General features: G+C 27.8%; 50 protein-coding genes and 1 other RNA gene (1 of these 51 running past the window's edge). 40 read left to right on the plus strand and 11 right to left on the minus strand.

The genetic code is table 11. The features are described 5' to 3' along the window. Nucleotides 1-166 precede the first annotated feature (166 nt). The 13 genes from Q3304_RS01850 to eno all read left to right on the plus strand — a co-directional run bounded on the left by Q3304_RS01850 (nucleotide 167) and on the right by eno (nucleotide 19,330). Nucleotides 167-1,750 (plus strand): amidohydrolase family protein, encoded by a 1,584-nt coding sequence (locus Q3304_RS01850; protein WP_054277602.1) that lies wholly within the window; start codon nucleotides 167-169, stop codon nucleotides 1,748-1,750. A gap of 27 nt (nucleotides 1,751-1,777) precedes the next feature. Then, nucleotides 1,778-3,106 carry a putative aminohydrolase SsnA gene (gene ssnA, locus Q3304_RS01855; RefSeq protein WP_223195781.1) on the plus strand — a complete coding sequence of 443 codons (1,329 nt, stop codon included), beginning with the start codon at nucleotides 1,778-1,780 and terminating at the stop codon, nucleotides 3,104-3,106. 105 nt (nucleotides 3,107-3,211) lie between these two features. Next, the gene (locus Q3304_RS01860; protein WP_054277600.1) at nucleotides 3,212-4,564 is read left to right on the plus strand and encodes a nucleobase:cation symporter-2 family protein; all 1,353 of its coding nucleotides are present in this window, start codon (nucleotides 3,212-3,214) and stop codon (nucleotides 4,562-4,564) included. Between the two features lie 90 nt (nucleotides 4,565-4,654). Further along, nucleotides 4,655-5,764: a 4Fe-4S binding protein gene (locus Q3304_RS01865; RefSeq protein WP_021385954.1), complete on the plus strand. Its 1,110-nt coding sequence runs from the start codon at nucleotides 4,655-4,657 to the stop codon at nucleotides 5,762-5,764. Between the two features lie 216 nt (nucleotides 5,765-5,980). Next, the gene (gene hydA / locus Q3304_RS01870) at nucleotides 5,981-7,372 is read left to right on the plus strand and encodes a dihydropyrimidinase (RefSeq protein WP_407815172.1); all 1,392 of its coding nucleotides are present in this window, start codon (nucleotides 5,981-5,983) and stop codon (nucleotides 7,370-7,372) included. Continuing rightward, a complete protein-coding gene (xdh, locus tag Q3304_RS01875) occupies nucleotides 7,366-9,927 on the plus strand; it encodes a selenium-dependent xanthine dehydrogenase (RefSeq protein WP_054271654.1) in 2,562 nt (853 codons plus the stop codon). Before hydA ends, xdh begins: the two co-directional genes overlap by 7 nt. 151 nt (nucleotides 9,928-10,078) lie before the next feature. Continuing rightward, nucleotides 10,079-11,425: an RNA polymerase factor sigma-54 gene (gene rpoN, locus Q3304_RS01880; RefSeq protein WP_054277599.1), complete on the plus strand. Its 1,347-nt coding sequence runs from the start codon at nucleotides 10,079-10,081 to the stop codon at nucleotides 11,423-11,425. A 449-nt stretch (nucleotides 11,426-11,874) separates the two neighbouring features. Continuing rightward, nucleotides 11,875-12,897, plus strand: a complete 1,023-nt coding sequence (locus Q3304_RS01885; RefSeq protein ID WP_054271652.1) for a sugar-binding transcriptional regulator — start codon at nucleotides 11,875-11,877, stop codon at nucleotides 12,895-12,897. 59 nt (nucleotides 12,898-12,956) lie between these two features. Continuing rightward, nucleotides 12,957-13,964: a type I glyceraldehyde-3-phosphate dehydrogenase gene (gene gap, locus Q3304_RS01890; RefSeq protein WP_021385974.1), complete on the plus strand. Its 1,008-nt coding sequence runs from the start codon at nucleotides 12,957-12,959 to the stop codon at nucleotides 13,962-13,964. Between the two features lie 221 nt (nucleotides 13,965-14,185). Further along, on the plus strand, nucleotides 14,186-15,388 hold the full coding sequence (locus Q3304_RS01895) for a phosphoglycerate kinase (protein WP_054271651.1): 1,203 nt from the start codon (nucleotides 14,186-14,188) through the stop codon (nucleotides 15,386-15,388). Nucleotides 15,389-15,413: 25 nt separating this feature from the next. After that, nucleotides 15,414-16,157 (plus strand): triose-phosphate isomerase, encoded by a 744-nt coding sequence (tpiA, locus tag Q3304_RS01900; RefSeq protein ID WP_407814603.1) that lies wholly within the window; start codon nucleotides 15,414-15,416, stop codon nucleotides 16,155-16,157. 11 nt (nucleotides 16,158-16,168) lie between these two features. Next, nucleotides 16,169-17,698 carry a 2,3-bisphosphoglycerate-independent phosphoglycerate mutase gene (gpmI, locus tag Q3304_RS01905; protein WP_407814602.1) on the plus strand — a complete coding sequence of 510 codons (1,530 nt, stop codon included), beginning with the start codon at nucleotides 16,169-16,171 and terminating at the stop codon, nucleotides 17,696-17,698. 339 nt (nucleotides 17,699-18,037) lie between these two features. Further along, nucleotides 18,038-19,330 (plus strand): phosphopyruvate hydratase, encoded by a 1,293-nt coding sequence (eno, locus tag Q3304_RS01910; protein WP_054271648.1) that lies wholly within the window; start codon nucleotides 18,038-18,040, stop codon nucleotides 19,328-19,330. A 119-nt stretch (nucleotides 19,331-19,449) separates the two neighbouring features. On the opposite strand, the gene Q3304_RS01915 is transcribed toward eno, so the two are convergent. Further along, a complete protein-coding gene (locus tag Q3304_RS01915; protein WP_054277596.1) occupies nucleotides 19,450-19,878 on the minus strand; it encodes a MarR family winged helix-turn-helix transcriptional regulator in 429 nt (142 codons plus the stop codon). An 84-nt stretch (nucleotides 19,879-19,962) separates the two neighbouring features. Between Q3304_RS01915 and Q3304_RS01920 the strand changes: the two genes are divergently transcribed. Both Q3304_RS01920 and secG read left to right on the plus strand, forming a co-directional pair. Then, a complete protein-coding gene (locus Q3304_RS01920; protein ID WP_407814601.1) occupies nucleotides 19,963-20,442 on the plus strand; it encodes a GNAT family N-acetyltransferase in 480 nt (159 codons plus the stop codon). A gap of 143 nt (nucleotides 20,443-20,585) precedes the next feature. Next, nucleotides 20,586-20,810, plus strand: coding sequence for a preprotein translocase subunit SecG (gene secG / locus Q3304_RS01925; RefSeq protein ID WP_003421948.1), 225 nt, complete (start codon nucleotides 20,586-20,588; stop codon nucleotides 20,808-20,810). Nucleotides 20,811-21,287: 477 nt separating this feature from the next. On the opposite strand, the gene Q3304_RS01930 is transcribed toward secG, so the two are convergent. The 5 genes from Q3304_RS01930 to Q3304_RS01950 all read right to left on the minus strand — a co-directional run bounded on the left by Q3304_RS01930 (nucleotide 21,288) and on the right by Q3304_RS01950 (nucleotide 24,491). Continuing rightward, entirely contained in the window at nucleotides 21,288-22,226 is a 939-nt protein-coding gene (locus tag Q3304_RS01930; RefSeq protein ID WP_054271645.1) for an AEC family transporter, read from the minus strand. Nucleotides 22,227-22,229: 3 nt separating this feature from the next. Continuing rightward, nucleotides 22,230-22,604, minus strand: a complete 375-nt coding sequence (locus Q3304_RS01935; RefSeq protein ID WP_065388497.1) for a VOC family protein — start codon at nucleotides 22,602-22,604, stop codon at nucleotides 22,230-22,232. Nucleotides 22,605-22,875: 271 nt separating this feature from the next. Then, entirely contained in the window at nucleotides 22,876-23,373 is a 498-nt protein-coding gene (locus Q3304_RS01940; RefSeq protein WP_054271644.1) for a YbhB/YbcL family Raf kinase inhibitor-like protein, read from the minus strand. 123 nt (nucleotides 23,374-23,496) lie between these two features. Next, nucleotides 23,497-23,859 carry a winged helix-turn-helix transcriptional regulator gene (locus tag Q3304_RS01945; protein WP_407814600.1) on the minus strand — a complete coding sequence of 121 codons (363 nt, stop codon included), beginning with the start codon at nucleotides 23,857-23,859 and terminating at the stop codon, nucleotides 23,497-23,499. A gap of 17 nt (nucleotides 23,860-23,876) precedes the next feature. After that, complete coding sequence (locus Q3304_RS01950; protein ID WP_407814599.1) at nucleotides 23,877-24,491, minus strand: HEAT repeat domain-containing protein; 615 nt, start codon at nucleotides 24,489-24,491, stop codon at nucleotides 23,877-23,879. Between the two features lie 599 nt (nucleotides 24,492-25,090). Between Q3304_RS01950 and rnr the strand changes: the two genes are divergently transcribed. The 5 genes from rnr to Q3304_RS01975 all read left to right on the plus strand — a co-directional run bounded on the left by rnr (nucleotide 25,091) and on the right by Q3304_RS01975 (nucleotide 31,872). Then, complete coding sequence (gene rnr / locus Q3304_RS01955) at nucleotides 25,091-27,226, plus strand: ribonuclease R (protein WP_054271641.1); 2,136 nt, start codon at nucleotides 25,091-25,093, stop codon at nucleotides 27,224-27,226. Between the two features lie 340 nt (nucleotides 27,227-27,566). Further along, complete coding sequence (locus Q3304_RS01960) at nucleotides 27,567-28,058, plus strand: YfbM family protein (RefSeq protein WP_054277593.1); 492 nt, start codon at nucleotides 27,567-27,569, stop codon at nucleotides 28,056-28,058. A 1,081-nt stretch (nucleotides 28,059-29,139) separates the two neighbouring features. Next, entirely contained in the window at nucleotides 29,140-30,012 is an 873-nt protein-coding gene (locus Q3304_RS01965) for an ABC transporter ATP-binding protein (protein ID WP_407814598.1), read from the plus strand. Beyond that, on the plus strand, nucleotides 30,009-31,298 hold the full coding sequence (locus tag Q3304_RS01970; protein WP_407814597.1) for an ABC transporter permease: 1,290 nt from the start codon (nucleotides 30,009-30,011) through the stop codon (nucleotides 31,296-31,298). The genes Q3304_RS01965 and Q3304_RS01970 overlap by 4 nt, the downstream gene beginning before the upstream one ends. Beyond that, nucleotides 31,228-31,872 carry an ABC transporter permease gene (locus tag Q3304_RS01975; protein ID WP_407814596.1) on the plus strand — a complete coding sequence of 215 codons (645 nt, stop codon included), beginning with the start codon at nucleotides 31,228-31,230 and terminating at the stop codon, nucleotides 31,870-31,872. The genes Q3304_RS01970 and Q3304_RS01975 overlap by 71 nt, the downstream gene beginning before the upstream one ends. A gap of 532 nt (nucleotides 31,873-32,404) precedes the next feature. Here the strand turns inward: Q3304_RS01975 and Q3304_RS01980 are convergent. After that, nucleotides 32,405-33,232, minus strand: a complete 828-nt coding sequence (locus Q3304_RS01980; protein ID WP_167639924.1) for an AIM24 family protein — start codon at nucleotides 33,230-33,232, stop codon at nucleotides 32,405-32,407. Between the two features lie 516 nt (nucleotides 33,233-33,748). Here Q3304_RS01980 and smpB point away from each other — a divergent pair. The 4 genes from smpB (at nucleotide 33,749) to Q3304_RS02000 (ending at nucleotide 38,731) form a co-directional block, all read left to right on the plus strand. After that, on the plus strand, nucleotides 33,749-34,204 hold the full coding sequence (gene smpB, locus Q3304_RS01985) for an SsrA-binding protein SmpB (protein ID WP_054277589.1): 456 nt from the start codon (nucleotides 33,749-33,751) through the stop codon (nucleotides 34,202-34,204). A gap of 157 nt (nucleotides 34,205-34,361) precedes the next feature. Further along, nucleotides 34,362-34,711, plus strand: a transfer-messenger RNA (tmRNA) gene (gene ssrA, locus Q3304_RS01990). Between the two features lie 344 nt (nucleotides 34,712-35,055). Then, nucleotides 35,056-35,964 (plus strand): hypothetical protein, encoded by a 909-nt coding sequence (locus tag Q3304_RS01995; protein WP_074076117.1) that lies wholly within the window; start codon nucleotides 35,056-35,058, stop codon nucleotides 35,962-35,964. A 187-nt stretch (nucleotides 35,965-36,151) separates the two neighbouring features. Continuing rightward, nucleotides 36,152-38,731: a P-loop NTPase fold protein gene (locus tag Q3304_RS02000; protein WP_074076118.1), complete on the plus strand. Its 2,580-nt coding sequence runs from the start codon at nucleotides 36,152-36,154 to the stop codon at nucleotides 38,729-38,731. A 160-nt stretch (nucleotides 38,732-38,891) separates the two neighbouring features. Here Q3304_RS02000 and Q3304_RS02005 read toward each other — a convergent pair whose 3' ends face one another. From Q3304_RS02005 to Q3304_RS02015, 3 genes are read right to left on the minus strand one after another with little or no spacing between them, the layout of a single operon-like run. After that, nucleotides 38,892-40,058, minus strand: coding sequence for a tyrosine-type recombinase/integrase (locus Q3304_RS02005; RefSeq protein WP_407814595.1), 1,167 nt, complete (start codon nucleotides 40,056-40,058; stop codon nucleotides 38,892-38,894). After that, nucleotides 40,048-40,800, minus strand: a complete 753-nt coding sequence (locus tag Q3304_RS02010) for a Fic family protein (RefSeq protein ID WP_407814594.1) — start codon at nucleotides 40,798-40,800, stop codon at nucleotides 40,048-40,050. The genes Q3304_RS02005 and Q3304_RS02010 overlap by 11 nt, the downstream gene beginning before the upstream one ends. 56 nt (nucleotides 40,801-40,856) lie before the next feature. Continuing rightward, nucleotides 40,857-41,630: a helix-turn-helix domain-containing protein gene (locus Q3304_RS02015; RefSeq protein WP_407814593.1), complete on the minus strand. Its 774-nt coding sequence runs from the start codon at nucleotides 41,628-41,630 to the stop codon at nucleotides 40,857-40,859. Nucleotides 41,631-41,767: 137 nt separating this feature from the next. Between Q3304_RS02015 and Q3304_RS02020 the strand changes: the two genes are divergently transcribed. The 5 genes from Q3304_RS02020 (at nucleotide 41,768) to Q3304_RS02040 (ending at nucleotide 44,923) form a co-directional block, all read left to right on the plus strand. Next, nucleotides 41,768-41,968, plus strand: coding sequence for a helix-turn-helix transcriptional regulator (locus Q3304_RS02020; RefSeq protein WP_074076122.1), 201 nt, complete (start codon nucleotides 41,768-41,770; stop codon nucleotides 41,966-41,968). Between the two features lie 3 nt (nucleotides 41,969-41,971). Next, a complete protein-coding gene (locus Q3304_RS02025) occupies nucleotides 41,972-42,286 on the plus strand; it encodes a hypothetical protein (protein WP_074076123.1) in 315 nt (104 codons plus the stop codon). Nucleotides 42,287-42,307: 21 nt separating this feature from the next. After that, complete coding sequence (locus tag Q3304_RS02030) at nucleotides 42,308-43,051, plus strand: hypothetical protein (RefSeq protein ID WP_196340744.1); 744 nt, start codon at nucleotides 42,308-42,310, stop codon at nucleotides 43,049-43,051. Between the two features lie 33 nt (nucleotides 43,052-43,084). After that, nucleotides 43,085-44,398 (plus strand): DnaB-like helicase C-terminal domain-containing protein, encoded by a 1,314-nt coding sequence (locus Q3304_RS02035; protein ID WP_272864713.1) that lies wholly within the window; start codon nucleotides 43,085-43,087, stop codon nucleotides 44,396-44,398. A gap of 249 nt (nucleotides 44,399-44,647) precedes the next feature. Beyond that, the gene (locus Q3304_RS02040; RefSeq protein WP_074076126.1) at nucleotides 44,648-44,923 is read left to right on the plus strand and encodes a DUF6809 family protein; all 276 of its coding nucleotides are present in this window, start codon (nucleotides 44,648-44,650) and stop codon (nucleotides 44,921-44,923) included. Between the two features lie 222 nt (nucleotides 44,924-45,145). Here Q3304_RS02040 and Q3304_RS02045 read toward each other — a convergent pair whose 3' ends face one another. Beyond that, nucleotides 45,146-45,862, minus strand: a complete 717-nt coding sequence (locus tag Q3304_RS02045) for a PmeII family type II restriction endonuclease (RefSeq protein WP_021397334.1) — start codon at nucleotides 45,860-45,862, stop codon at nucleotides 45,146-45,148. A 211-nt stretch (nucleotides 45,863-46,073) separates the two neighbouring features. Here Q3304_RS02045 and dcm point away from each other — a divergent pair, with 211 nt between their 5' ends. The 11 genes from dcm to Q3304_RS02100 all read left to right on the plus strand — a co-directional run. Next, on the plus strand, nucleotides 46,074-47,504 hold the full coding sequence (gene dcm, locus Q3304_RS02050; protein ID WP_407814592.1) for a DNA (cytosine-5-)-methyltransferase: 1,431 nt from the start codon (nucleotides 46,074-46,076) through the stop codon (nucleotides 47,502-47,504). Nucleotides 47,505-47,888: 384 nt separating this feature from the next. Next, nucleotides 47,889-48,806, plus strand: a complete 918-nt coding sequence (locus tag Q3304_RS02055; protein ID WP_074076128.1) for an RES domain-containing protein — start codon at nucleotides 47,889-47,891, stop codon at nucleotides 48,804-48,806. A gap of 260 nt (nucleotides 48,807-49,066) precedes the next feature. After that, nucleotides 49,067-52,810: a hypothetical protein gene (locus tag Q3304_RS02060; RefSeq protein WP_407814591.1), complete on the plus strand. Its 3,744-nt coding sequence runs from the start codon at nucleotides 49,067-49,069 to the stop codon at nucleotides 52,808-52,810. Between the two features lie 563 nt (nucleotides 52,811-53,373). Beyond that, nucleotides 53,374-53,544: a hypothetical protein gene (locus Q3304_RS02065; protein WP_407814590.1), complete on the plus strand. Its 171-nt coding sequence runs from the start codon at nucleotides 53,374-53,376 to the stop codon at nucleotides 53,542-53,544. 57 nt (nucleotides 53,545-53,601) lie between these two features. Further along, on the plus strand, nucleotides 53,602-53,733 hold the full coding sequence (locus tag Q3304_RS02070) for a transposase (RefSeq protein WP_407814589.1): 132 nt from the start codon (nucleotides 53,602-53,604) through the stop codon (nucleotides 53,731-53,733). 15 nt (nucleotides 53,734-53,748) lie between these two features. Further along, nucleotides 53,749-54,252, plus strand: coding sequence for a hypothetical protein (locus Q3304_RS02075; RefSeq protein ID WP_407814588.1), 504 nt, complete (start codon nucleotides 53,749-53,751; stop codon nucleotides 54,250-54,252). Nucleotides 54,253-54,498: 246 nt separating this feature from the next. Continuing rightward, a complete protein-coding gene (locus Q3304_RS02080; RefSeq protein ID WP_407814587.1) occupies nucleotides 54,499-54,750 on the plus strand; it encodes a transposase in 252 nt (83 codons plus the stop codon). A gap of 35 nt (nucleotides 54,751-54,785) precedes the next feature. After that, complete coding sequence (locus Q3304_RS02085; protein WP_407814586.1) at nucleotides 54,786-54,989, plus strand: transposase; 204 nt, start codon at nucleotides 54,786-54,788, stop codon at nucleotides 54,987-54,989. 637 nt (nucleotides 54,990-55,626) lie between these two features. Continuing rightward, the gene (locus Q3304_RS02090) at nucleotides 55,627-55,839 is read left to right on the plus strand and encodes a helix-turn-helix transcriptional regulator (protein ID WP_407814585.1); all 213 of its coding nucleotides are present in this window, start codon (nucleotides 55,627-55,629) and stop codon (nucleotides 55,837-55,839) included. Between the two features lie 339 nt (nucleotides 55,840-56,178). Next, nucleotides 56,179-57,381, plus strand: coding sequence for an FRG domain-containing protein (locus tag Q3304_RS02095; protein WP_407814584.1), 1,203 nt, complete (start codon nucleotides 56,179-56,181; stop codon nucleotides 57,379-57,381). Then, nucleotides 57,381-57,671, plus strand: the start of a protein-coding gene (locus Q3304_RS02100) for a DUF262 domain-containing protein (protein WP_407814583.1). Its footprint extends 1,002 nt past the window's final position; the window shows 291 of its 1,293 coding nt (coding positions 1-291); it begins with the start codon at nucleotides 57,381-57,383; its stop codon lies beyond the right edge, outside the window. Before Q3304_RS02095 ends, Q3304_RS02100 begins: the two co-directional genes overlap by 1 nt.

Below are 57,671 nucleotides of genomic sequence, written 5' to 3' on the forward strand. Positions count from 1 at the left end.
TTATGCAGGTGAGGCTGGAATAAGAACAATAGGATTTGGTCCTTCTAAAGAAAATCTTGCTCACACAATAGATGAGCATATAGAATTAGACCAATTATTCAAAGGTGCAGAAGGATATTATGGTATATTAAAATCAGTTTATAAAAAATAATTAGGAGATGGTTTTGTGAGAACTTTAATAAAACATGGGCTTATAGTAGATGGAAGTAAAACACCAGCATATGAAGGAGATATTTTAATAGAAAATGAGAAAATATTAAAAATATCACAGGATTTAAATGAAGAAGCTGACAAAGTTATAGATGCAAAAGGTAGAGTTATATGTCCAGGTTTCATAGATACTCATAGCCATTCAGACCTAGTGATTTTAGTTAATCCATATAATGAGGTAAAGATTAGACAGGGAATTACAACAGAAGTGTTGGGCCAAGATGGTATATCTATGGCCCCTCTACCTCAAGAACATATATCTTCTTGGAGAAAAAATTTAGCAGGCCTAGATGGTGAAAGTGATGAAATTGATTGGAAATATGAAACAACAGAGAATTATCTAAAAATGATGGATAACAATGGGGTAGGTTTAAATGAAACTTATCTAGTACCTCATGGAAACGTTAGAATGGAAGCAATGGGACTTGAAGATAGACCTGCCACTAAAGAAGAAATTCAAAAGATGTGTGAAATCACAGAGAGAGAATTAAAAGCAGGAGCTATAGGATTGTCTACTGGACTTATATATATACCTTGTGCATATTCATTGACAGAAGAAATTATAGAGATGTGTAAGGTTGTAGCAAAATATGATGGAGTATTTGTAGTTCACCAAAGAAGTGAAGCAGATACAATTTTAACATCAATGGAAGAAATCATAGAAATTGGAAAACAATCAGGAGTAAAAGTTCATTTTTCACACTTTAAGGTTTGTGGTAAATCAAATTGGAAGTATATACCTCAAGTTATAGAGCTTTTAGAAAAAGCTGAAAAAGAAGGAATAAGAGTATCTTTTGACCAGTATCCATATGCAGCAGGAAGTACAATGCTTGGAGTAGTTTTACCTCCTTGGGCACATTCTGGAGGAACTGATAAGTTAATAGAAAGACTAAGTGATGAAAACGAAAGAGCAAAAATGAAAAAAGATATAGCAAATGGAATAGAAGGTTGGGATAACTTTATAGAGTTTGCAGGGATAGACCAAATATTTGTAACAAGTGTAAAGACAGAAAAAAATAAAGATACAATTGGTAAGAGCTTGTTAGAAATTGGAGAAATGAGAGGAAAAGACCCATTAGATGCAACGTTTGATTTATTAAAAGAAGAAGAAAATGCAGTTGGAATGGTAGATTTCTATGGATTGGAAGAACATATAATAGGATTTATGAAAAGAGACGAGCAAAATGTATGTACAGATGGTCTTTTAGCAGGTAAACCACATCCAAGAGCATATGGTTCTTTCCCTAAAATACTAGGAAGATATGTTAGGGAGTTGAATGTACTAACAATTGAAGAAGCTGTCTATAAAATGACTAAAAAAGCAGCTACAAGCTTTAGTATAAAAGATAGAGGCGAATTAAAAGAAGGATATTTTGCAGATATAGTTATATTTGACAAGGATACAGTTAGTGGATGTGATGATTTTATCAATTCTATGCAGTACCCTACAGGTATAGATTATGTAATTATAAATGGAAATTGTGTTGTTGAAGAAGGAAAATACAATAAAATTAAAGCAGGAAAAGTACTTAAAAATTAAATCTTAGCTTTAAGGAGGAATAAATTTATGATTTTAGTGGGGAATGGGAGGCTAATAAGCCAAGATTCTTTAAATCCCTATATGGAAGATGGATGTGTAGTAATAAACGATAATCTAATTGAAGATATAGGTACTACAGAGGAAATGAAAGCTAAATATCCAGTACATGAATTTATAGATGCAGGCAAGAAGATAATCATGCCTGGTCTAATAAATTCACACATGCATATATACAGCTCATTTGCTAGAGGAATGGCAGTTCCAGGAAAACCTTCTGAGAATTTTTTAGAGATACTGAACAATTTATGGTGGAGACTTGATAAGCAACTTACACTAGAAGATACTAAGTACAGTGCATATGCAACGTATATAGAATGTATAAAAAATGGTGTGACAACAGTTTATGACCATCATGCAAGTCCAAATGCAATCGAAGGAAGTTTGTTTACAATATCAGATGTTGCAAAGGATTTAGGAATAAGAACATGCCTTTGCTATGAGGTATCTGATAGAGATGGTGGAGATACAATCCAACAAGGAATCAATGAAAACGTAAACTTTATAAAATACGCTCAAAAAGATGATACAGATATGATAAAAGGGATGTTTGGTCTTCATGCTGCATTTACACTATCTGATGATACATTAAATAAGTGTGCTTCAGAAATGGATGGTCTTGATACAGGGTATCATGTACATGTTGCTGAGGGTATAGATGATTTACAATACAATGTAGACAAATATGGGAAGAGAGTTTTAGAAAGATTTAATGATTTTGGAGTACTAAAGGAAAAGACTATAGCAGTTCATTGTATATATATAAGTACAGATGAAATTAGTCTTTTAAATAAAACGAATACATTTGTAGTTCATAATCCAGAATCTAATATGGGAAATGCAGTTGGATGCTCTCCAGCAATAGAGTTATTAAAAAGAGATGTTACAGTAGGTCTAGGAACTGATGGATATACTAGTGATATGTTTGAATCACTAAAAGTTGCCAATATAATTCACAAACATCACCTAAAAGACCCAAGAGTTGGATTTGGAGAGTCACAAACAATGTTATTCGATAACAATAGAAAAATAGCTAAAGCTTATTATAAAAATGACCTAGGAGTACTTAAAAAAGGTGCTTATGCAGATGTAATAGTAGTTGATTATATACCACATACTCCATTGACAGAAAATACAATAGGGGGACACACTATCTTTGGTATGAGTGGAAGAAGTGTAGATACAACTATTATAAATGGAAAAGTACTTATGAAAGATAGAAAGTTAGTAAACATAGACGAAGAAAGTATTTTAGCTAAAAGTAGAGAATTAAGCCAAAATCTATGGAATAGAATTTAAACATTGTAAAATATAACTTGGACAAAAATAGGAATTTAAATGAAATATATAGATAAAAAATATATGGAATAGAATATTAAATTAAATATAGAAGGGAGACCCAAAATGTCTCAAGATAAAAGCCCTAAAATAGCTCCAGTAGATGAAAGATTACCCATATCCAAATCTTGGGTATTTTCACTACAGCACGTTTTGGCAATGTGTGCAGGAGCAGTAGCGGTTCCTATGATGATAGGAAGTGCTGCACGACTAGATCATGCTAGTATTGTTTTTTTAATAAATGCTTGCTTATTTATGGCAGGGATAGGAACACTCATACAAAGTGTTGGTATAGGAAATATTGTAGGTGCTAAAATACCAGTAATAGAAGGAACTAGTTTTGCCGCTGTGGCAGGTATGACAGCAATAGCCTCATCATATAGTGATTCTCAGGTTGCAATACAGACAGTATTTGGCTCTGTAATCGTAGCTGGATTGTTTTGTATATTACTTGCTCCAGTGTTTGAAAAATTAATAAGATTTTTCCCTAGTGTAGTTACTGGAACAGTTGTTATGGTAATAGGTATTTCACTATTCCCAGTTGGGATAAAGTGGATAACTGACAACAAATTGGAAGCGGTTGAACCAAACTCATTAGCATTGGCTTTGGCAGTATTGGCAATAACTTTACTTTCATTTAAATTCTTAAAAGGAATTTGGAATAGTACAGCTATATTGGTAGGTATAGTACTTGGTACACTACTTTCCATGGCAGTTGGAATGGCAGATTTTAGTGCAGTAAATGGAGTTGGTTGGCTTAACTTAAATGTACCTTTAAAATTTGGAATGCCTAGATTTGAACCATCTGCAATACTATCATTGTGCTTAATTATGTTAGTACTTATGACAGAATCAGTTGGTAATATGATAGCTATCCATGAAATGGTAGATAAAGAAGTAACAGGTAAAAATATCAAAAGAGGTCTATTTGGAGATGGAATATCTACAGCTTTATCTGGAATATTCAACTCATTCCCAATAACTCCATTTGGTCAAAATACAGGAATAGTAGGTCTTACAGGTATAAAATCAAGATTTATAGCAGTTTATGCAGGGGTTATATTGCTAGTACTTGGTTTCTTACCAAAATTTGCAGCAATAATAGGAGCAATACCTAAGCCTGTTCTTGGAGGAGTAGGGTTTGCAATGTTTGGAATGGTAATGGTTGGAGGAGTAAAAACTCTAAGTAAAGTAAAGTTTGATGGAACTAAAAATGGAGTTATAGTAGCAGTTAGTGTTGGTTTATCTATGATACCACTAACAAATCCTGCTTTTTATAATAATTTCCCAACTTGGGTACAAACAATATTCCATAGTGGAATAACAACAGGTAGTTTATCAGCAGTACTTTTAAATATATTCTTCAATGAATTAGGTTCTAAAAAAGAGAAGAATAATAAAGTTGAAGAAGCAAAATAGAAATAATATAAAAAGAAGATAAATAACAAATACAAATAAAAGAATATAAGCTAAATATTAAAAATATTTAATTAAGGGAGAGATAATAATATGGCTAATTTAAAAGTTAATTTATATGGAATGGAATTCTTAAATCCAATTATGACAGCAGCAGGTCCTGGAGCAAAAGATGGTGCTCTCTGTCAAGAAGCAGCAAAAGGTGGAGCAGGAGCTATATGTACAAAAACTATATCTGTATTACCAGCAGATGTACCAAGACCATGTATGGCAAAAACTAATAGTGGTTTCTTAAATACAGAATTATGGTCAGAGCTTCCAAAAGAACAATGGATAGAAGAAGAATACAAAAAAGTAAAAGAAACAGGGCTTCCAGTAATAGTAAGTATGGGATATTCAGCAGAGCAAATAGCTGAGGTTGCTCCTTTAGTAAAACCTTATGCTGATGCAGTTGAATTATCTACTCATTATGTAGGTACAGATGTTGCTCCAATAGTAAATGCTTTAAAAGCAGCAAAAGCTGTTTTAGACGTACCAGTGTTTATGAAAATGAGTCCTCATACTGATATTCAAACTATTGCAAAAGCTGTTGAAGAAGCAGGAGCAGATGGACTTGTAATGATAAACTCATTTGGACCATGTATGGCTATAGATGTAAATACAGGATACCCTATAATGGGAAGTAAAGCTGGATACGGATGGTTATCAGGTGCACCAATAAGACCTTTAGCAATAAGATGTATATATGAAGCTTCTCAAGTTGTAAATATACCAATAATAGGTGTTGGTGGAATCACTTGTGGCAAAGATGTAGCTGAAATGATGATGGCTGGAGCAAGCGCTGTTCAAGTATGTACAGAAGCAATTCTTAAAGGGCCTTCTATCTATGGAAAAATTGCTAAAGAATTAAATGAATTTTTAGATGAAAACGGATATTCTGATGTTAATGAAATAAAAGGATTAACTCATAAGAAAATGGCAGCTAGAGGATTTAGAACTCATTCAGTAGCTCCAGTTGTAGATGATAACAAGTGTATCAAATGTAAGCAATGTGTAACAAGCTGTGTATATGAAGCATTAGAAGTTACAGATAAATTAAATATAGATGCAGACAAATGTTTTGGATGTGGATTATGTGTAACTAGATGTCCAAAAGGAGCTTTAAGCATCTGCTACAATCAAGTAGAAGCTGTAAATGAATAATATTATATAGAATTTTTATAATTAACTTAGAGTAATATGTACTGAAATGATAAATATATGAGATTAGTAGACGAGCTATAGTAATAATCTAATATAAAGCAATATACAAAACTATTCTAGCACAGTTTAGGTGGTATAAAAGTTCTAGTAAAATTACTTTAAGTTAATTGCTTGAGATAAAATAAATTGATACGTTATAAGTAAGGTGGAGTCTATATGGGAATTGTTTTAAAAGGTGGGAAAGTAGTAACAAGTGAAAAAACTTACTGTGCAGATGTAAGAATAGAAGATGAAAAAATAGTCGATATAGGTTTTGATATATCAAAAGAAAATGATGAAATAGTCGATGTTAGTGATTCTTATGTTATACCAGGAGGTATAGATACACACACTCACTTTGACTTAGATACAGGGGTTACTAAAACAGCAGATAACTTTGAGACAGGAACAAAAGCTGCTATAGTTGGAGGAACTACTACTATATTGGATTTTGCTACACAAGCTAAGGGATGTTCTTTAAGAGAAGGATTAGAAGAATGGCATGAAAAAGCCAAAGATAAATCTTACTCAGATTATGGTTTTCACATGGCTATAACAGACTGGAATGACTCAGTTTGTAATGAAATGGAAGATATGGTAAAAGAGGGTGTATCTTCATTTAAATTGTATATGGCATATAAAGGAAGTCTCCAAGTTGATGATGGTGTCATATTTGAAGCCTTGAGAAAAGCAGAAGAGATAGGTGGAATTATTGGATTCCATTGTGAAAATGGGGATATAATATGTGAACTTGTGGATAAAGCGAGGGCAGAAAATAATTTGTCTCCAAAATATCATCAATTAACTAGACCAGCTATACTCGAGGCAGAAGCTACATCAAGGCTTATGAAGATAGCTGAAGTTGCAAATTCTAAGGTGTATGTAGTTCATCTAAGTTGCAAAGAATCCTTGGATGAAGTTTTAAAAGCTAAGCAAAGAGGTGTGGATGTAATAGTTGAAACTTGTCCTCAGTACCTTCTATTAAATGATAAATTGTATGATTTAGATGGATTTGAAAGTGCTAAATATGTTATGTCACCACCTTTAAGAGATAAAGAAAATAATGAAATATTATGGAATGCTATTTCAGATAGTCAAATAGATACTATAGGAACAGACCATTGTTCTTTTAATTATAGGGGACAAAAGGAGCTTGGAATAAACGATTTCAGCAAGATACCAAATGGTTCTCCAAGTGTAGAACATAGGATGAGTCTTTTATACACATATGGAGTATGTAAAAATAAAATATCTATTAACAAAATGGTAGAAGTAACATCAACTAATGCAGCAAAATTATTTGGAATGTATCCTAATAAAGGAACTATAGAAATAGGTAGTGATGCAGATATATTAGTCTTAAATCCAAACAAAAAAACTAAAATAGAAGCAAAGAAACAATTGCAAAATGTAGATTATACACCTTATGAAGGGTATGAAGTGGATTGTCAAATAGAACATGTTTATTTAAGAGGAAAAGAAGTAGTTAAAGAGGGAGAGTTAATCTGTAATACTCCAAGTGGGAAATATATAAAGAGGCGTCTAACAAAGGGGGCTAGAGAATGGTAGAATTTATATTAAATGGAAAGAAAGTTGTTGCAAAAGAAGGAAAAAAACTTTTGGACTTCCTTAGAGAAGATATGAATATAACTTCAGTTAAAAATGGGTGCTCAGAAGGTGCTTGTGGAACATGTATGGTTATAATAGATGGCAAAGCAACTAAAGCATGTGTATTTAAAACTGATAAATTAGCTGGGAAAAACATAACGACTATAGAGGGATTATCAGAAAGAGAAAGAGATGTTTTTGCATATTCTTTTGCTAGCCAAGGAGCTGTACAATGTGGATTTTGTATTCCAGGTATGGTAATTAGTTCAAAAGCACTCATAGACGTTAACGATAATCCTACTGAAGAGGATATAAAGAAAGCTTTAAAAGGTAATATATGTAGATGTACAGGATATGTAAAAATAATTAAAGCTGTCGATTTAGCAGCAAAGATTTTTAGAGAAGATATAGATGTACCAAAAGTAAACTGTAAAGGTCTAGTAGGTGAAAATCTTCCTAGAGTTGATGCAGTAGGTAAAGCACTTGGATATTCTGAATATGTAGATGATATGAGAATTGAGGGTATGATTTATGGTTCAGCAGTTAGAGCAAAATATCCTAGAGCTTTAGTCAAAAAAATAGATATAGAAGAAGCAAAAGCCTATCCAGGAGTTGTTGCAGTGTTAACAGCTAAAGATATTCCAGGAACTATAAAAGTAGGTCACTTAAAGAAGGATTGGGACACTTTAATACCAGAAGGTGAAATAACTAGATATTTAGGTGATGGAATAGTCTTAGTAGCAGCAGAAACTAGAGAAGCATTAGAAGAAGCAAAAAAGCTAGTTAAAATAGATTACGAAGAATTAACACCATTAAGTACTACAGCAGATGCTCTTAGAGAGGATGCTCCAAAGATACATGAGACAGGTAATATACTTGTTAAGGAACATTTAGTAAGAGGAAATGCTGAAGAAAAGATAGAAAATTCAAAATATGTTGTAACTAAAAGATATACTACACCTGCTACAGAACATGCATTTTTAGAGCCTGAGTGTGCAGTAGCTGGTCCTTATGAAGAAGATGGAGTAATAATCTATTCAACAGACCAAGGAGTATTTGCTACTCAGCATGAATGTGCAGACATGTTAGGGTTACCACATGAAAAAGTAAGAGTGATAAATAAAATGGTAGGTGGAGGATTTGGTGGAAAAGAAGATATGAGCGTTCAACACCATGCAGCCTTACTTGCTTATCATACGAAAAGATTTGTAAAGGTACAGTTAACAAGAAAAGAAAGTATTATTGTTCATCCAAAACGACATGCCACAGAAATGGAATTTACGACAGCATGTGATGAAAATGGATATTTAACAGGGATGAAAGCAACTATAATATCTGATACAGGTGCATATGCATCTCTTGGAGGTCCAGTACTACAAAGATTGTGTACTCATGCAGCAGGACCATATAATTATCAAGATATTGATATAACAGGAACAGCAGTATATACTAATAATCCTCCTGGTGGAGCATTTAGAGGTTTTGGAGTTACACAGAGTTGTTTTGCAACAGAATGTAACCTAAATTTACTTGCTGAAATGGCAGGTATATCACCTTGGGAAATAAGATATAAGAATGCAATAAGACCTGGGCAAGTTTTACCAAATGGTCAATTTGCAGATGAAGGAACAGCAATGGCAGAAACGCTAGAAGCTGTGAAAGAAGAGTATGAGAAGCACCCACGTGCAGGTATAGCTTGTGCAATGAAAAATAGTGGAGTTGGCGTTGGTATACCTGATGTTGGAAGATGCAGATTAGTAATAAAAGATGGAAGAGTTCATATAAGAACAAGTGCTTCTTGTATAGGTCAAGGTCTTGGTACTGTTATGACTCAAGTAGTTTGTGAAGCTACTGGTTTACCACCTGAAAGTATAGTGCATGAAGTTCCAGATACTCATCTTACACCAGATTCTGGTAATACTACGGCTTCAAGACAGACAGTATTTACAGGAGAAGCTACTAAAGTTGCATCAAATAAATTAAAAGAAGTTTTAGAATCTGGTAAAACTTTACATGAGCTAGAGGGAGAAGAGTTTTACGGAGAATATTCAAGTGTTACAGATAAAATGGGTTGTGATAAGGAAAATCCAGTAAGCCATGTCGCTTATGGGTATGCGACACAAGTTGTAATGCTAGATGAAAATGGAAAATTGGAAAAAGTAGTGGCAGCGCATGACGTTGGAAGAGCTATAAATCCAATCAGTTTAGAAGGACAAATAGAAGGTGGAGTAGTTATGGGTCTTGGATACGCTCTAACTGAGGATTACCCAGTAGTTAACTCTGTACCTACAGCTAAATTTGGTACATTAGGTTTATTTAAGTCTACAGATATACCAGAAATACAAGCTGTGATAGTTGAAAAGAACAAAGATTTACTGGCTTATGGAGCAAAAGGCGTAGGAGAAATTTGTACAGTTCCTACTGCACCAGCAGTGCAAAATGCCTATTATGTATTTGATAAAGAGTTTAGAACTGAACTACCATTACAAAATACTCCATATAGCAAAAAAAAGTAACAAAAAAAAGAAATATTAAATAAAAAAATAGATGAAATTGTAAATAAAAAAAACCCTTTTGCATAAGGTATATTTTAAATGATAGAATATACATATACAGGAGGGTTTTTCTTTTATAAAATAAGTTTAATAAAATTGAGAGGTGAGCAGAATGAATTTTAATAATAGTCTAGAATTAACTCAGTCTCAGAAGCTAATAATGACTACACAACTCAAGCAATCATTATCAATATTAAATATGAGTAAGTTAGAATTAGAAGAAGAGATTAAAAGAGAGGCAGAGAATAACCCATTAGTTGAAGTTGAAAAAAGTGGGGAAATAAATTGGGAAGAATATATAAAGGATATGGACAAGTCAAGACGTTTAGACAGAACAGAGATAAGCTATAATCCTGATAATGAAGTTAATCTAGAAAATTTAGTTAAATATTCGTCAAATTTATATGAGGATTTGAAATTTCAGATAAGCTTATATAAACTGACAGATAAAGAATTGGAAGTCTGTGAGTATATAATTGACAGTTTAGATGAGGATGGATATTTAAGAACTGAGGAAAAAGTAATTGTTGATACTTTAAAGATAGATGAGGAACTTTTTGAAAAATGTTTGATTAGTGTTCAGCAGTTGGAACCTAGTGGAGTAGGAGCAAGAAGTCTTTCAGAATGTCTGATGATTCAAATGGCAAGTTTAGGAATATATAATGAAATTTTAGAGGAAATCGTTACAAAAGACTTAAATTTGATTGCAAATAATAAATATAAAGAGATAAGTAAAAAATACAATATGTCACTACAAAAGTGTGTTGAACTAATAAATATAATTAAAACATTAGACCCAAAACCAGGAAGAACTTGCTCAGTAGAAAAAAGTGTGTACATTCAACCCGATGTAACTGTAGAAAAAATTGATGATGAATTTATTGTATATTTAAATGAAAAAGATTCTTATCAGATAAGAATCAATAATTATTATAAAGACATATTAAAAAATTCACAGTCTGATGAAAGTGCAAAGGAATTTATAAAAGAAAGACTAAATTCAGCAACAGGACTTATGAAAAATATAGAAAGTAGGAAAACTACTGTACTTAAGATTGCAGAAGAAATAGTAAAAGCTCAAGATGAATTTTTGAGAAAAGGGACAAAATATATAAAACCTTTAAAAATGAAAGACATAGCAGAAAAATTGGAATTCCATGAATCTACTATAAGTAGAGGTGTAAATGGTAAATATATGCTGACACCTTTTGGTGTGTATGAATTTAGATATTTCTTTAGTAGTGCCATTGAAACTGAGAATAATGAAATGGCATCTAGTACAAGCATAAAAAAAATTATAAAGGAAACAATAAAAGACGAAAATAAAAAGAAACCTTTAAGTGATGACCATATATCTAAGCTGCTAAAAGAAAAAGGAATCAATGTTGCAAGAAGAACAGTTGCCAAATATCGTGAAGAATTAGGAATTTTATCTTCAAGTAAGAGAAAAGAATACTAATAAGTAAAATACAAATATCAGTAGAACAAGGGGAAAAGGCTAATTAAAAGGGGAATGAAAATTAGGCTAAAAATGTTATGAAATAAAATACTAAAAAAATAGAAAACATAATTTAAATAAAAGTTTGGAAAGAATGATTAAATATTAGAACAAGAAGATTACTGGTATAAATAAAATATTATTAAATTTAATAATTACAAAAGGAAAAACACATAGAGTATAAATAAGACAAAAATATAAAAACATATATAAAAAACCTTATATAAAAAGAAAAAATACTGTACTTTGAAAATGGTGGAGAAATATTCTACAAAACAAAAAAATAAAAAAGTTTTTGAAAAACTATTGAAATCTATACGCAAATCCTATAAAATAAAAATATCTTGTGGGACTTAAATAAACACTAGGGACACAAAAAGTCCCGAAAGGAAAGTAATAAGGAGTATGTTATGAAGAACTTATTAGAAATTCAAAAGAAATTAATTCCACAGGCAATTGAACTTATGGAAAGAAGATACTCTATTTTAAGACAAATATCTTTAAGCGAGCCAATAGGTAGAAGAACCTTATCAAATGTATTAGAAATTAGTGAAAGAATAATCAGGTCAGAGACAGAGTTTTTAAAAGAGCAAGGGCTTATAGATGTAGCTGTATCTGGAATGACCATCACTAAAGAAGGTTCAGATTTGTTAGACAAACTTAAAGACATCATGAGTGACATCATGGGATTGTCTAAGTTACAAGATAGAGTTAGAGAAAAGCTTGGAATAAAAAAGGTAATACTAGTTCCTGGAAGCTGTGATGAAAATGGAAGTTTACTAAAAGATGTAACTCGATATGGATGTGAGTATTTCTTAAACATCTTGAAAGATGGAGATATTGTTTCAATAACTGGTGGAAGCACTATGTTGGAGTTTTCAAACGTTATTAAAACTGATAAGAGATACCCAAACTCTACAATAGTACCAGCTAGAGGAAGTATGGGAACTGATGTAGAGATGCAATCTAATAACATAGTTGCTTCAGTAAGTAAGAAGTTACATTCTAATTGCAAACTTTTACATATACCAGATGAGTTGGATGAAAGTGCAATGAAAACTCTTAGCCAAGTGCCAGAGATTAAGACAACTTTGGAGTATATTAAAAGGACAGACATTTTAGTTTTTAGTATAGGTAGAGCAGATGTCATGGCAAAGAGAAGAAAACTTCCAGAAGATAAGGTTGATGAGATATTATCTAAAAATGCAGTTGGAGAAGCATTTGGATATTATTTCAATAAAGATGGAGAAATAGTTTATAAATTGAATACTGTTGGAATTGATTTGGAGACAGTTAAACAAGTAAAAGAAACTATTGCAATCTTTGCAGGTACTGAAAAAGTAGAAGCCTTATTAGCCATATCGAATATGCATAAAAACATGGTTCTTGTAACAGATGAAGAAAGTGCTTATAAGATATTGTCATTATTATAAAAGTCAAGACCTAGCACAGAGCTAGAAAACATACATTTACTTTATAGGAGGTAGCGAAAATGGTTAAAGTAGCTATAAATGGATTTGGAAGAATAGGAAGATTAGCATTAAGAAAAATGATGGAGCAACAAGATATGTTCGAGGTTGTTGCAATAAACGACTTAACAGACGCTAAAATGTTAGCTCATTTATTTAAATATGATACAGCTCAAGGAAGATTTAATGGAGAGATAGAAGTTAAAGAAGGTGCTTTTGTAGTAAACGGAAAAGAAATAAAAGTAACAGCAGAAAGAAATCCTGCTGACCTACCATGGGCTGAACTAGGAGTAGATATAGTATTAGAATGTACAGGATTCTTTACATCTAAAGATAAAGCTGAAGCTCATATACAAGCAGGAGCTAAAAAAGTTGTTATATCTGCACCAGCTACTGGAGATTTAAAAACAATAGTATTCAACACAAACAGTGACATATTAGATGGTTCTGAAACAGTTATATCAGGAGCTTCTTGTACAACTAACTGTTTAGCTCCAATGGCTAAAGTATTAAACGACAAATACGGTATAGAAAAAGGATTAATGACTACTATACATGCATACACTAATGACCAAAACACTTTAGATGGTCCTCATCCAAAAGGTGACTTAAGAAGAGCTAGAGCTGCTGCTGGAAACATAGTTCCAAACACTACAGGAGCTGCAAAAGCAATCGGTCTAGTAATACCTTCATTAAAAGGAAAATTAGATGGTGCAGCACAAAGAGTACCAGTTGTAACTGGTTCAATAACTGAATTAGTTTGTACATTAGGAAAAAATGTTACAGTTGAAGAAATAAATGCAGCTATGAAAGAAGCTTCAAACGAATCTTTCGGATACACTGAAGAAATGTTAGTATCTTCTGACATAATCGGAATAAGCTACGGTTCATTATTTGACGCTACTCAAACAAAAGTTATGGAAGTAGATGGAAAGCAATTAGTTAAAGTTGTTTCTTGGTATGATAATGAAATGTCTTATACTTCTCAATTAATAAGAACTTTAGGATACTTTGCACAATTAGCAAAATAGTCAGCTTTGAGAAAATAGAAAAGTAGATTGACAAAGTCCGAGTTTGTAGTTTAATACTACGGACTCAGGACTTTTTTTAAGAAAAAATATATAAAATACACCTAAATAATGTTACATACTATATATAAAAATATGATAATATGATATATTTAATAGGGTAAAAGTATGTACTATATTATACTTGGCAATAAAAAATTACTTTATTAAAAGGAGAGATATTTATGTCAATGCTTAACAAAAAAACTATAGAAGATATTGATGTGTGCGGAAAAAAAGTATTAGTGAGATGTGACTTTAATGTGCCATTACAAGATGGTGTAATTACTGATGAAAATAGATTGAATGGAGCTTTACCAACGATTCAATATTTGATTTCTAAAGGAGCAAAAGTTATATTATGCTCTCATTTAGGAAAACCAAAGGGAGAAGCTAAACCAGAATTATCTTTAGCACCAGTTGCAAAGAGATTATCTGAAATGTTAGGTAAAGAAGTGGTATTTGCAGCAGACGATAATGTTGTAGGAGAAAATGCAAAAAAAGCTACTGAGAACATGGAAAACGGAGATGTAGTATTATTAGAGAATACTAGATATAGAAAAGAAGAAACTAAAAACGAAGAAAACTACTCTAAAGAATTAGCTTCACTTGCTGAGATATTTGTAAATGATGCATTTGGAACTGCTCATAGAGCACACTGTTCAACAGTTGGAGCGGGAGAATTTTTACAAGAGAGAGTTTGCGGATACTTAATCCAAAAAGAATTAAAATTTTTAGGAGAAGCTGTTGCAAATCCAGTGAGACCATTTACGGCTATACTTGGAGGAGCTAAGGTTTCTGATAAATTAGCTGTTATAAATGAATTATTAGAAAAAGTTGATAACCTAATAATAGGTGGAGGAATGGCTTATACATTCTTGAAAGCTCAAGGTTATGAAGTAGGAACATCTCTACTTGAAATAGATAAGGTAGAATATGCAAAAGAAATGATGGAGAAAGCTAAAAATAAAGGGGTTAATTTACTATTACCAGTAGATGTTGTTATGGCAGACCACTTTGCACCAGATGCAACTCCAATAGTAACAGAAGATGCTAATGTAAAAGAAGATTATATGGGATTAGACATGGGACCTAAGACTATAGCAAACTTTGTAAAAACTATAAAAGAATCAAAAACTGTAGTATGGAATGGACCAATGGGAGTGTTTGAATTTGAGAACTTTGCAAATGGAACATTATCAGTAGCTAAGGCTATGGCAGAGTTAACTGATGCAACTACTGTAATTGGTGGTGGAGATAGTGCAGCTGCAGTTAATCAATTAGGATTTGGAGATAAGATGACTCACGTATCAACAGGTGGTGGAGCATCACTAGAATTTTTAGAAGGTAAAGAATTACCAGGTATTGCAGCATTAGATAATAAATAAACTAATATATAGAGGAGATTGTAAAATGAGAAAACCTATAATTGCAGGAAACTGGAAAATGCATAAAACAATAAAAGAAGCTTTAGAATTTGTAAATGAAGTTAAAGATAAAGTTAATTCTGATAAAGTAGAGGCTGTTATATGTGCACCATTTACTTTATTAAAGGATTTAAAAGAAGCTACTAAGGGTACAAATATAAAGATAGGTGCTCAAAATATGCACTTTGAAGAAAAAGGAGCATTTACAGGAGAAGTTTCACCTCTTATGTTAAAAGAAATAGATATGGACTATGTTGTAATAGGACATTCAGAAAGAAGACAATACTTCAATGAAACTGATGAAACTGTAAATAAAAAAGTTTTAAAAGCTTTAGAAGTAGAGATAGACCCAATACTATGCGTTGGAGAAACTTTAGAGCAAAGAGAAGCTGGAAAAACTAAAGATGTTTGTAAAGTTCAAGTTGAAAAAGCTTTAGAAAATGTTCTTAAATATGATTTAGCAAAAGTAGTCGTTGCATATGAGCCAATCTGGGCTATTGGAACTGGTAAAACTGCAACTGCTGAAGATGCTAATGATGTTATATCATATATAAGAGAAGTTATAAAAGGATTATATGGAGAATTAGCTAATGAAGTTAGAATACAATATGGTGGAAGTGTTAAACCTTCAAATGTAGCTGAAATAATGGGTCAAAGTGACATAGATGGAGCTTTAGTAGGTGGAGCTAGTTTAGCTAGTAATGACTACCTAGACCTTGTTAATTTCTAAGGAGTGAAATGATGAAAAAACCAGTTGCTTTAATTATTATGGACGGGTTTGGATATAATAAGGATGTTAATGGAAATGCAATTGCTAAGTCCAAAACTCCTAACTTAGATAAAATAATGAAAGAGTATCCAAACACATTGATAAATGCTAGTGGTCTTGATGTTGGTTTACCTGATGGTCAAATGGGAAATTCAGAAGTTGGTCATACTAATATAGGTGCAGGTAGAATTGTGTATCAGGATTTAACTAGAATAACAAAATCTATAAAAGATGGTGACTTTTTTAATAATGAAGTTTTATGTGAAGCTATGGATAATGCAAAAGAGCATTCTCTTCATGTAATGGGACTTTTGTCTGATGGAGGAGTACATTCACATATAGACCATCTTAAAGCTATAATCAAAATGGCAAAAGATAAAGGTATAAAAAAGGTGTATGTTCATGCATTTACTGATGGTAGAGACACTGACCCTCAGAGTGCACTTGAATATGCTAAAGAAGTACAAGCTAGTATGGATGAAATTGGAGTAGGAGAATTTGCTACAGTTTCTGGTAGATATTATGCTATGGATAGAGATAAGAGATGGGAAAGAGTAGAGCTTGCATACAATGCTATGGTTAGAGGTATTGGTGAAAAAGCAACTTCTATTGAGGAAGCTATTCAAAACTCTTATGACAATGGAAAAAATGATGAGTTTATAATGCCAACAGTTATTATGAAAGATGATAAGGCAGTTGGAAGTATAAAGGAAAATGATTCAATTATATTCTTTAACTTTAGACCAGATAGAGCTAGACAAATAACTAGAGCTCTAGTTTGTGAAGAGTTTGATGGATTTAAAAGAGAAGATATTAAAAACTTCTTTGTATGCTTAACAGAGTACGATATAACTATAAAAAACGTGCATATAGCATTTGGGCCTCAATCTTTAACTAATACTCTAGGTGAGTATCTAGCTAACAATGGAAAGACTCAACTTAGAGCTACTGAAACTGAAAAGTATGCACATGTAACTTTCTTCTTCAATGGTGGAGTAGAAGAACCAAATAAAGGTGAAGAAAGATTATTGATACCTTCTCCAAAGGTTGCAACTTATGATTTACAACCAGAAATGTCAGCATATGAATTGACAGATAAAGCTTTGGAGAAATTAGGAGAAGATAAGTTTGATTTTATAGTGTTAAACTTTGCAAACCCTGATATGGTAGGTCACACAGGAAGTGTAGAGGCGGCTATAAAAGCTGTTGAGACTGTGGATACTTGTGTAGGAAAATTAATAGATAAAATAGTAGAATTAGGTGGAAGTGCAATAATAACTGCCGACCACGGAAATGCTGAATATATGTTAGACCCAGAAACAGGAAAGACTGTAACAGCTCATTCTATTAATCCAGTACCATTTATTGTAGTTGGTCAAGAATTTGAAAGTGCAAAGTTATTGGATGGAGGAAGATTGTCCGATATAGCACCAACTGTTTTAGATATGATGAAGTTAGAAAAACCAGAAGAAATGACTGGTCATTCACTTATCTCAAAATAATTAACTCTGATAAGTAGAAAAGAAAGTATAAATATAAGCAAAAATTTTAGAATCATTAGTTGTACATTTTATGTTTAATGTTTTAAATCTAGTTATAATGTTATATATTAAAGGTTACTTTTGAATTTTAGTCAAGTTTTTTAATACTATATAAGTTAAAATATTATAAAAAATAAAATAAAAATAGGAACTTTTACAAATTTACCCATCAAATAAATTTGTACCTAATTTTCAAAAAAGTCTTTATGTACTATAATATAAAAAGTAGAGTAAAATAGTAGATGTAAGTTTACAGCAAATGAAAATTTAACTAATAGAAAATCGAAGGGAGATATACAAATGTCAGTTATTGAATTAGTATATGCTAGAGAAGTATTAGACTCAAGAGGAAATCCAACTGTAGAAGTTGAAGTAGTATTAGAAGATGGAGCGATGGGAAGAGCAATAGTTCCATCAGGAGCATCTACAGGAGCTTTTGAAGCTGTTGAATTAAGAGATGGAGATAAAGACAGATACTTAGGAAAAGGTGTAGAAATAGCTGTTGCTAACGTAAATGAAATAATAGCACCAGAAATAGAAGGAATGGATGCATTTGACCAACCAGCTATAGATGCAATCATGATAGAATTAGATGGAACTCCAAACAAAGGAAAATTAGGAGCTAATGCTATATTAGGTGTTTCAATGGCAGTAGCTAGAGCAGCTGCTGATGAAATAGGTCTTCCATTATTCCAATATTTAGGTGGAGTAAATGCTAAGCAATTACCTGTTCCAATGATGAACATATTAAATGGTGGAGAGCATGCTGATAATAACGTTGATGTTCAAGAGTTCATGATATTACCAGTAGGTGCTTGTTGCTTTAAAGAAGGTTTAAGAATGGGTGCGGAAGTATTCCATTCATTAAAGAAAGTTTTAGGAGAAAAAGGATTAGCTTGTGGTGTTGGTGACGAAGGTGGATTTGCTCCAAACTTAGGTTCAAACAGAGAAGCTTTAGAATTAATAGTTGAAGCTATAACAAAAGCTGGATATAAGCCAGGTGAAGATGTTATGTTAGGACTTGACGTTGCTGCTACAGAAATGTACAACAAAGATACTAAAAAATATGTTTTAGCAGGAGAAGGAAAAGAGTTAACTGCTGCTGAAATGGTTGCTTTATATGAAGATTGGTCAAACAACTTCCCAATAATAACTATAGAAGATGGTTTAGATGAAGAAGATTGGGATGGATGGAAATTATTAACTGAAAAATTAGGAAATAAGTTACAATTAGTTGGTGACGACTTATTTGTTACTAATACAGAGAGATTAGAAAAAGGAATTGAAAATGGAGTAGCTAACTCTATATTAGTTAAAGTTAACCAAATAGGTACAATAACTGAGACTTTAGATGCTATAGAAATGGCTAAGAGAGCAGGATATACTGCTGTTATATCTCATAGATCAGGAGAAACTGAAGATTCTACTATAGCAGATTTAGCTGTTGCAGTAAATGCTGGTCAAATAAAAACTGGTGCTCCATCAAGAACTGATAGAGTTGCTAAGTACAACCAATTATTAAGAATAGAAGAAATGGTTGGAGAGCAAGCTAGATACTGTGGATTAAAATCTTTCTATAATTTAAAAAAATAGTTATTGAAGATTAAAAATATGGTATTAAAGATTAAAAAGATAACATAAAAGATAAAAATTTATCTTATAAGGGATAAGTGATAGTTGATTTTTCAATTCACTTATCCTTTTTTTATGCTTCATTTCTTACTTTTATTCACAGCTTTAGAAAAAATACGAATAAAAGTTTCTATTTCATCTTTATCTAATTGATGTAAGAGATTTCTAAATACAATTATTTCTATATCTCTATGTTCTTGTTGAGCCTTTAAACCTAATTCAGTTAAGACTAAGTTATACCCCCTTTTATCTTTAATACAGGGATTCTTTTTAATAAATTTTTTTAATTCAAGACGTTTTACAGCACTTGTTAATGTGCTTTTTGGCAATTCTAAAATTTCACTAATTTCTTTCATCATACTATTTGGATACTGTTCAACTATTTCTAAAATGCTTAATTCTACTAAAGAAATACCATGAATAGTAGGATACTTACCACTACACATTTCTGTTTTCATCTGCATACTAACAATATGCCACAGGTTGTTTAGCTCTTTTACAGGATTCATTGACTTTTACCTCCATATATGATACGATTGTCGTACTAATATAGTACGATAATCGTATTAATTTGTCAATAGGATGGTGTTTTTATGAATTTAGAGATTATACAAGCTACAATTGAAAATGCTACAGAAATGGGTCTTATACATTCTTGTTCATGGAGAAAAGCGTATAAAGGAATTATTCCAGATAAGATAATAGATGAATTCACTTCTGAAAAAAGAGCAGAAGTTTTCCAAAGTGTTATTCCAAAAGCTGAAGAGGAATATTATCTTTTTAAAGTGAATGATATACCTGCTGGTTTTGCTTCATTAAATAGAAGCCAAGAGGATAATGCTCCAAAATGTATTGGAGAAATATATTCTATATATTTCCATCCCGATTTTTGGGGAACATCTGTTACAAAAAAAGGATTACAATTTTGCATTGATAGATTAAGCAATTTAGGATATTCACATATAACGATATGGGTTCTAAAAGACAATACTAGAGCTATAAAATTCTATAAAAAAATGGTTTTACTTGTGATGATTTTGAGAAAGAGATACATATTGGGAACAAATTATTAGAAGTACGTTATTCAAAAAAGATATAGTAATTGCATATTATTTTTGTTTGTTATTTATGGCTTAATAGTCTTGAAATGACTATATTATTGTGATACACTAAAGAGTAATGAAATTTAAGTAATAAGTAGATAGGAGGGGCAATAATGAGCAACATTTTAATGGGTGTGCAAGTAGTACTAGGGATTTTACTAGTAATTAGCATAATGCCTCAAGATTCAAAGAATGCTTTGCCTTCAGAGTTTGGTGGAGAAGGAAGTCAAGCTTACTTTAAACCAAAAGGTAAACAAGCATTTCTTGCTAGAGTTACAAAGATAACAGCAGTATTATTTTTTATAAATGCATTGGCATTACTTATAGTTAAGAAGTAATGATATTGTTGAATAACTGGCCATTATTTAATTAGTGCATTTGGAAAATATTTAAAAATTAAATTTAGTTTTTAATGAAAGTACGTAAAGTAAAAAATAAAACAGGACTAATAATTTTACATTGTTAGTCCTGTTTTTATTTTAAAGATTAAGTTAGATATTTTGATTATTTATATTTATGTGTATCTTTATCAAACCAGATAATTAGTTTATTACAACTTGGACAAGTGCCACAAAATAAGCCACAAATAGCAGCAGTATTTTCACAAGGTTTCATAAAGTCATCTCCATTAAGTTTTATAGTATGGCTAGTATTTTGTAAATATAAATAACACTTTCATAATATTTTATAAAATAATCTTCAATAAGGCTTATATCGTAAATATTATGTAGAAGTAAAAGCATACAACTATAAAATATCATATAAGCAAATTTGAACATTTAATAAGTAAATCTAAATATTTAGATAGGATTAATTTAAATAAGATTATTCTGTTTTAAAATAAATATTATTAAAAATACTGTAATTATAGAAAATGCAGAGGTAAATACTACAATTTGACCAGCTAGTTCACTATCAGAATCCATCTGTTGTGCCATTGTAAATGAAGAAACAGCAGTTGGAGCAGATAACATTATCATAAGTGAGGCTAATTCTACATTTCTAAATCCAAGAAGAATACTAATTGGCAAGAATATAGTAGGTACAAGTATAAGTCTTCCACATACCCCCAATAAAATGGGTCTTAGATGTCCCTTTATAGAAGAAAAACTAAAAGAGCCTCCTAATATTATAAGAGATAAAGGTGTTGCAATTTTAGATATATCTCCAATTGTCTTATGTAAAAATGTAGGAATATTAATATCTAAAATTAACATAATAAGACCTATTGCAGAAGCTATTATAAGTGGATTTGTTATAATACCTTTAATCATATGTTTTATGTTTACTTTTCCACCTCTAAAAATTTCAAGTATTACAACAGATAATACATTAAACATAGGTACAATGACTGCAATTAATAAAGATGTGACTCCAATGCTCTTATCTCCAAATAGTGAGATTGTTACAGGTATACCAAATATAACGAAATTGCTACGGAATATACCTTGTATTAATGCACCTCTTGATTTATTATCTTTTTCAATTTTAGGGATAATAAAAACTAGGATTAAGAAGGTTGAAAAAATGATTATAACAGCTACAATCATAAGTCTAAAATTAAGAGAGCCATTTAAATCTGTGTTATATATGTTAAAAAATAATAATAATGGCAAGAAGGATTTGAAACAAACATTATTCATTTTATTTAAAGTGTGTTCATCAAATAAGCCTAATTTTTTTAGAACATATCCAAGTGACATTGTGAGAAACAAAGGAAGAACAACATTTACTGATAAAATTAAATTTTCCAAAGTCTATTCTCCATAACTCGATAATTCAATTAAATTTCCATCAGGGTCCCTTAAATAAATGGATTTCATTTTACCAAAGACTCCTGTACGCTCTACAATTCCTTGTTCAACTTGAATATCATTTTGTTCTAAGTATTTTTTTGTCTCATCAATATTTTCATTTATTTCAAAACATAAATCAGCACTACCTGTTTGTACGTTTTTGCTATGTGGTGAAAGTTCATGACCTTTTATATGGACATTTATCTTAAAATCTCCAGCATAAAGCTCATATCTTTTATTCATTTCCTTAAATGTAAAACCAATTTTTGTATAAAATTTGATACAATTTTCTATATTATTAGTAGTAATTACTACATGGTCTATTTTTTTTATCATAACAACTCCTTAAGATTTTATATATTGATAAACTTAACATAAATTTATTTGATTTTATAAACTGATACGATTTGTCTTGATTGTCTAATTTTATCTTGATTGTTGAATTTTATATTTATTATTGAATTTCATGTAGAGTGTTAAATTTTATGTAAATCGCAGGATTTAATGTAATCTGTTAATTAAAATATAAAAAATATTCTAATAACAATTAAGCTAATCATTAATCAAATGTAGACATTTAATTAATGATTAGCTATAGTCAATCTAATTAGTTAGAATAACTTCCTTTTAATGTAAATGTATCTAAAACGTGTCCATCCATAGCTTTAAAAAACTCATTCATATAGAATCCTTTTTCAAGGTCAAGAATAGTATCAAGTGCAAATACATGTATTTCATAAACATGAGGTCTGTCTGGAGGTGCCATACCACCATATACACTGGCTTCTAATCTGTCAAGACCTCCTAGTTTACCATGCCAGCTAGTAGTTCCTTGAACAAAATCAGTAGCTGTTATACTTTCATTTTCACTTAATTCATCTCTTGTTATATTTACAGCTAACCAATGTATCCACGCAAATCCACATACAGGGACAGAATCTTTGTCTTCTAAAAATACTGCAAAGGATACTGTATTCTTTGGAGCATCTTCAAACTTTAGAGGTAGTGAGTATGTAGGCATACCACCTTCATTGAATTGAGTTCCTCTTTTTCCATATTTATCTTCTATAACGCCGTTTACTATACCAGTACTAGTTACTTTCATAATAATTTACCTCCTAAATATATAATAAATTAATAGAATATTTCTGTAATTTAATTATATACCAATTGAAAATAATGGTAAATTACTTACTTTTTTGTGTGTATCTATTTAGGGGGTATCTATTTATTTTAAAATACCTTTTTCCTTAAGTATATCTTCCATGCCATTATCGAGCATAAAGTTAATTCCTATATCTTGCATTATAGCCAAAGCATCTAACATTTGCTTTCCTCGAATAGGTGTAAGTGAATACTCAACCTTAAGTGGGTAACCATCATATGTCTTTTTATCTACAAGACCAAATTCGATTAATTCTTTAAGCTGTTCAAGCAACATTTTTTGATTAATACCATTAATCTCCTTCTCAAGTTTTGATAGAGAAGTTGGTCTCATACGTAATCTCCATAATATAATAGATTTCCATTTGCCTTTTATCATATCATGTGTTAATTCTAAGGGGCAAGTATATTCATCGCGAAGTTTCAAATAAGGTCACCTCCAATTTATTTTGCTAATATACGTTTTGAAGCAAGCTTATATACAAACTCAACTTTTTTATTTGTGATATCCCATGAGTCTAATTCTTTTTTTATTAAATCTGGATATTTTTTACTTATATCTCTAAGAGCATTACCAACAGATTTTCTTAAGTATTCACTATCATTATCTTTTAAACTAGAAAGTAGAGATATAGCGACATCAGGATTAGATTTAAAATAATCTCGATTGGTCCAAATCCTAAGGCCTTCTGTGATAGCTCTTTTTACGTTTGGATTGTCAGAATTAATCCATTCTTTTATTACAGGAAGTGCTTTTTCATATCCTACCTCACTACAATAATAATCAAATGATTTAGCTAGTATTTCCTGTACTCTCCAGTTTTCATCTTTACTAACATTATCTTTTAAAAATAACAACGCTTCAGAAATTGTTATTGATATAAATCCAAGTATAAACACTGCCAATTCTCTTACTTGATAGTATTCTGATCTATATAAGTAGATTGACAGATAATAACATTTTTTTGATTCATTATTTTTTACAATCTTTTTAGCTATAGTTTCAATTTCTTTAAATCCATTTTCTATAGTAATAATTTTTGCAATTACTTCTTCCAATTTTATCTCCTCCAATAAGTAGATTAGTTTAAATTTCATGTATTTATTTGTAAAAAAAAGTTTGTTTAGTTTAGATAAAATAAAGACTTGTCAAAAAACGTTTGCAAGTCTTTAGTACTAGCATAAATAAAAAATAATAAAAAATCAACCTCATTTAACATATAAATTTACTTTTATTATGAGTTTTATATTATTAAGTTGTGTTTAAAAAATTAATTGAGTTATATAAATTTTACATGATTTGAGTATACTAATAGAATAAATTATTATATAGTAATACTTATATGAGATGAATATTTTACCAATCCTATCTGATAGTGTATAATTAGGTGATAAAGTAGATGACAAACAGTAATTTAAACAATCATAATGATATTTATACAGATAATTTATTCTTAAAGAATCAGCATAATAGTGTTTTAAGCTATTACTTTACAATTTATAATAAATACAAAATATAAATAAGTAATTTAACTTGTAGGAATAATAAAAAGTATAAAAAGTTATATGTAATTAATAAAAAAGCTTTGTTCTAAGGAATATAAAAGGTAATGTAATATAAACAATAATATAATGAAAGATTAAAATAGGAGGGAAAAATGATACCAGGACTTAAAGAGAGTTTGTTAGGATTAATAAATGAAAGCGCATATAATCCTCTAAAGAAAGAAGAATTAGCAGAAATTTTTGATATACATTCATCAGAAATGCCAATGTTCTATAATTTTTTAAATGAATTAGAAGAAGATGGTTATATAAGTTTTACTAAGAAAGGAAAAATAATATCTCCAAATCAAATGGGATATTTTGTTGGAAAATTTGTATCACATAAAAAAGGATTTGGATTTGTTGAGTCTGATGCTGAGTATACGCAAGATTTATTTATTTCAAGTGACAATATAAATGGAGCTATGCACAATGATAGAGTTATGGCAGAAATAGTTGTACCTGCGACTGAAGAAAAGAGAGCTGAAGGAAGAATAGTAAAAGTTATAAAGAGAGAGATAACTAGAATAGTGGGTACTTTTCAATCAAGTAAAACTTTTGGCTTTGTAACACCAGATAACAAGAAGTTTACTAAAGATATATATATACCTAAAAAACATTTTAGTGGAGCAGTAGATAATGATAAAGTAGTATGTGAAATTACAGTATGGCCACAAGAGGATAGAAAACCAGAAGGAAAAATTATAGAGATACTAGGTCAAAAAGGTGAAAGAGGCGTAGAAATAGACTCTATAATAAGAGAACATGGTCTTCCAGAAGAGTTTCCAAAAAAAGTATTGCAAGAAGCTGAGGCTGTGGCTGTTGAAATTCCTCAAGAAGAGATAAAAAGAAGAAGAGATTTAAGAGATTTAAACATATTTACTATAGATGGAGATGACGCAAAAGATTTAGATGATGCTATATCAATAGAAATATTACCTAATAAAAACTTTAAATTAGGAGTTCATATAGCTGATGTCACACATTATGTAAGAGAAAAAAATAAACTCGATAAAGAAGCCTTAAAAAGGGCTACATCAGTTTATTTAGTAGATAAAGTAATCCCAATGTTGCCAAAAACTCTTTCAAATGGAGTATGTAGTTTAAATCCATTTGAAGATAAGTTAACTCTTTCTATATTTATGGAAATAGACCATAAAGGAAATGTAGTTAAACATGAGATATGTGAATCTATAATAAATTCAAAAGCTAGAATGACTTATACAGAAGTGTCTGACATATTAGAGAAAGATGATGAAAAACTTAAAAAGACTTTTGAACATGTTGCAGATGACTTTAAGAATGCCGAGGTCTTAGCTAGAATTCTTATGTCAAGAAGGGAAAAAAGAGGGGCTATAGATTTCAATTTCCCAGAAGCAAAGATAATTCTAAATGGAAACGGTGAAGTTGCAGATATAAAGCCATATGAGAGAAGAATATCTAATAAGATAATAGAAGAATTTATGCTTATAAGTAATGAGACAATTGCAGAACATTTTTATTGGATGGGGATACCATTTGTGTATAGAATACATGAGACACCATCTTTGGAAAAAATGGAAGAATTGAGTAAGTTTATATCTACATTTGGATATGTAATAAAGGGTGACAAAGAGGAAGTACATCCAAAGGCATTACAAGGTATAATAGAGAAGATAAAGGGCAAAAAAGAAGAAGGTGCTATTAGTACTATAATGCTTCGTTCTTTAAAACAAGCTAAGTATTCACCAGAATGTAGTGGACATTTTGGATTAGCAGCTAAATTCTACTGTCACTTTACTTCACCAATAAGAAGATATCCTGACCTTCAAATTCATAGAATAATAAAAGAATCTTTAAATAATAAGATAAGTGGAAAGAGACAGGAACAGCTTACTACTATAGTGGATTATGCATCTGTTCAATCATCTGAAAAAGAAAGAAAAGCAGAGTTAGCTGAAAGGGATGTACATGATTTCTATAAGGCTCTTTATATGAAGGATAAAGTTGGTCAAGAGTTTGAAGGCGTTGTATCTAGTGTAACTTCATTTGGAATATTTGTTGAGCTAGATAATACTATAGAAGGATTGATAAGACTTGCAAATATGAATGATGATTATTATATTTATGATGAGAGTTCTTATAGTGTTGTAGGAGAAAGAACTAAGAAGTCATATAAGATAGGTGATTTAGTTAAGATAAAAGTTGAGGGTGTAAATGTAGATTTTAAAGAAATTGATTTTGAAATAGTTGAAAAAATAGAGGAATAAGTAAAACATCTAAAATAGATATGAGAAGTTGTAGTATTTATGGTATAACTAAATTTGTAATACTCAATGCGCAATGAAAATTAGAAGTTAAAAAATATTTAATGAGAATAGATAATATAAAAATATTTGATGAAAATAGGTAGTATAAAAATACTTAGTTAAAAACAGATATTTAAAAAATAAATTTTTAATATAAAATAAGTGTATCATTTAAAACTTGAGATACACTTATTTTTTTTGTTCTACATAAATTTTTGTTTTATTTAATTTATAACGATATATTACTTTGTATAAATTTAGTGTTAAAATAAAAAAAACACTACTTAGGAGGAATAGAATTATGGGTATGATAGGATGTTATATTAGAATAAGTGAAGAAAATGTTTTGAAATTACAACAAGCAGAAGATAACTTACAAGGTTTATTTTTTGGAGATATGGATGAAGATAATACTATCAGTATTGATAAAGCATGGCATGCTATTCACTTTACTTTAACAGGTTGTCCATTTGGAGGAGAGGATGATAATATATTTAGCAAACTAGTAATGAGTGGAAATGTATTTATGGAAATTGATGGAGAACCACCTGCAATGCTGATTACTGCTGATGATGTAAAGAAGCTATCAGAAGCAATGGACAGTTTGGAAGAGCAGAAGTTTAGAGAAAAATTTAATATTAGTGAGATGTTAGAAAATAATATTTACCCTGTTATGGATGATGAGAATGAAGAAGAGTTTTTTGATTATGTATGGGCAAATTTGATTGAACTTAAAAAGTTTATAGAAGAAGCTGCTAATGAGAGACAAGCAGTAATATTTTATATAATGTGATGATTACTAAAAAACTATGAACGATTAATACATTTATATATCTTAGACATGAGGAAGTATGATTTTATAAGGGAAGGTACATATTAGCCTTTTAATTATTTATTTAATAGTAGCATTTTAAAATATATCAATTATTTTTGGATTCTTGTGGTGTGTAGCTACATATATTTTATTTATCTTAAAAGGCTAAATGATTTATCCTAAGTTAGTATCATTAGGATACAAGTATGTGATAAATATTTCTTAGAACAGACTATATAATATGATTCTGAAATATATGAGTCTACAATAGGCATTTAATAATCTTCCAGATTCTAATTTAATTGATAAAATAGAGGATTTTTTAATTATAGTCTTGAGTCTATTATATTTTTGAAATTTATCTATTGTGTTCTATAATTCTCTTGTATATCTATAATATTTTTTCATTATGTGACTCGATTTATTTTTGAAGCTAACCTATCATATTCAATAATTCTTTTAATTAGATATTATGTTTTTTTATTATGTGAATTAATTTTTTTGAAAATTTATCTCTTATATCCAACAATTCTTTTGTATACTTATCTTATTTTTTCATTATGCAAATCAACTATCTTTTGAAGCTAAACTCTTATATCCAACAATTCTTTTGTATACTTATCTTATTTTTCATTATGCAAATTAACTATCTTTTGAAGCTAAACTCTTATATCCAACAATTCTTTTGTATACTTATCTTATTTTCCATTATGCAAATCAATTATCTTTTGAAGCTAATCTCTTATATCCAATAATTTTTTTAGTTATCTGCAATATTTTTTCGTTATAGCAACTTACCATCATATTGAAAGCTATCCATTATAAATAATTCCTTTAGTCATCCACCATATCTTTTTATTATATAAAACGGACTCACAAATAAAGTAAGTAAAAATAAAAAATATAGATACTCTAATTAAAAGTAGAAAAATTAAAATCTTTAGGAAAAATTTAGAAATTTATAAATAATATCTTAAGTTTTAGAATTTATTATGAAAATACAATAAAAAATTTATAGAAATACAATTCTATAAAACTATTTCTGGAGGTGTATTTATATATGGAAATGAAAATATCAGTGTCTAATCTTAGTAAAAGATTTGGAACAAAAAGTGCTCTTGATAGTATAAATCTTGAAATTGACAGTGGGATGTTTGGGCTTTTAGGAAGAAATGGAGCAGGAAAAACGACTTTTATGAGAATTTTAGCTACCTTATTATCCAAAACAGAAGGTTCAATAGATATGTGTGGGGTTTCTATTGAGAATACTAAAGATATTAGGAATATGGTTGGCTATTTACCACAAGATTTTTCAATGTATCCCAATATGACAGTATACAAAGCAATGGATTATTTGGCAGTTTTATCGAATATACCACTAAGGAAAAGAAGAAAAGTTATATGCAAGTTATTAAGTAAAGTAAACCTTACTAATCATCAAAATGTTAAGGTAAAGTCTTTATCTGGAGGTATGAATAGAAGGCTTGGCATAGCGCAAGCACTAATTCATAATCCAAGAGTTTTAATAGTAGATGAACCAACAGCAGGTCTTGACCCAGAAGAGCGTATAAGATTTAGAAATCTATTATGTGAAATTGCAAATGATAGAATTGTTATATTATCAACGCATATTGTTGGAGATATAGAAGCTACATGTGAAAATGTGGCGATATTAGATAGTGGAAAAGTTATATACAATGGCTCTACTGAGGCTTTAGCAAAACTAGCTCAAGGAAAAGTATATAGTATTGAAGTAGATAAAAAAGATATTGAAAATATAAAAAATAAATTTGTAGTTATAGGTATGCTGACTCAAGGTGGAAAGGCTACACTTAGGGTCATATCAGATGATAAACCTTTTGAAAATGCAGTAGAATGTAATCCAACTATTGAAGATGGCTATATGCTTATAATGGGAGGAGAGAAGATATGAATCTATTTGTAAAAGAATGTAAAAATATATTAAAAAGTATAGTATATTATGTTTTTATTATAGTTTTAGTGTTTTTTTATGTTTCTCAACTTGGGGGTTCAGTTTCTAAAGATGTAAGTAAAAATGTTCCTAATGATGGGAATCCATTAGTTGCTCCTCAAAGGGTAGAAGATATTGAAGAATATTATTCTATACACAATCAATATCCATATGGTCAAAAAGAATCTATGAAAACAGAAGAAGTCATTCCAAATGCAACTATAAATTTAATTAGAGAATATCAAGAAAACTCATATACAACATATCCAACAGGAATAGTTAAATCTATAAAATTGGACCAAAATAAAACCAAGACCATAGAACAATATATAGAAGAAATAACTGGTAGAAGTATTGAGAAAATAAATTCACTATGGAAAAATGGAGAGAGCATAAAAATAGATTATTCAAGAGTATCTATTGGAAGATTTGAAGAAATAATGCAAAGAGTAGATGATATTTTAGGCGGAGGGTCTGCATATGCCTTTGATAAGTTGCAAAGATTTGGAGTAGTTCCAATTTCTTATAATGAAGCGATGCAGAATTATAACTATACAATAGAAAAAGATAAAGTTACTAATGGTTATGCAAGAATTTTTTGTGATTATATAGGTATAGTCTTAAGTATATTTCCAGTGTTTGTGGCAGTTTTCATGTCACTTAAAGATAAACGTTCAAGAATGAGAGAAATTATTTATTCAAAACAAGTATCATCATACAAAATAGTTTTATCAAGATATTTTGCACTTGTTTTTATGATGTTATTACCAGTATTAATTTTAGGTATAAAAGATTTGCTTCCTTTGATTGAATTTGGCAAAAATGAAGGGATATCAGTTGATAATTTAGCATTTATAAAATATACAATATGGTGGCTACTTCCAACACTTATGATAGCTACAGCTATAGGTATGAGCCTTACTATATTAACAGATACACCAATAGCAATTATTGTTCAATTAATTTGGTGGTTTTACAGTATAAACTCTACAGGTCTTAAAGGTGATTATCCAACAATGGGGTTAATGATAAGACATAATAGTGTGCTAAGTGGGAATATTGTTGCACAAAACTTTAATCAAATTATGAGTAATAGATTTATGATGAGTCTAGGTGCATTAGTGATTGTTTTGCTAACGATATTCTTATATGAGCAAAAAAGAAGGGGGAATCTTGATGTTGCATCAAAGCTTTCAAAACTGTTTAGTTTTAATAAAAGAAAACTTCAAATTAAGCACTTTAATTAATTTGATATGTTCAATTATATTGTTATGTTTGATTCCTCTAATACAAGGAGTAGCTAATTTAGATAGAATTTCGTCAGCCATATGTTTAGAAAATTATGTTGTAATAGTAGGAATAATAATGTTGGTACCTATATTTTCACTAGAGCAATCAAAGGAGCTTGATGAAATAGTATCATCAAAATCACTATCTCAAGTTATTGTACAATCAATTAGAATACTGATGTCAATTATAAGTATAGCTGTTTTAATCATAGGTTTTGTAAATGTTTTAATCTATTTAGGTGGAAATTTTCCAGTAACTGAGTATATCATTGGAAGCTTCGCATCAGCTATGTTTGTAGGAAGTTTGGGAATGTTTTTTTCGAATTTATTTAATAATACAATCATTGGATATATGGTGTCTATAGGATATTTAATTTTAAATATGATGACTAAAGATAAGTATGTTGGAAATTTTTTTATAATGTCTATGAGTCAAGGCAGTTTTGATGAAAAATATTGGTTGATATCTGGAAGTGTAGTGTTGATAATCATATCTCTATTGATAAAACCAATAAAAAGGAAGGTTAGGTAAATAATATGAGAGCTTTAATAAAATGAAGGTAATAGAAATAAAAAGTACATTTATGAGATGCAAGTTTATTTTTATGTACACAAGATATAATTTGATATTTATGTATGTAAATAGATGTATTTATCTATTGGTATAAAAGTACATATATATACTGAATTTTATTAAAAGCTCTCAAATTTATATTTTTTAGTAATTCCACAGTAATAGTTTAATAAAATCTATGGTAAATTTATAAATTTCATAGTGATTTTACAAAAAGTAGTTTAGTAAAACCTACAATAATTTTATAAATTTCATAGTGATTTCACAATAATAATCTAATAAAACTTATAGTAATTTTATAGTGAATTCATAATAATAGTCAAATAAAATCTATAGTAATTTTATAAATTTCATAATGAATTCATAATGATAGTCAAATAAAACCTATAGTAATTTTATAAATTTCATAATGATTTCACAGTGATAGTCAAATAAAACCTATAATAATTTTATAAATTTCATAATGATTTAGTAAGTATTTATAAAACTACTATTTTTGTTTAGAAACTTTATTATTCATGTTATCATTAGTAGGCATTGAGCCAAAGCTTAATTTTTCATACATTACTTGAGTTGGAGCTAGCCAAACTGTACCATTACCAGTAAATGTATTTAAGAAACCTTCACCATTTAAAGCAGAACCAATTAAAGACTTATCTGATTTAGTAACAGAGAAATTAACTCCAGATGTTCTTGCTATTGCAAAGTTACCATCTACCTTTAATTCTTCTCCATTTTTTAATTCATACTCTACAATTTCACTTTGAGGAACAACGCATTCTAGAACGATTACACCAGTACCACTTAATTCTATTTGGAAGAAACCTTCACCACCAAGTAAAGCAGATGAGAAATTCTTTTGTGTAAATGCCTTTACTTCTATTGTATCAGAACAGCAATAGAATAATCCTTTATCAACAACTATTGAATCATTATCAAGGCTCATAAATAAGTAATGTCTAAAAGAAGGTTCTAAGTAAACTTCGCCAGTACCTTTATATACAGGTTTCATCATTGATTCATTAGTAAGTGCTCCTGATATTCCTTTTTTGAAAAGGCCTCCAACGCCACCAATCTTAGTTTCAGAAGAGATATTACCTTTATAATAATATAATGCACCAGCTTCTGTTTTTATTGATGAATTATTTAACTTTATCTTAATTTGTCTAGCTCTTAAGCCAGCTTCTCTAGCAAAATATAATCCCATTGCCATCATTGGGCTAGAAGCACCTTCAAGTTTTTCAAATTCTAATATTTCAAATTCACTTTTGCCATCTGATGCATTTTCTAAAATTCTTACTTTTTTGCTTAAATCCATACAAATTTCTCCCTACTATAGTTAAGATTTATCTCTAAAATATTACAAGATATAATTATATATTACATTTTTTTTGGAAAAATGGCTACTTTATCATCAAATTTTTACATCTTTTAAGAAACTTTAAGATGGTTATAGCTGAAGTAGGATTTTTTAAGGATGTGTGATTATTTAAATGGATATTTTGAGTATTATTTATTATTTGTGGGTATTATATTTTATGGGCATGTTAAAAGATAAAAGATAGATATTTAGAGTAGTTTTTGTTTTGAAGTTAATAAATTGATTTTAGTAGTTAAATTTAGCTTGGTATTGAATGTATTTGATATGGCTTGTTATTTATTTTGCTTTACTATTTATCATATTACTTAAGAAACTTAATATATTAGTGTAATCTTGACTAAAATTCCTAAATATGTTATTATACAGGTTAGTCAAATGATTTAGTAGCATGAAAAATTTAGCAAATTATTAATATCAATTGAAGAAATTTCTAGCAAAGAAGGTGAGATTTATATGGCTGGTAAGAAAGTATTAGCAACAAACAAAAGAGCAAGACATGAATATTTTATAGAAGAAACTTATGAATGTGGAATTGAATTAAAAGGAACAGAAGTAAAATCAATAAGACAAGGTAAAGTTAACCTAGGTGATGGATATGCATCTGTAGATAATAGTGAAGTATTTTTGAAACAAGTTCATATAAGTCCATATGAGCAAGGAAATATATTCAATGTTGATTCTTTAAGAGTTAGAAAATTATTGCTTCATAAGCATGAGATAAGAAAACTTATTGGAGCAACTACTATAAAGGGGTATTCACTTATACCACTTAGTTTATATCTAAAAAATGGTAAAGTTAAAGTAGAAATTGCTTTAGCAAAAGGGAAGAAGTTATATGATAAGCGTCAAGATATGGCTAAGAAAGATGCACAAAGACGTATAGAAAGAGAAATGACAGGCAAGTATTAAATTAGATAAAAGTGTATTTTTTAGAATAAAATTCTTTATTATCTAGAACATAACATTGATTTTTATTCTTAAAAGTATTATATTATATATACATTAAAAATTTAATAAAAATGGTGATAAAGTTTGCGAAAAGTCTAATGGACTATAAACTACTCAAGGGGGCGTAAAGGTTTCGACGTGGGTTTGGAACTTGAGGCTGCATGTCGTGTTACTCTGGGTCACGTAAAAACTGGGGAACTTTAAAATAAACGCAGACGATAATTTCGCGATAGCAGCCTAGTTGCTGCTCGTCCCTCTTAGTCCTCCTGCCGACTAAGACTGGACGTCATTATGCAGGGAACTACTTTAGGGGTGTCTCGACTTAAAGTAGATTAATTGGGACTGGCTAAGCATAGAGCCTGCCACTTGGCGTTATGTGAGGCGAGATATTAGTGAAGTTGGCTAAGCATGTAGATGCAACGAGGAAAAGACTTACGGACAGGGGTTCGACTCCCCTCGTCTCCACCAATTTTTAAAAAAGAATGATGAAATACTTGGAAATACTAGTCTTTATTGACTAGTATTTTTTATTTTGGTGATGAAATCCACCAACCGTACCCCAACCACAGAAAAAGAGGTTTTTTTGAAGATATATTATTAAGTTTTATAGCAATAAAGATAGTTTAGAAAAGATGTAATTTATTTGTGAAGATATATTTTTTTATTTAAAATTCTAAGGTTGTATTTTGAACAAATAATAATAAATTTTATGTGTATACCAAATACTTCATTAAAATGGTAAAATATACCTAAATAGTATTACTAAGAGAATCATTTTATTATCAAATATCTAATTTATAAGGAGGTCTTATGTGAGTAAAATAGAGGAAGCATATAGTTTAGAATTTGAAGATGTAATAGATGCTGAAAAGGCATATGAGTTATTTTGGAATGGTTATATCAAAGATAAAAGAGCATTTGAATGTACAGATTCTAATTGCAGTGCTCAAATAACATGTGTAAATATTGATAAAAAAAAATCTGAGATGAAGAGAATACCATACTTTAAATACTATGGTGAACATAGTAAAGAATGTGAGATGATTAAAGCGTTTAAAGAAGTAAAAGATAGTAAAGCTATAAATAGACAGAATAAACCTATGAAGTATATAAATAATAAAGTGGATATACTTATGTTTAATAGACCAAAAACAGATAATTATGTTAAGAAATCTAATGATGGTGTTAAGAAGAAAAATAAAAAAGAAGTAAAAGAAAACTTAAAAAAGCAATATATTGAGAATGGTTCTAGAAGCTCAAGTTTTTATTCAATTAAACCTTTAATCTCTAAGTTTGAAAAGTATAAATCTGAGAGCTTATTAGATTCTTTTTTTATTAATATAAATAATTTTAAAATTAGTTATAAAAGTATGTTTATAAACATTGCTGATATAAATTATGAGAATATTGAGTCATATAATAGAATCTATTTTGGTATTGGAAAAATTTTTAAATCAAAAAATAATAAAAATGAATTTGTAATTTTTTTAAAAAAAAGTTTTAAAGACGAAGAAATGCAGACTATAATTTGCATAAAAAAAGAAACTATAGATAGATATTATAGAAGTGAGAAAATAAGGAATGAGCTAGAAGGCTTAGTTTCTGACAATGAAAAACAAATTATATTTTATATATATAGTAGACCTATAAAGAAATATAAAACAATATATTTAAATATTTCAAATATGGATTTTATAGATTATAGAATAATAAGAGAATGAAAATTAATTAAGTTATAAGTAGTGCTACTATTAACTTAATAGATGAGAATATATACAATTTCTTTATGGAGTATTAATTAGAAAGATATTGTAGCATGATTATGTTTAAAAAGTAAAATACATGTGTTACAAAACTATTAAAAATAATTTTATGTTTCATGTAATATATTTTGCAAAAGGGGGAGAAATGAAAAAATATTTATTTGATTTTAAAAATGTATATAATGTAACAGGAATTATTAGGTGGTCAATTATTGTAAATATTATTTTATTAGTAGTTGATAAAAATAATATATTATCTAAAGTAATTAGTTTTGGTTTTAACAAAGAGATATACATACTTATGGGAATTTTCATTTTAGTAAGCTTATTTGATTTTGGTTTATTAAATTCATTAAAAATAAAAATAGTTAATGATATTGATATGATATTAATTTTTTCGATAATCATACTTTTTACATTTTCGGTTATATCTTTATTAACATTTAAGGAAGTTACATATAGAGTTTATGTATCAATTATATTTATTTTTATATTGGCTGTTCTATTAATATACAGAATTACTTCTTTTAATAAATTAATTAAAGCTTTAGATAAAAAATCTAATATTTATAGCTTAAAAGACTTGTATGATGGATGTATAACTGAAAATAATGAATTTATATTAGTTAGTGAAGAATATGTGGATTATGATTTATTAGATCGAGATAGATTTATTAATAATTTATATAATATTATAACTAATTGTAATCCACAGAGAAAATTTATCATAAGTTTAGAAGGACCCTGGGGAAGTGGAAAAACTACAGTTCTAAATATTGTAAAAAATAAGATTAAAGAAAATAATTTAGACACAATTATAATAGATGATTTTGATCCCTGGTCTTTTGATGATAATAGTAGTATGTTTAGAGGAATGTTTGATATCCTTCTAAAAAAATCAGGGATAAAATTTAGTGCAACTCAATCAAAAAAAATTATAGATAGTTTGTATGGAGTATTATTTACAGATGAGGATAGAAAAAAAATTAGAGCATTAGGATTGTATAATGAAGAGAGCTTTTCTGAAATAAATAAAATTAAAAAAATGATTAATAATTATCTTCAATTAAGCAATAAAAAGGTTGTTTTTATTATTGATAATATTGATAGAATAGAAAAGGAAAATATTACGCTGCTTTTTAAATTGGTTAATAATATACTTGATTTTGATTATGTAACATATATACTTGCATTTGATGGTGAAAATATGAAAAATATTATGCAAGATGAATTGAAAATAGATTATGATTATCTAAAAAAAATAGTTCAACTTCAAGTGAAATTACCAAATATACAATCTGATGTAAAGATAAATATTATCGACAGATGTATTAAGAATATACTTATTTTATATGGAGAAAAAGAAGAAAATTTAAATGAATATGATATTTTAATCAATAAACTTGGAGTTATTATTAAGGATATTAGAGATTTAAAAAGATTTATTAACTCTGTAGTTAGTTTTAATTATAGAAGCAATAAATATTTAAATATTATAGAAATTTTTATAATAGAATTGATAAAAATGTATAATAATAATTTATATAATTCTATCTATAATAATAGTCAATTTTTTATATCACATGATAAAATATGGCTAAATTCAATTTCTTCATTAATTAATAAACAACAGTTTAATAAAGAAGGTAAAGCATATTTTGATAACTTATTCTCCGATGAAAATAATAAAGAGTATCAGAGTATATTATCAGAGATATTTCCTTATGTTAAAAAGTATAAATGTGGAGAAGATTTAGAATGTACTGTAAATGCAATTATTTCTAACCATGAAGAATATAAGTCTATTGAAAAGAAAAAAAGTATTTGTAGTGCGAAATTCTTTGATTTATATTTTGCTCAAACGGATAATGATTTTATATATATAAGTAATGCTATTGATATTTTTATTGAATTAATTAATAATAGTGATAATAAAATTAATATTATGGATAATTTATATTTATTAATTAGAAAATTTCCAAAAGAAACTCACAAAACTGTTTTTGAAACTATGCAATATTATATAGGAGATATTAAAGTTGAAAATTTACATTATCTAGCATATGCACTATTTTCGAATATATATGAGATTGAAGATGCAAGAGAATTTATGGGGTTAAGTGGCAGAAGTAGAGCTAGTATGATTATATCTGATATATTGCTATTAATGCCTGACATTCACTTTAATAAATATATAGAAGATATGGAAAATGAATATTCAAAGTTAATAATAATAGATAGTATAAATTATTGGATGAAATGCAATAAATATGTAAAAAGTGATATTGAAAAAGAGAGATTAATAAAATTTAATGAAAAATTCATATATATTGGAAAAAATATATATGATAATAATATAAATATATATAAAGAATTTTATAATAAAGATGGTGTATGGGCATTATATCGTGCCTTAAAAGATATTGACAGAGATATTAAGGTTTACATTAAAAATATAATAGATTCAGAGACTATAATTAGACTTATATATGATATTACAATTATGTCTATAGGTACATTTGGCTATAGATATAAAATAAGTACAGAAAATCTGAATACATTGATTACAGTTAATGAAATAGATGACCTTATTCATAATAGGACTTCTAATACTAAGGATGAAGAATTTGTTCTAGAGGTATATAAATACTTTAGAGAAGATATTAGAGATGATTGGGATGAAGCAAGTTTATTATGTAGTAATGAAATTAGTTTAAACTTGTAATTGATTATTTAATTAGTTTTAAATATTTACAAATAAAATTTATAGATATAAAAGATACTAGCTTATAAAACTAGTATCTTTTACTTTATTATTTATATAATAAATATATCAATTACAGAATAGTATTTAGTCAAAAAAGGAGCCAATAGATTTATAGCTTCTAAAATGAAAATATTTTATCCAACTTTTCTACAGCTTCAACTTTCTTATCTTCCATAACTTGAGTATATATATTTAAAGTTATTGATATATCATAATGACCCATTAAAACTTGTACAGTTTTAGGAGGGACATCATTCTCAAAAAGTCTAGTTGCATAAGTTTTCCTAAGACCATGAAATTTTATAGGCTCTATATCTAAGCTATTTAATATAGATTTTAGATTCCTTAAAGGTCTTTTATCATCTACAGGGATACCTAATTCATTGCAAAATATATAATTATCATTTCTATATAATTCTCCAGCCTTTAATATATCTGTATTTTGATTTACTTTATGTTCTTTCAATTTATTTAAGACATCCTTTGGAATCGGTACAGTTCTGTAAGAATTTGATGTCTTTGGCTCTTGCTCTAATACTTTAAGCTCTCTATTTCCATTTTTATCTATAAGATATGTTCTTTGAAGAGTTCTTTTAACTGTTAAATTAGAACTTTTAAAATCAATATCAAACCATTTAAGTCCTAATAATTCTCCTAATCTAAGTCCAGTACCAAGAGCAAGTAAAAATAATACCTCTAATTTATGACCATCTATAGCTTTTATAAAACTCTTTTGTTGTTCAAGAGTCAATATTTCAAGCTTATTTTCCTTTTTTTCAACTGGTATATTTACCATAGTACAATAGTTACGTTGTATAAGACCTTGTTTTTCAGCTTCTGATAAGCAGGTTTTCAGTTTAGTGTTTATTTGTCTTATAGTAGGTATACTTTTATTGGAATCAAGCAATCTATTGTAATATTTTTGTATGTGGGATACTCTTAAGTCTTTTAATTTAACATTGCCTAAATCAGTATCTTTAATATAATTGCGATAGATGCTTTCATATCTCTCAAATGACTTGGGTTTTAAATCTTTTATTCTATATTCAAACAACCAATTGTAAAACCAATGCTCTAAAGTTATTTTATCATTTGAAATATCAGAGTTTAAATAATATTGTTTTTTATAAGTATCTAATTTATCTTTAACTTCCTTTTGAGTCTTACCATAAAATTCTTTTCTTATTGGTTTACCATCTTCATTGTAACCAATCATTATACGGGAACGCCAACCATCTTTATATTTTCCGATAGAGCCTTCTCCATTAGCTCTTTTAGTTGCCATTTTTAAACAGCTCCTTATATGATTTATAGTTATATCCATCAAAGAATGTAATACATTTCTCTAATAAGAATTTTATAACTTCATCAGCTTCTAGTGTTTCATAGAAGTTTAACATTAATGTGTTGTATTCTTGTTTATGCTTAGCTGGTATTGATAGAACTCCTATATCATTATTTATAAGTATTAGGTTTGAGGTAAGTCTAGCAGTTCTTTTATTACCATCATAGAAGAATTGGCAATATGACAACCATAAATTTATTATTATAGCCTTTTCTAAGGGGTTAGTTATTTTATTTATGATATTTATGTCACTTACAAATAAATCATTTAATAGAGTGGCTTCTATGCACTCATATTGAGTAGTACCTGCTATACCTATGTTACCATTTCTAAAATCTCCAACAATTAGAGCTTCATCTTTTGCAACTATTTTATGTATAGAGCAAATTGTATCTTTATTTAAAGGTAAGTTTTCTTTGTTACTTAATTTTATTATATAATCCCATGATGATTTTATATTTAGTATTTGATTTTGGTCACTTAATTTATGCCCACCTACTGTTATACCATCAAGTAATGTTTGTACTTCTGGGAATGTAAATGGGTTATTTTCTAGGTTACCCATATCATACACAAATTCACTTATCATTCTTCTAATGTATGTTAAAGTATATTTTCTATCTCCATGAGGTAGGTTAGTAGGGAATTTATATATGTATTTTGGTATATATGATTTATTCATGATTGTAGCTCCTTTCATAGTTTTTTATCATTACTTTAGATAGTATTGATATTATTTTATATTTTAGTTAGTAGTTTTTTTATTTCTTTAAGTGTATTTTCAAGCTTTTTATTTTTTTCCTTTAATTCATTATTTTCTTGTAATAATTTAAAGTAATCATTATTTTTAATAGTCATATTTTCTTTTTGAGATATTAACTTTTTTAGTCGAATGTTACTCCCATTATCTGTTGCCTCACTAAAGTAATCATAGATTGCTTCTATATTTTCTTCTGATAGACCAATATCTAATAATTCATCAATTGATTGTTTTATAAGAACATCATTTTTAATAATTTCTTTTATGTCATCAGGATGTAATGAAAAATCTAATTCAGTATTAGATATACAATCTGAAAGTATCCAATTATAAACTTGATTTTCATTTAGTTCTAATTTTTCACCAAGTTTATAATATTGGTCTTTATCAGACCAAGCACCTAACAGTAAACTTGAGGTAATTCTAATATCATCATCTTCCATAAGATTTGAAATAGCATTTAAAAATTCATCAAAAGAATAGTATTCTTCTGGGAATAAAGACTGTAAAAAGTATAAAACATCTTCATTAGTCATTACTTCATTTTCAATATCAAAATAAAAGATAGTCTTTTCAATTTTCAAAGCTTTAGCGAGTTTTGATAAGGTATCTATACTAGGTATTCTTTTATCATTTTCATAGTTTATTAGAGCATTTCTTGAGATGCCACTAATTTCAGCAAGTTGAATCTGTGTTAATTCTTTTTGTTTTCTTATCTTTTTTAAGTTTTTTCCAATTTGCAATATTATCACCTCGTATAAAGTATAGCCCAAAAGTACACAAATGAGAACAGAAAAATAATATATTTTTATTGACAGTACACATATGTCGACATTATAATTAAAATGTAAAGTTTACGAATGTAAACTAGAAAAAAGGAGGAAAAAGTATGGGAATCAATTTGAAAATATTTAGGATTAAAAAAGGTTTAAAGCAACAAGAACTGGCAGATAGAGTTGGTATATCAAGATATTATTTATCAAGCTTGGAAAGAGGTAAGGCTAATAATCCAAGCAATGATTTGATGGTTAAACTGTCTAGGGCTTTAGACACAACAGTAGAAGAATTATTTTTTAGTAAGGAGGAGTAAAATATGAAAGAGAATAATAATTTAGAAGTTTTAAAGACATTACAAGCTACTTTAAATATTATTGTAAAGAATGAAGAAGAAGCACAAGAAAAAAAGCAAGGATATAAAATTATTGAAAATGTGAAAAGAAATAAAGCTGAACTTATAACATGTAAAGAAGCATCGAAGCTTTATCCTATAGGAGAATCAAAATTTAGGCAGTTATGTCATTCTAAAAATAAAGGGTTCCCTTGTATATGGATAAATAATCGAGTATACATAATAAAAAACAAATTAGATGATTGGTTTATTGAAAATGCAAATGGTATTAAGTTATAGTCTTAAAGTAGGTGTTTGCAATTGAGCAATAAAGGGTGGATAAAGCTTTATAGGGAGTTGTTGGATAAATCAATTTGGAAAGATATTAAACCAGAAAGAAAAGTAATATTAATAACTCTATTACTTATGGCTAGTCATAAAGAAAATCATGTTTTTATAGATAATAAAAAGATAAAAATAAAGTCTGGACAATTTATTTCTTCATATAGCAAAATAGCTGAAAGATGTGGTAAAGGAGTTAGTTATCAAATGGTTAGAAGTTGTTTGTTGGTTTTTAAAAATGCTGGTTTTCTAACATACGAAACAACAAACAAATATATAGTCATAACTATTGAAAACTGGGAGCTTTACCAAGATAACATAGAAAATCAACAACCTAATCAACAGACGATTAACAATCAATCAACAACAATCAAGAATATAAAGAATGAAAATAATATTATATATAGTGAAATCATAAGTAAATTTAATTCAACTTGTATGGAACTTTCAAAGGTCAATAAACTAACAGATACAAGAAAGAAGAGAATAAATTCAAGAATAAGAGAATATGATAAAGAAACTGTATTAGAGGTTATAAATATAGTCAGTAAGACAAGTTTTCTAAATGGAAACAATAATACAGGATGGAAAGCAAACTTTGATTGGATAATGAATTCAAGTAATTTTACCAAGATACTAGAGGGCAATTATCATAGCAAGGAAATTGTCATAAATAAAGAGACAGGAATATATAATCCAGATGACTCACAATTAAAGTGGTAAGGAGGTTATATTATAAACAATTCAAACAACTTAATTAAAAATACAGAAGCAGAGCAATCTATATTAGGAAGCATTTTATTAGACTCAACAATAGTAGAAGAGTTAGAGCAAATGTTGAATGAAGACATGTTTTATCATGAGGAACATAAATACATATTTAATGCTATAAAAGAAATAAATAAGAGAAATGAAGTAATAGATATAATAACTCTTACAGAAGAATTAAAGAGAAAAGGTCATTTGAATAATACTGGAGGTATAAGCTATATAACTAGTTTGTCAACCATAGTTCCAACAGTATCAAATTTTATGAGTTATGTCAGTATAGTTATTGAAAAGTATAAAAATAGAAATATAATTGATAAATTCAATAAATTCAGTCTTGGAGAAATAGATGATAATACCCTTATATATCAGTTAGAAAATGATATAAATAAAGCTAATCAAAAATTAATAAAAAAGGATTCAAGTATAACAGCCATATCAGAGAGAGCTTTTGAATATATAAATGATGAAATAAATGAAGGTATTAAGACTGGAATAAAGTTCTTAGATGAGACTATAGGAGGTTTATATGGGGGTGAATTAACTACAATAGCAGCTAAAAGTGGAAGGGGGAAAACGGCACTAGCTTTACAAATACTTAGAAATGTAATATTTCAAGGCAAGAAAGTACTTTTTATAAGTGGAGAAATGAGCGATATACAGATTTTGTTTAGAAATATAGCATCACTAACTGGAATATCAGTTGTAAAAATGAAGAATAGAAATCTAAATGATGATGAAATAGTCAAATATATACAAGCTTTAAGCATAATAAATCAAGAAAATAATCTTTATATAAATGACTCTGTAAACACAGTATCAGGAATAAAGAGAGAAATAAAGAATATTAAGCCTAGTTTAGTAATAATTGATTATTTGCAAATTTTGGATTATGAAGGTAAAGAAGTAGGAGAAGCTAAATTCGCTGACTTATCAAGGCAAATAAAAAAGATTACTTTAGATTTTAATATACCAGTTATTCAGCTTGCTCAATTAAATGATGAATTGAAGGATGAAAGACCTAAAGGCGATAGAGTAATGAGAAGTTCAAAGCAGATATATATGGATTCTAATTCAGTTATATATATTCATAGACCTACAGAAAAAGAAGCTCTTAATTATTGTAAGACAATGGGAATTGAGGATATAAGAGAGCTGAGACGAAGAGAAAAAGGTTTTGGTGCTAATTTAAGTGAGATTATTGTTGCTAAAAATAGAGATGGTGAGTCAGGATTTAGACCATATTGGTATATAGGAAATTTGTTTTCTTTTGAAGAATGTAAGAAGATACAAGAGATATAAAAAAGAAGTATGATTTATTAAGTAATAGATAAATTATGTTTCAAGAAGTATTGAATGGTAAATATATAAAACTTAATTAGATGTAATAGAGATTTAAAATATATTGAGTTTAGATTTAAACACTTATTAGAAAAAGGTAGTTGCCATATAAATATAACAACTACCTTTATAAATTAGGTACTTGATGTACACTAACCTAGCAACTTAAGTATATATTAAGTACCTGATTAAAGTCAAGGAGGTACTAACATGTATGATGAAATTATAGAAATATATTTTGATTATTGGATAAATGAACATATGTATAGTGATATTTTAGAAAAAGACAAATATTATACTGAATGTTGGAAAGAAATTAGAGAGATTAATAAATTATTAGAAAAGAGCTTATCAGGAGAAAATGAAATACATAAATTAATGGAATTAAATGATTTATTTAATTCTCTGATGGAATTTGAAAGAGAACTTAGTTATAAACTTGGATTTAAGACAGGAGCTATGTTTATAATTGAATTATTAAAGTAATTAGTTCAGATAGAGATATTTAAAGTTTAAATTCAAGTATTAATAAATAAAACTTATGATATATTTTAGACTTGCTAATTGTATGTATTTAAAAAGCTATAAGTGATTTTGTATTTACATAAATTAACTTATAGCTCAATTTTTATTAGAATATAAATTTGGCAAAATATATTTCATTTACTATTTTAAAAATGTAAACTATATCATTTAATCATTTTTATATTATTTTTGATTGAATAAAGATTTATCTTTAGAAATCTCATCAGCTAGATTGGATATTGTATCATTAAGTAAAATAGTACAATCCTCTTCTAAAGCAGATTGAGCAATTGTATCTATTAAATCAAAATAAAAGTTTTCATCACCAGTAAGTCTATACCAAAAATCTTGGCCAACAATTACTGGATACTCTTCATTAATTTTTTTATAGTGAGCATTAAGTTCATTTTCTGTTCCATAAAAAACGCCAACAATTAAGTCATTATAAGATAATGAAAGCCCATTTGTTCTAGCAAGTCTTTTAACTGAGCTAAAGTGGTCAATTATAGTTTTAACATCGTCTTTATTAATAGTGTTTGGTCCAGCTTTAATTTGACAGAATTTCCTTCTACCATCAATACAATCAATAAACTCTATATCAATGCCAGAAGTTGTAGATGCAAAACCATCTAAAGTGGTAATACAGAATTTTTGTAAATTAGTTCCGAAGGACGTATTAATAGAAGTGCCTAGAACTCTTGGATAAATCAATGCTTTAGCAATATCTTCAGGTTTATTTGATCCTGTTAAGAAACTAGCTAAGTATTTAACTAAAAAAGGATTTATATTAAATGCCTTTAAATTTAACTTAATAGTATTCTTTTTATGATTAGCAACCAAAATATTTGTAAAAAAATCTTTGGCTTTATCTAGTATTTCTTGTTTTTCTAATTCAGTCATAAAATAATCCCCCTAAAAAGTATTAATGTCATTATACAATATATTCCATAATATGTAAAATTATGAGGTCATATTAGGTTGTTTATAGATATTTTATTTTAAGTTTTTATAACTACTTACATAAAAATTAAAATTATGATAATATATCCTTAAATAGTTAATGTATTTTATTAACTATTTAAGGGTATATTATCTATAAGAGGTGAACTAAATGAAAAAAGTAACTATTGATAAAAATAGAGTGAGAAAAATTATGAAAGAGAAAAATATACGAAGTCAGAATCAACTGGCATTAAATATGGGCATAACGAAGAATCAGTTATCTGCAATATTATCAGAAAAATTTACACCTATAAAAAGTAATGTAGAAAAATTATGTGAAGTGTTAGATATTGGATTTGATGAAATCATGTGTGTGGAAGATGTAAATGAAAAGCAAATAAAATTTATAAATATTTGTAGCAGTAATGAAGATTATGTAGAGTATAGAGATTGTACATATAAAGAAGCTAGTGAATCTGAATTAAATTCTGAAGAGGAAAATAAAAGTAATGAACAGGTAGATATAAGTAATGTATTAGCTAAAAGACCATATACATGTGTTGAATTATTTGCAGGGGCAGGAGGATTAGCATTAGGTCTTGAAAAAGCTGGTTTTAAAGAGGTAGGCTTAGTAGAATTGGATAAATATGCTTGTGATACATTAAAATTAAATAGACCAGGTTGGAATGTTATACAGGGTGATGTTGTTAAAATAGCAGAAAACGGAATAAAAAATTATATTGATAATAATATAGAGATAGATTTGCTATCAGGTGGTTATCCATGCCAAGCATTTAGCTATGCGGGTAAGAAGCTAGGGTTAGAGGATGTAAGAGGGACATTGTTTTATTCCTATGCTAAAATTCTAGAAGAGTTAAAGCCTAAGGTGTTTTTAGCAGAGAATGTTAGAGGTCTTGTATCTCATGATGATGGAAAAACATTAAAAACTATGGTAGATGTATTTAGTGAGATTGGATACAATGTAAAATATGAAATACTAAAGGCTGTGAACTATGGAGTTGCACAAAAGAGAGAAAGAGTTATTATAATAGGAACAAGAAAAGATTTGTCACATGTGGATTTTAAGTTCCCTAAGCCGTTTGAATATGTTGCTACATTAAGAGATGCACTTAAAAATGTTCCAAAATCTGAAGGAGCTAGATATCCTGAGAGGAAGAAAAAAGTGTTAGATATGGTACCACCAGGCGGATGTTGGATAAATTTACCAGATGAGGTGGCAAGAGATTATATGGGAAAAAGTTATTATAGTGGTGGCGGAAAAAGAGGTATGGCAAGACGAATAAGTTGGGATGAACCATGCCTAACTTTAACATGTAGTCCTGCACAAAAGCAAACTGAAAGATGTCATCCAGATGAGACTAGACCATTCACAACTAGAGAATATGCTAGAATTCAAAGTTTTCCTGATGAATGGGAGTTTACAGGGTCAGTTAGCCAGGTGTACAAGCAGATAGGAAATGCAGTTCCTGTTAAGCTAGGAAAGGCTATTGGATTAAGTATAGTAGATTATCTCAATAAAATAGAAAAAATATATGTCATTGAGGAAGTTGCAATAACTGAAGAAGAGTATATAATTTAATTGTTATATAAATATTTGGATATAAACACTAAAAATACTAGTCTTAAATGGCTAGTATTTTTTGTTTTTGTGATAAAATTCTAGATTGTACTTTAGCTATATAAAAATTGAATAAAAAATTTATTAGAAAAAGGTGTTTGTAAAATATAATAATTTTTTACAAATTGTGTATTTGAGGTGTGCACAATTTAAGTATGAATTATAAGTTTTTAAAAATGCATTTTGATTATTTGACAATATCAAGGTATGATATAATAATTTTAAGAAATTTTAAAATATTTAAGATATACTATTATATAAAATTTATTATATCACTGAATTTATTTTTATAAATAGAATGCAAAGTGTAGAATTAGAAAGTACAAACTAGGGGGATTTAAAGATATGGAATTGGAATGTACATTGCATGAAAGATTGCTTTTAAGTAAAAAATCAGAATATATTGGAAATAATGTAAAGAAAAAGTGGAATGATGCGAAAGAAAAATTATCTATTGACAAAATAAAATATGATGATTTGAGTAAAATTTTATGCTTAGATTTCTACAGGAATTTTGATGATATGTTCAAGTATAGGGGAAAAGAGATAGATGTTAAATTGGGAAACATAAAAATTTTACTAAGAGGAGTAGGTGAGAAATGTAATAATTATTCTAGATTTATTCCAAATAAAAAATATGTCTCTATAAACAGATTTAATCCAAAAGATAGAGTATTTATATATTTAGGTGTTGAGTTAAAAGATAATGGCTGTAAAAATAATTTTGAGAATGTAAAAGAAACATGTATAAAAGAATTAGGAGCATATAAATTAAAGAATAATAATAATTATGTATCTATTATGGAATTTATTGTTCCAAGTGAATATACAAAATTAAAGGTATTAGATTTAACTATTGCTGATAGTTATAAGTATGATGAAATAATATCCAAAATATATTATATATCTTCAAACTTGAAGAATAAAGAAATAATTAAAAAGAAGATTAATAAGTATTTAATCTATATTTATTTGAAGCTTATATCAGATTATATATTTGAGTTAGTTGAAACTGATAATGCTAAAGAAAAAGAATACGAATATGCTCCATTCCATGTATTTGCAAATTATATCCAAAATAAAAGGTATAATGGAATTATTTTTAGAAGCACACGCAATAGTAGTGGTAAAAATTTAGTTTTATTTAATCCTACTTATGTAAATCCAAAGGGCAATATATATTTATACAAAATTAGTGGAACAAAATCAACTTTTATTGAAGAAGTAAAAAGTGTAAACAAAAACTATACTATAGATATATAGACTTAAGGTTTATCAAATATAACTATATTTAAGGAAGTGTATAATATATGATTTAAGAATTAATTGTTGATTTTGAACTAACAAATTATGAAAAAAAAATAAAATAAATTCTTATAATAGATTAGCTATATAAGTACTTTTGAATAAAATTAAAAATCAGAGTAACTGTAAATTACAAGATGATTAATCTCTCAATTTATTTAAATGCTTAACTTGAAAATATATTTTGAGTAAAAGTAATATTTGAAAGGGTGATAATTATGTCTAAACTAACTAGTATTAAAGATAAAATAAATCAATTAGAAGGAGGAGCATTTCAAGAGTTTTGTGATCAGTACCTATCACGTATTGGATATGATGGAATTTTTGAACTCGGTATGAAATCAGGAACAATGAAAACAACAACAGGAAATCCAGACACATATTTTAAAAGCAAGTTGAAATCTGGAAAGTATATATTTGTTGCTTATACAACACAACAAGCAGGTATTAATTCTAAAATAGAAGAAGATATCGTCAAATGTCTTGATAAAAAGAAGACAGGAATTGATAGAATTGATATAAGTGAGATAATATGTTGTCACACATCTTCAACATTAGATGCAGGTAAAGATAAAGAATTATATAAGATATGTGAGGAATGTGGTATATTACTTAGTTTATATGGGATTGATAGAATTGCTAATGATGTTTATCAATATTTTCCGATACTAGCTAAAGATTTTTTAGGTATAAGTATTGATACAAATCAGATATCAAGTATTGATGAGTTTATTAGAAGGTATGATTCTAATGAAATGATAGCTCCATTATCAACAAACTTTCAATTTCGTGAAAGTGAAATTAAAGAACTTGTAGAAGAAATTAAGCTTAATAGAGTTGTTGTAGTATTTGGAAAAGCTGGAGTAGGTAAGACAAGGTTTGTATTAGAGGGAATGAATAGGTTCTCAGCAGAAAATACGTATAGAATACTATGTATTCGTAGTAATGATTTGCCAATATATGAAGATTTAACATCATATATTCCAGTTCCAGGTAATTATTTGCTATTTGTAGATGATGCGAATGAACTTAATGGATTTAAGCATATATTACAATATTTAAACAAGGTAAAGCATGGATATAATGTTAAAATCATTGTAACAGTACGAGACTATGCTAGAAAATATGTCATAAATCAGATAAAAGAATTTGTTATACCAAAAAAAATTGAACTTAATAAATTGGAAGATGATGAGATAAAAGAATTTCTTAAAGAAAATTTAGAAATAATAAATGATTTATATCTAGAAAAAATAGTTAATATTGCAGAAGGCAATCCTAGAATAGCTTTTTTAGCAGGTAAATTAGCTAAAGATAATCAAAATATTAATAGTATTAGAGATGCAACTAAATTATATGAAATATATTATAGCAAATATATTCAATCAAGTGTTATATCAACTAACAATAAAATGTGTCTATCTGCTGGAATAATAGCCATTTTACATACTATTAATTTGGATTATTTAGATAAATTACATCCAATATTTGATTTATTTAATATTGATGAGTCTGAATTTATTGAAAACTTAAAATTTTTACATGGTATGGAATTTATTGACATATATTATGATAAAGTTGCACGTATATCAGATCAATGTTTGTCTAATTATATGATTTATCATACCTTTTTTGAAAAAAAACTAATTCTATTTTCAGAGATTTTAAATATAGGTTTCAAAAATTTTAGAGGTGGAATAGTTAGGATTATTAATATATTATTAAACATATTTCATTCAGAAGAAACAGAAAAGTACATATCAGAGGAAGTAAATAAGGTATGGGATATATATGAAAAAGAAGACGATGAGTTATTCTTTGAATTTTTAATGACATTCTGGAGCTTTAAACCAATTGAATCATTATTATATCTTGAACAAATGATTGAATATACAGAGATAGAAAATATTGATATACAAACAATTAATTTTGATAAGCATTTAGATTGCTTGACAGATAAAATTTTATTAACTTTAGGAGAATATAGAAATAGTGATTATATTTTAGAAGCACTTGAACTTATATTTATATATTGTAATAAAAAACAAAGTAAAGTTATTGAAATATATAAATTATTAGTTGAATACTTTGGAGTAGATAAGTATTCTTATAGTACAGATTATTATGTCTTGAAAAATACAGCTCAAATACTCTCTAAATATTGTAAGGATAATGAATTGATGAAACATTTATTTATTAATGTTGCGGAAAAATTTTTATCTTTAAATTTTTCACCTACTGAAATAAATGGAAAAAAATTTACAATATACACAATCTCAGTAGAGTTAACAAGAGGTTCTGAAGAATACAGAGATATAATTTGGACTAATCTTATTGAATTAAGTAAACATGATACTTACAAAGATAGAATTTTAAAAATTATTTTAAATTACTCACAAGGCTGGTATGAAGAAATAGATTCAAAGGTTTTAGAATTTGATTTGAAATATATTGAGTCTATAATTAAAAATGTAAGAAAGTTTAATGTTCTGATGACTTGTAAAGTATGTGATCAAATTATTAAAAAGTACAGTCATTATAACATTTTAATTAATAATAACTTCGAAGATATATTTAATGCTAAGGAATGGTCTATATACTCACTATTATCAGAAAAATATTATGAATGTAAAGTTAGTTATGAAGAGTGTGAAGAAAAAAGAAAGATAGCTATAGAAGAGTATGCTAAAGAGTGTGAAGAAGAGTATTTAAATGATTTTGTTTGTATATGTAATGATATCATTAAACAACTACCAGATGAATCTTGGAGTATTAATAATGGAATTGAATTGTTTTGCCAAGCACTAGAGCATAATAAAAGTAAATATTTGACATTTATAAATTGTTATTTCAATAGTGATTATAATTTATCTCTATATCCTGAATCAAATATAAGAAGGCTTTTTAAGCATATTGGAGTAAATAAAACACTTAAACTTATTAATCATAAAGATTTTGCTAGAAAAAATGAATGGAAGTACGCTTTTTTCGAAGCAATTCCTGAAGATGAAGTAAGTAAAGAGTGGATAGAAAAATTATTTGAATTTCTGAAAGAAGAGGATGATAAAAATATCAATGAATCTGCATATAGAAATTTGAGGTTTCTAGATAAATATATAGAGTTAAAACCAGATATATATATTAGTGTTGTGAAAATTATAAATGATAAATTTAAATATAGTCCTTTTATTGCACACATTTATTTATGTTTATTTTTTAATGAAAAAGCTTATAAACCATCTGAAATTATTAATATTTTTAAAGATAATACCTTGCTTTTGCAAGATATTTATTTCAAAAGTATAAATTATGATTTCAATCGTGATCACTCTGGAGTCTTTATTAAAGCTTTTATTGAAAATGATGATTCATGGCTATTACTATACATACAATATATTATTGGTAATATAAATAAGCTTAGAAATAGTAAAATTGATAGAATTAGTGCATGTTGGCTAAGTAGTAATTATCAACAAATATTTGATAATATTTTTTATGAACTTGAAAAATCTAGTGATATATATAAATGGAACTTAAAATCATTCTTTACAAGTATTTTAGCATGTGAAGAAAAAGAGCAAGTAAAAGCAAATAATCAAATAAGTTGGTTAAAACATATTATTTTTGATAATTGTAAAAATGAAAAAATTATTAGTATCTTTAGTTTGATTTCCGAATTAAGAGCTGATATACGTAGAGAGTGCATCATTTATTTTATTCAGTTAAATAAAGATTATGATATATTCAACAGATTAGAGCTTGAACCAAATCATTGGGGAGGAACAGGAAGCATGATTCCTTACATGGAACAAAGAATTAAATTTTATGAGTCCTTGATGACATACTTTACAGGAATAGAATTATTAAAGCACAAGAAACACATTATAGAAAATATTGAAATCTGGAAACGTAGAATTGAAAAGGAAGAAATAGAAGAGATTTTAGAGGAAAGAATATACTAGGTTATATGAACTTTAGTGATTGGTGAAAAAATAACTATAATAAAACAAGGTTTATTTGTAATCTATTATAAGAAACTTATGAAATTGTGAAATAATAATTAGCAGTTATTTTTTATAGAAAAAGGTAATATAAGTAATTTATTATATAGAATATTGAAAATCTAATGTTATATTAATTAAAAGAAGTATTTAAAAGAAAATTAAAAATAAATACCCCAACTATACCCCAATTGTAGAAAAGAAGAGTAAGAAAAACTATAAAAAGATATCTAAAAAATAAATATAAGTATTTATATAAGTAGCATTATAAAAACCAACAAAACAATCAAATAACCACTTATAGACTCCCCTCGTCTCCACCAATTTTTAAAATGAAAATAATAGCATAAAAGGAATTACTTATGTTTGGACTAAGTAATTCCTTTTATTTTGCTGAAAAGCACACAACTAGAAGGTTAATAAATAAAGAGGCTGTCGCACTAGAAAATAGTGCTACGCTATTTTTTGTATAAAAAAATAAATCCCAAGTCAAAAAGATCCTGGGATTCTTGTATAATAATTGTATGCTAAAACAAAATACTACACAAATTGATTATACTACTTATGGTGATAATTATCAATTTAAGTTACCATTAAATATTGATTACATGATTCCAAAAGATGATTCTGTAAGGTTATTAAGTCAAATTATTGAGAAGATGAATTTAGAAAAATTATATAAGACTTATTCTTGAATTAGAGGAAATAGAGTAATCTATAGACAATTTTTGAAAGTTATAATAAATATAGGTATGAACTGTATTTATTCTTCGAGAGAAATAGAAAGAACATGCAAAAGAGATATTAATTTTATGTACCTTCTAGTCGAAACCTCTGCTACAGACCATTCAACAATTGTAAAATTTCGCAGTATACATTTTTAACCAATAGGCAAAATTTTGATTGCACAATTTACAAATTCTCTTGGAGATAATAATGAAATTTCAAAAAACACAATATTTATTGATGGTACAAAAATAGAGTCATCTGCTAATAGATATACTTTTGTTTGGAAAAAAGCTATAAATAAAAATATGGCTAAAATGGTGAATAATATATCTGACTTCATAGTGAAATGTGCGATTGATGTTGGCATTAAAGTAGTTTATGAAGATAAAATTAAAATCTATCATTTAAAGAAACTAAAAGAAATATCAAAAGAAGCAAATGTAGCATTTGTTCATGGAAAAGGAAATAGAAAATTTACTATTCAAAAATCTATAGAGCAATTAAATAATTATCTTGATAGATTGAAAAAATCTACTAAAAATCTTCATATAATGGGTGAACGAAATAGTTATTTTAAAACAGATAATGATGCAACTTTTATGAGAATGAAAGAAGATCATATGAAAAATGGGCAACTGAAACTAGCATATAATATACAATTTGGTGTAGATTAAGAATATATAGTTTGGCTAAATTCAGGGAATCAAACTGCTGATACTACAACATTAATACCATTTTTAAAATCTATAGAGGAATATACTAAGTTTAAATATCCTAATGTAATAGCTGATGGTGGATATGAAAGTGAAGAAAACTATGTATTTTTAGAACATAATAATCAGTTATCTTTCATAAAACCTACAAATTATGAAATTATTAAAACTAGAAAATATAAAACTGATATTGGATGTATTGACAATATGGATTATGAAGAAGAAAATAATTATTATATTTGTAAAAATGAGAAAAAACTATTTGCTAATAAAATAATAAATAGGAAATCAAAAACAGGATATAAAAGTGCAATAACATGTTACATTTGTAAAGAGTGTAGGAATTGTCAATATAAAAGCAGTTGTATTAAGAGAAGTAATAGTAAGATTCCTCTTGAAAATAGGACTAAAAACTTACAAGTATCTAAGTCGTTTCATGAAAAAGAAAAGAAAACTTAAAGAGAATTATGAGCCCTGAGGGGGATGAACTTAGAGTGAATAGAAGTATACAAGCAGAAGGAGCTTTCGCTCAAGTAAAACAAAATATGAGATTTAGAAGATTTTTAAGCCGAGGTAAAGAAAATGTTCTATCAGAATGTATTATCGTAGCGATAGCTCACAATATTTCTAGGTTACACAATAAAATATTAAAAAATAAATGTGGAATATATCTTCATCATTTAAAAAAAGTATTCTAAATTTATTATTTATAATCAAATATTATCTGAAAAAATGGTATTTTTGTATCTTTATTTGTCATGCATAATTTTACTTAGAACAGAAACTTTATATAAAACAATTGAAAATATACATATTAAGATAATTAGAAAAGAGCTTTCACAGAACAAATTTAATTTGATCATGCGGCAGCTCCATATTGAGATGCATTTAGGTTGTATAATTTTTCAATATTACATGTTTATTAGGATAATAGTTAGTAAATGATATGATTGAGAGAATAGATATAATAAACTAATCTAGTCTTGTATTGCAATGTTTATTAAAGAATATATTTTTAAAGATCCAAGTACTGCATCTCTTCCAGAATTGAGTTGGTTAATAGTTTTTTGATGCTATGCAATTTATAATGAAAAGTATAATGATTTAGTTGATGAATCATCAGAATTTATACCATCAAAGGTTAATCAGATTGCAATAAAAATAATGATATATTCTATAGTTATAATATCTATTTTCTTTGCAACCTCTCATACAAGGAATATAAATATATCAAACTTGGACATGGGTATAATTCTCATTGCAGTTTTATTTATACAGTTTTTATTTAAATTAATTTTGTATGTATATTTTGATAAAAGGGAGATACGTAACTAAGTGGTAATATTGGTGAAAACAAAAATTAAAGAATATAGAGAAAAACTCCTTATGACACAAAATGAACTTGCTAAATCAGTTAGGGTAAGATGTGAGACTATTGTACACTTAGAAAATGGAAAATATAATCCTTCTTTAAAGTTAGTGATAGATATTGCTAAAGTATTCAATACTACAGTAGAAAATTTGTCTGAATTTATTGAAGAAGGATAGTGGATAGATTATAAATAGTTATAAGATGGTTAATGAAATATAGTTACTTAATTATTAAGTGTGTTAGAAATATTTATATGTAACACAATGTGTAGTTAAGATTATCTTATCTCATCTAAGACTTTAATTTTTCTTCCCATAAAGGGGGTATATCAATTCTCTAGTGTGGTAGCCCATTTGTTATTGATTTAAATTTATAATATATATTAATAGATGATACTTAAAAATTTTATAAAATATCTAAGTTGTCATAAATAAAACGATATATCTAACCGAATATGGTAAAATTTGTTGTAATGTAGATAAGTTAGAGTAAAAATAATTTTAATGGGGGAAAAAATGCAGTCAGTAATATGTAAAATTTTTGATAATAAATTACTAATTAGTAATGACTTAAGCGAGAAGGATGATGTATTATATGAGATAATGGATAAATTTATAGATGATATTGAATATATTTCAAAATTAGGGGATGAGCAAATTAAAAGTATGCTTATGGAGGTAAATAAATTTGAAGAAGATTCAACTGAATTTGAACTATATATGAAAAACTTATGCTATTTAAAGCAATCATATTTTATAGATACTAATGATAAAAGTGAAATAAATTCTATAGATATAGATATATTAAAAAATGTTAAAATAGAGGACTTAGTTGATATAACTAATATTAAGTTAGAACGAAATTTAAATATAAATATAGAACATATATCTAAAGCTGTAAATAAAATATATGAAGAAAATGAAAAGTGGAAAGAGTATAATATACAAAATACTATGTCTAAATATATAGGTATACCTGAATCAGAAGTTATATTTATATCAAATTTGAGTCAGTATGTTTCATTTTTATCTGAACTAGATAACGCAGGCGACTATGTATCTAGAGGGCAAAAAGATTGTATGTATGAATTATTACCATCATTACATAGAAAATATAAAAAAGACTATGGTATACATTCAGATGAATATGAGGAAGCATTCAAACAAAAAATAATTTATTATGATAAGGAAATAAAAAATAGATCGAGTGAAGAATTAAGAGCTGAAGGGCAACATTTTGGATTACCAACAGAATATTTAGATTTCACAGAAGCTCATTTAATATCATTATTGTTTGCAATAGAAGACTATAAATATACAAAACAACATTCAATTGTGTACTTTATAGACTCGATTTCTTACAATACTGACACTATAAAAAGATCTGAGAAGTTAGTAAATTATTCAGATACATCTGCAATAGATAATTGTAGTAAATTTTCATCAAGATCATTTTTTATAAAGGTAGGGAATTCAAATGAAAGAATACATTTTCAAAAAGGATGTTTCCTAAAAGTATCATCAGAAGATAAAGGCGAATTTAAGGAAAAATTAAAAAAGTATTGTAAAGTAGTAGTTATTAATAAAGATGCTAAAAAAGAAATATTAAAAGAATTATTTAATTTAGGTATTACATTTGAAAATATTTATCCAGATAAAGATAATGTAGTTAAATCTATAAAATTCTATTATGATGAGATAGTAGGGGGAAATTTATAATGAGAGAACAATTTAAAAATTCTATAAAAAATATTAAATCAAACAGACCTCTTGTATCAGTCCAAGATATTGTGAATTTTATTGATAAAGGAGAAAAGTACTTGAAATTATCAATAGATGAAATAGATGAAATGGAAATTTTACAAGGAATAGTTATGAGTCCTGATTATCAACGTACATATAAATCATCAAACAAGGAAGAAAGTTCCATAATTGAATCTCTTTTAATTGGAATACCAATACCTGAAATATTTCTTGTAAAAATAGGTGTAAATGATATGCAAATAAGA

Origin of the sequence: Clostridioides sp. GD02377, from assembly GCF_045899875.1 — a bacterium.
Lineage (GTDB): Bacteria > Bacillota > Clostridia > Peptostreptococcales > Peptostreptococcaceae > Clostridioides > Clostridioides difficile_A.

What these genes read in the sequence shown, in the direction of transcription:
- Q3304_RS02045 (WP_021397334.1), bottom strand. Translation starts at nt 45,862, where the DNA reads ATGACTGAATTAGAAAAACAAGAAATACTAGATAAAGCCAAAGATTTT.
- Q3304_RS01980 (WP_167639924.1), bottom strand. Translation starts at nt 33,232, where the DNA reads ATGGATTTAAGCAAAAAAGTAAGAATTTTAGAAAATGCATCAGATGGC.
- Q3304_RS02025 (WP_074076123.1), top strand. Translation starts at nt 41,972, where the DNA reads ATGAAAGAGAATAATAATTTAGAAGTTTTAAAGACATTACAAGCTACT.
- rpoN (WP_054277599.1), top strand. Translation starts at nt 10,079, where the DNA reads ATGAATTTTAATAATAGTCTAGAATTAACTCAGTCTCAGAAGCTAATA.
- Q3304_RS02080 (WP_407814587.1), top strand. Translation starts at nt 54,499, where the DNA reads ATGGATTATGAAGAAGAAAATAATTATTATATTTGTAAAAATGAGAAA.
- Q3304_RS02095 (WP_407814584.1), top strand. Translation starts at nt 56,179, where the DNA reads ATGCAGTCAGTAATATGTAAAATTTTTGATAATAAATTACTAATTAGT.
- gpmI (WP_407814602.1), top strand. Translation starts at nt 16,169, where the DNA reads ATGAAAAAACCAGTTGCTTTAATTATTATGGACGGGTTTGGATATAAT.
- Q3304_RS01920 (WP_407814601.1), top strand. Translation starts at nt 19,963, where the DNA reads ATGAATTTAGAGATTATACAAGCTACAATTGAAAATGCTACAGAAATG.
- secG (WP_003421948.1), top strand. Translation starts at nt 20,586, where the DNA reads ATGAGCAACATTTTAATGGGTGTGCAAGTAGTACTAGGGATTTTACTA.
- hydA (WP_407815172.1), top strand. Translation starts at nt 5,981, where the DNA reads ATGGGAATTGTTTTAAAAGGTGGGAAAGTAGTAACAAGTGAAAAAACT.
- Q3304_RS01940 (WP_054271644.1), bottom strand. Translation starts at nt 23,373, where the DNA reads ATGAAAGTAACTAGTACTGGTATAGTAAACGGCGTTATAGAAGATAAA.
- dcm (WP_407814592.1), top strand. Translation starts at nt 46,074, where the DNA reads ATGAAAAAAGTAACTATTGATAAAAATAGAGTGAGAAAAATTATGAAA.
- Q3304_RS01960 (WP_054277593.1), top strand. Translation starts at nt 27,567, where the DNA reads ATGGGTATGATAGGATGTTATATTAGAATAAGTGAAGAAAATGTTTTG.
- Q3304_RS02040 (WP_074076126.1), top strand. Translation starts at nt 44,648, where the DNA reads ATGTATGATGAAATTATAGAAATATATTTTGATTATTGGATAAATGAA.
- Q3304_RS02060 (WP_407814591.1), top strand. Translation starts at nt 49,067, where the DNA reads ATGTCTAAACTAACTAGTATTAAAGATAAAATAAATCAATTAGAAGGA.
- Q3304_RS02070 (WP_407814589.1), top strand. Translation starts at nt 53,602, where the DNA reads ATGAACTGTATTTATTCTTCGAGAGAAATAGAAAGAACATGCAAAAGA.
- Q3304_RS01860 (WP_054277600.1), top strand. Translation starts at nt 3,212, where the DNA reads ATGTCTCAAGATAAAAGCCCTAAAATAGCTCCAGTAGATGAAAGATTA.
- Q3304_RS01975 (WP_407814596.1), top strand. Translation starts at nt 31,228, where the DNA reads ATGTTGCATCAAAGCTTTCAAAACTGTTTAGTTTTAATAAAAGAAAAC.
- ssnA (WP_223195781.1), top strand. Translation starts at nt 1,778, where the DNA reads ATGATTTTAGTGGGGAATGGGAGGCTAATAAGCCAAGATTCTTTAAAT.
- Q3304_RS02005 (WP_407814595.1), bottom strand. Translation starts at nt 40,058, where the DNA reads ATGGCAACTAAAAGAGCTAATGGAGAAGGCTCTATCGGAAAATATAAA.
- Q3304_RS02055 (WP_074076128.1), top strand. Translation starts at nt 47,889, where the DNA reads ATGGAATTGGAATGTACATTGCATGAAAGATTGCTTTTAAGTAAAAAA.
- tpiA (WP_407814603.1), top strand. Translation starts at nt 15,414, where the DNA reads ATGAGAAAACCTATAATTGCAGGAAACTGGAAAATGCATAAAACAATA.
- Q3304_RS02000 (WP_074076118.1), top strand. Translation starts at nt 36,152, where the DNA reads ATGAAAAAATATTTATTTGATTTTAAAAATGTATATAATGTAACAGGA.
- Q3304_RS01895 (WP_054271651.1), top strand. Translation starts at nt 14,186, where the DNA reads ATGTCAATGCTTAACAAAAAAACTATAGAAGATATTGATGTGTGCGGA.
- Q3304_RS02065 (WP_407814590.1), top strand. Translation starts at nt 53,374, where the DNA reads ATGCTAAAACAAAATACTACACAAATTGATTATACTACTTATGGTGAT.
- Q3304_RS01935 (WP_065388497.1), bottom strand. Translation starts at nt 22,604, where the DNA reads ATGATAAAAAAAATAGACCATGTAGTAATTACTACTAATAATATAGAA.
- xdh (WP_054271654.1), top strand. Translation starts at nt 7,366, where the DNA reads ATGGTAGAATTTATATTAAATGGAAAGAAAGTTGTTGCAAAAGAAGGA.
- rnr (WP_054271641.1), top strand. Translation starts at nt 25,091, where the DNA reads ATGATACCAGGACTTAAAGAGAGTTTGTTAGGATTAATAAATGAAAGC.
- Q3304_RS01915 (WP_054277596.1), bottom strand. Translation starts at nt 19,878, where the DNA reads ATGAATCCTGTAAAAGAGCTAAACAACCTGTGGCATATTGTTAGTATG.
- Q3304_RS02010 (WP_407814594.1), bottom strand. Translation starts at nt 40,800, where the DNA reads ATGAATAAATCATATATACCAAAATACATATATAAATTCCCTACTAAC.
- smpB (WP_054277589.1), top strand. Translation starts at nt 33,749, where the DNA reads ATGGCTGGTAAGAAAGTATTAGCAACAAACAAAAGAGCAAGACATGAA.
- Q3304_RS01965 (WP_407814598.1), top strand. Translation starts at nt 29,140, where the DNA reads ATGGAAATGAAAATATCAGTGTCTAATCTTAGTAAAAGATTTGGAACA.
- Q3304_RS02020 (WP_074076122.1), top strand. Translation starts at nt 41,768, where the DNA reads ATGGGAATCAATTTGAAAATATTTAGGATTAAAAAAGGTTTAAAGCAA.
- Q3304_RS01865 (WP_021385954.1), top strand. Translation starts at nt 4,655, where the DNA reads ATGGCTAATTTAAAAGTTAATTTATATGGAATGGAATTCTTAAATCCA.
- eno (WP_054271648.1), top strand. Translation starts at nt 18,038, where the DNA reads ATGTCAGTTATTGAATTAGTATATGCTAGAGAAGTATTAGACTCAAGA.
- Q3304_RS01885 (WP_054271652.1), top strand. Translation starts at nt 11,875, where the DNA reads ATGAAGAACTTATTAGAAATTCAAAAGAAATTAATTCCACAGGCAATT.
- Q3304_RS01970 (WP_407814597.1), top strand. Translation starts at nt 30,009, where the DNA reads ATGAATCTATTTGTAAAAGAATGTAAAAATATATTAAAAAGTATAGTA.
- gap (WP_021385974.1), top strand. Translation starts at nt 12,957, where the DNA reads ATGGTTAAAGTAGCTATAAATGGATTTGGAAGAATAGGAAGATTAGCA.